51 protein-coding genes, 1 other RNA gene, 1 pseudogene and 1 riboswitch (2 of these 54 cut by a window edge) are annotated in these 57671 nt (G+C 50.8%); of the genes and pseudogenes, 9 read left to right on the top strand and 44 right to left on the bottom strand.

Annotation, left to right across the window (positions count from 1 at the left end; genetic code table 11):
- From ACESZP_RS05195 to ACESZP_RS05165, 7 genes are all read right to left on the bottom strand, one after another.
- A protein-coding gene (locus tag ACESZP_RS05195; RefSeq protein ID WP_440323118.1) for a ribonuclease Z crosses the window boundary here: on the bottom strand, window positions 1-416 show its beginning. It extends 502 nt beyond the left edge of the window; 416 of the gene's 918 nt are visible here — the first part of the coding sequence; the start codon lies at window positions 414-416; the stop codon falls past the left edge of the window.
- A 23-nt stretch (window positions 417-439) separates the two neighbouring features.
- On the bottom strand, window positions 440-688 hold the full coding sequence (locus ACESZP_RS05190) for a hypothetical protein (protein WP_349165514.1): 249 nt from the start codon (window positions 686-688) through the stop codon (window positions 440-442).
- 146 nt (window positions 689-834) lie between these two features.
- Window positions 835-1275: a ribosomal protein S18-alanine N-acetyltransferase gene (gene rimI / locus ACESZP_RS05185; RefSeq protein ID WP_349165513.1), complete on the bottom strand. Its 441-nt coding sequence runs from the start codon at window positions 1273-1275 to the stop codon at window positions 835-837.
- A complete protein-coding gene (tsaB, locus tag ACESZP_RS05180) occupies window positions 1272-2006 on the bottom strand; it encodes a tRNA (adenosine(37)-N6)-threonylcarbamoyltransferase complex dimerization subunit type 1 TsaB (protein ID WP_499708243.1) in 735 nt (244 codons plus the stop codon). Before tsaB ends, rimI begins: the two co-directional genes overlap by 4 nt.
- 1 nt (window position 2007) lies before the next feature.
- Entirely contained in the window at window positions 2008-2436 is a 429-nt protein-coding gene (gene tsaE / locus ACESZP_RS05175) for a tRNA (adenosine(37)-N6)-threonylcarbamoyltransferase complex ATPase subunit type 1 TsaE (protein ID WP_499708242.1), read from the bottom strand.
- A gap of 187 nt (window positions 2437-2623) precedes the next feature.
- Window positions 2624-3346, bottom strand: a complete 723-nt coding sequence (locus ACESZP_RS05170; RefSeq protein WP_178038286.1) for an ECF transporter S component — start codon at window positions 3344-3346, stop codon at window positions 2624-2626.
- Window positions 3347-3513: 167 nt separating this feature from the next.
- A riboswitch (FMN riboswitch) is annotated at window positions 3514-3639 on the bottom strand.
- 64 nt (window positions 3640-3703) lie between these two features.
- Window positions 3704-8932, bottom strand: coding sequence for a discoidin domain-containing protein (locus tag ACESZP_RS05165; RefSeq protein ID WP_499708241.1), 5229 nt, complete (start codon window positions 8930-8932; stop codon window positions 3704-3706).
- Window positions 8933-9182: 250 nt separating this feature from the next.
- On the opposite strand from ACESZP_RS05165, the gene ACESZP_RS05160 reads away from it, so the two are divergent.
- The 3 genes from ACESZP_RS05160 (at window position 9183) to ACESZP_RS05150 (ending at window position 11527) form a co-directional block, all read left to right on the top strand.
- Window positions 9183-9578 carry a putative ABC transporter permease gene (locus ACESZP_RS05160; RefSeq protein ID WP_499708240.1) on the top strand — a complete coding sequence of 132 codons (396 nt, stop codon included), beginning with the start codon at window positions 9183-9185 and terminating at the stop codon, window positions 9576-9578.
- A gap of 127 nt (window positions 9579-9705) precedes the next feature.
- Window positions 9706-10407, top strand: a complete 702-nt coding sequence (gene vanR, locus ACESZP_RS05155) for a VanR-ABDEGLN family response regulator transcription factor (RefSeq protein WP_178038284.1) — start codon at window positions 9706-9708, stop codon at window positions 10405-10407.
- 46 nt (window positions 10408-10453) lie between these two features.
- The gene (locus ACESZP_RS05150) at window positions 10454-11527 is read left to right on the top strand and encodes an ATP-binding protein (RefSeq protein WP_178038296.1); all 1074 of its coding nucleotides are present in this window, start codon (window positions 10454-10456) and stop codon (window positions 11525-11527) included.
- Window positions 11528-11759: 232 nt separating this feature from the next.
- Here the strand turns inward: ACESZP_RS05150 and ACESZP_RS05145 are convergent, their stop codons facing one another.
- Both ACESZP_RS05145 and pyrB read right to left on the bottom strand, forming a co-directional pair.
- Complete coding sequence (locus tag ACESZP_RS05145) at window positions 11760-12194, bottom strand: aspartate carbamoyltransferase regulatory subunit (protein WP_178038283.1); 435 nt, start codon at window positions 12192-12194, stop codon at window positions 11760-11762.
- Window positions 12194-13111: an aspartate carbamoyltransferase gene (gene pyrB / locus ACESZP_RS05140; RefSeq protein WP_178038282.1), complete on the bottom strand. Its 918-nt coding sequence runs from the start codon at window positions 13109-13111 to the stop codon at window positions 12194-12196. The genes ACESZP_RS05145 and pyrB overlap by 1 nt, the downstream gene beginning before the upstream one ends.
- Before the next feature lie 113 nt (window positions 13112-13224).
- Between pyrB and ACESZP_RS05135 the strand changes: the two genes are divergently transcribed.
- Entirely contained in the window at window positions 13225-13665 is a 441-nt protein-coding gene (locus ACESZP_RS05135) for a PH domain-containing protein (protein ID WP_499708239.1), read from the top strand.
- Between the two features lie 165 nt (window positions 13666-13830).
- Here the strand turns inward: ACESZP_RS05135 and rnpB are convergent.
- An RNA gene (rnpB, locus tag ACESZP_RS05130) (RNase P RNA component class A) lies at window positions 13831-14179 on the bottom strand.
- A 154-nt stretch (window positions 14180-14333) separates the two neighbouring features.
- Between rnpB and ACESZP_RS05125 the strand changes: the two genes are divergently transcribed.
- The gene (locus tag ACESZP_RS05125) at window positions 14334-15212 is read left to right on the top strand and encodes a homocysteine S-methyltransferase family protein (protein WP_499708238.1); all 879 of its coding nucleotides are present in this window, start codon (window positions 14334-14336) and stop codon (window positions 15210-15212) included.
- 57 nt (window positions 15213-15269) lie between these two features.
- Here ACESZP_RS05125 and ACESZP_RS05120 read toward each other — a convergent pair whose 3' ends face one another.
- Together ACESZP_RS05120 and ACESZP_RS05115 are read right to left on the bottom strand one after the other, a co-directional pair.
- Window positions 15270-15707, bottom strand: a complete 438-nt coding sequence (locus ACESZP_RS05120) for an Rrf2 family transcriptional regulator (protein WP_178038281.1) — start codon at window positions 15705-15707, stop codon at window positions 15270-15272.
- Between the two features lie 12 nt (window positions 15708-15719).
- The gene (locus ACESZP_RS05115) at window positions 15720-16016 is read right to left on the bottom strand and encodes a YerC/YecD family TrpR-related protein (protein WP_178038280.1); all 297 of its coding nucleotides are present in this window, start codon (window positions 16014-16016) and stop codon (window positions 15720-15722) included.
- Between the two features lie 154 nt (window positions 16017-16170).
- On the opposite strand from ACESZP_RS05115, the gene ACESZP_RS05110 reads away from it, so the two are divergent.
- A complete protein-coding gene (locus ACESZP_RS05110; RefSeq protein ID WP_178038279.1) occupies window positions 16171-17658 on the top strand; it encodes a metallophosphoesterase in 1488 nt (495 codons plus the stop codon).
- 74 nt (window positions 17659-17732) lie between these two features.
- On the opposite strand, the pseudogene ACESZP_RS05105 reads toward ACESZP_RS05110, so the two are convergent.
- The 7 genes and pseudogenes from ACESZP_RS05105 to ACESZP_RS05075 all read right to left on the bottom strand — a co-directional run.
- Window positions 17733-18305, bottom strand: a pseudogene (locus ACESZP_RS05105) (ABC transporter substrate-binding protein); the annotation flags it as partial.
- Window positions 18253-20229 carry a recombinase family protein gene (locus ACESZP_RS05100; RefSeq protein WP_499708237.1) on the bottom strand — a complete coding sequence of 659 codons (1977 nt, stop codon included), beginning with the start codon at window positions 20227-20229 and terminating at the stop codon, window positions 18253-18255. The pseudogene ACESZP_RS05105 and the gene ACESZP_RS05100, both read right to left, overlap by 53 nt.
- Before the next feature lie 202 nt (window positions 20230-20431).
- Window positions 20432-20623 (bottom strand): hypothetical protein, encoded by a 192-nt coding sequence (locus ACESZP_RS05095; RefSeq protein ID WP_499708236.1) that lies wholly within the window; start codon window positions 20621-20623, stop codon window positions 20432-20434.
- Between the two features lie 875 nt (window positions 20624-21498).
- Window positions 21499-21756 carry a hypothetical protein gene (locus ACESZP_RS05090; protein ID WP_499708235.1) on the bottom strand — a complete coding sequence of 86 codons (258 nt, stop codon included), beginning with the start codon at window positions 21754-21756 and terminating at the stop codon, window positions 21499-21501.
- Window positions 21753-22061: a DNA cytosine methyltransferase gene (locus ACESZP_RS05085; RefSeq protein WP_499708234.1), complete on the bottom strand. Its 309-nt coding sequence runs from the start codon at window positions 22059-22061 to the stop codon at window positions 21753-21755. Before ACESZP_RS05085 ends, ACESZP_RS05090 begins: the two co-directional genes overlap by 4 nt.
- Window positions 22013-22339: a hypothetical protein gene (locus tag ACESZP_RS05080; protein ID WP_499708233.1), complete on the bottom strand. Its 327-nt coding sequence runs from the start codon at window positions 22337-22339 to the stop codon at window positions 22013-22015. The genes ACESZP_RS05085 and ACESZP_RS05080 overlap by 49 nt, the downstream gene beginning before the upstream one ends.
- 199 nt (window positions 22340-22538) lie before the next feature.
- Window positions 22539-23015 carry an ABC transporter substrate-binding protein gene (locus ACESZP_RS05075; protein WP_499708232.1) on the bottom strand — a complete coding sequence of 159 codons (477 nt, stop codon included), beginning with the start codon at window positions 23013-23015 and terminating at the stop codon, window positions 22539-22541.
- 272 nt (window positions 23016-23287) lie between these two features.
- On the opposite strand from ACESZP_RS05075, the gene ACESZP_RS05070 reads away from it, so the two are divergent.
- A complete protein-coding gene (locus tag ACESZP_RS05070) occupies window positions 23288-23758 on the top strand; it encodes a hypothetical protein (protein WP_499708231.1) in 471 nt (156 codons plus the stop codon).
- Between the two features lie 37 nt (window positions 23759-23795).
- On the opposite strand, the gene truA is transcribed toward ACESZP_RS05070, so the two are convergent.
- Both truA and ACESZP_RS05060 read right to left on the bottom strand, forming a co-directional pair.
- Window positions 23796-24536 (bottom strand): tRNA pseudouridine(38-40) synthase TruA, encoded by a 741-nt coding sequence (gene truA / locus ACESZP_RS05065; protein ID WP_499708230.1) that lies wholly within the window; start codon window positions 24534-24536, stop codon window positions 23796-23798.
- Between the two features lie 28 nt (window positions 24537-24564).
- Window positions 24565-25446 carry an amidohydrolase family protein gene (locus ACESZP_RS05060; protein WP_349164532.1) on the bottom strand — a complete coding sequence of 294 codons (882 nt, stop codon included), beginning with the start codon at window positions 25444-25446 and terminating at the stop codon, window positions 24565-24567.
- A 187-nt stretch (window positions 25447-25633) separates the two neighbouring features.
- On the opposite strand from ACESZP_RS05060, the gene ACESZP_RS05055 reads away from it, so the two are divergent.
- Entirely contained in the window at window positions 25634-25834 is a 201-nt protein-coding gene (locus ACESZP_RS05055; RefSeq protein WP_178039583.1) for a cold-shock protein, read from the top strand.
- Window positions 25835-26053: 219 nt separating this feature from the next.
- Here ACESZP_RS05055 and gatB read toward each other — a convergent pair whose 3' ends face one another.
- The 5 genes from gatB to ACESZP_RS05030 all read right to left on the bottom strand — a co-directional run bounded on the left by gatB (window position 26054) and on the right by ACESZP_RS05030 (window position 31078).
- A complete protein-coding gene (gatB, locus tag ACESZP_RS05050; RefSeq protein ID WP_178039584.1) occupies window positions 26054-27487 on the bottom strand; it encodes an Asp-tRNA(Asn)/Glu-tRNA(Gln) amidotransferase subunit GatB in 1434 nt (477 codons plus the stop codon).
- A 15-nt stretch (window positions 27488-27502) separates the two neighbouring features.
- Window positions 27503-28966 (bottom strand): Asp-tRNA(Asn)/Glu-tRNA(Gln) amidotransferase subunit GatA, encoded by a 1464-nt coding sequence (gatA, locus tag ACESZP_RS05045; RefSeq protein WP_499708229.1) that lies wholly within the window; start codon window positions 28964-28966, stop codon window positions 27503-27505.
- Window positions 28967-28979: 13 nt separating this feature from the next.
- A complete protein-coding gene (gene gatC / locus ACESZP_RS05040; protein ID WP_499708228.1) occupies window positions 28980-29273 on the bottom strand; it encodes an Asp-tRNA(Asn)/Glu-tRNA(Gln) amidotransferase subunit GatC in 294 nt (97 codons plus the stop codon).
- A 153-nt stretch (window positions 29274-29426) separates the two neighbouring features.
- Complete coding sequence (gene aspS / locus ACESZP_RS05035; protein WP_499708227.1) at window positions 29427-30758, bottom strand: aspartate--tRNA(Asn) ligase; 1332 nt, start codon at window positions 30756-30758, stop codon at window positions 29427-29429.
- A gap of 185 nt (window positions 30759-30943) precedes the next feature.
- Window positions 30944-31078, bottom strand: coding sequence for a hypothetical protein (locus ACESZP_RS05030; protein WP_441019346.1), 135 nt, complete (start codon window positions 31076-31078; stop codon window positions 30944-30946).
- A gap of 249 nt (window positions 31079-31327) precedes the next feature.
- Here ACESZP_RS05030 and asnA point away from each other — a divergent pair, with 249 nt between their 5' ends.
- On the top strand, window positions 31328-32338 hold the full coding sequence (gene asnA / locus ACESZP_RS05025) for an aspartate--ammonia ligase (protein WP_499708226.1): 1011 nt from the start codon (window positions 31328-31330) through the stop codon (window positions 32336-32338).
- A gap of 64 nt (window positions 32339-32402) precedes the next feature.
- On the opposite strand, the gene ACESZP_RS05020 is transcribed toward asnA, so the two are convergent.
- From ACESZP_RS05020 to ACESZP_RS04935, 18 genes are all read right to left on the bottom strand, one after another.
- Window positions 32403-33041: an AAA family ATPase gene (locus ACESZP_RS05020; protein WP_499708225.1), complete on the bottom strand. Its 639-nt coding sequence runs from the start codon at window positions 33039-33041 to the stop codon at window positions 32403-32405.
- A gap of 10 nt (window positions 33042-33051) precedes the next feature.
- A complete protein-coding gene (locus ACESZP_RS05015; RefSeq protein ID WP_178039590.1) occupies window positions 33052-34017 on the bottom strand; it encodes a PfkB family carbohydrate kinase in 966 nt (321 codons plus the stop codon).
- Window positions 34010-34435: a VOC family protein gene (locus ACESZP_RS05010; protein WP_178039591.1), complete on the bottom strand. Its 426-nt coding sequence runs from the start codon at window positions 34433-34435 to the stop codon at window positions 34010-34012. The genes ACESZP_RS05015 and ACESZP_RS05010 overlap by 8 nt, the downstream gene beginning before the upstream one ends.
- A 79-nt stretch (window positions 34436-34514) precedes the next feature.
- Window positions 34515-35450: a ketose-bisphosphate aldolase gene (locus ACESZP_RS05005; protein ID WP_178039592.1), complete on the bottom strand. Its 936-nt coding sequence runs from the start codon at window positions 35448-35450 to the stop codon at window positions 34515-34517.
- Window positions 35451-35480: 30 nt separating this feature from the next.
- The gene (locus ACESZP_RS05000; protein ID WP_349164514.1) at window positions 35481-36449 is read right to left on the bottom strand and encodes an ROK family protein; all 969 of its coding nucleotides are present in this window, start codon (window positions 36447-36449) and stop codon (window positions 35481-35483) included.
- 2 nt (window positions 36450-36451) lie between these two features.
- On the bottom strand, window positions 36452-37438 hold the full coding sequence (locus ACESZP_RS04995; RefSeq protein WP_178039594.1) for an ABC transporter permease subunit: 987 nt from the start codon (window positions 37436-37438) through the stop codon (window positions 36452-36454).
- A 62-nt stretch (window positions 37439-37500) separates the two neighbouring features.
- A complete protein-coding gene (locus ACESZP_RS04990) occupies window positions 37501-39003 on the bottom strand; it encodes a sugar ABC transporter ATP-binding protein (protein WP_499708224.1) in 1503 nt (500 codons plus the stop codon).
- Between the two features lie 96 nt (window positions 39004-39099).
- The gene (locus ACESZP_RS04985; RefSeq protein WP_499708223.1) at window positions 39100-40158 is read right to left on the bottom strand and encodes a sugar ABC transporter substrate-binding protein; all 1059 of its coding nucleotides are present in this window, start codon (window positions 40156-40158) and stop codon (window positions 39100-39102) included.
- Window positions 40159-40256: 98 nt separating this feature from the next.
- Window positions 40257-40937 (bottom strand): D-lyxose/D-mannose family sugar isomerase, encoded by a 681-nt coding sequence (locus ACESZP_RS04980; protein WP_178039597.1) that lies wholly within the window; start codon window positions 40935-40937, stop codon window positions 40257-40259.
- A gap of 14 nt (window positions 40938-40951) precedes the next feature.
- Window positions 40952-41998, bottom strand: coding sequence for an aldose 1-epimerase family protein (locus ACESZP_RS04975; RefSeq protein WP_499708222.1), 1047 nt, complete (start codon window positions 41996-41998; stop codon window positions 40952-40954).
- A 21-nt stretch (window positions 41999-42019) separates the two neighbouring features.
- A complete protein-coding gene (gene hxlB / locus ACESZP_RS04970; RefSeq protein WP_178039599.1) occupies window positions 42020-42592 on the bottom strand; it encodes a 6-phospho-3-hexuloisomerase in 573 nt (190 codons plus the stop codon).
- Between the two features lie 2 nt (window positions 42593-42594).
- Window positions 42595-43305 carry a ribulose-phosphate 3-epimerase gene (locus ACESZP_RS04965; RefSeq protein WP_499708221.1) on the bottom strand — a complete coding sequence of 237 codons (711 nt, stop codon included), beginning with the start codon at window positions 43303-43305 and terminating at the stop codon, window positions 42595-42597.
- A 226-nt stretch (window positions 43306-43531) separates the two neighbouring features.
- Window positions 43532-44686, bottom strand: a complete 1155-nt coding sequence (locus tag ACESZP_RS04960) for an ROK family transcriptional regulator (protein WP_499708220.1) — start codon at window positions 44684-44686, stop codon at window positions 43532-43534.
- A gap of 8 nt (window positions 44687-44694) precedes the next feature.
- Window positions 44695-45636 (bottom strand): carbohydrate kinase family protein, encoded by a 942-nt coding sequence (locus ACESZP_RS04955; protein ID WP_499708219.1) that lies wholly within the window; start codon window positions 45634-45636, stop codon window positions 44695-44697.
- 87 nt (window positions 45637-45723) lie between these two features.
- Entirely contained in the window at window positions 45724-53310 is a 7587-nt protein-coding gene (locus ACESZP_RS04950; RefSeq protein WP_499708218.1) for a SpaA isopeptide-forming pilin-related protein, read from the bottom strand.
- 216 nt (window positions 53311-53526) lie between these two features.
- On the bottom strand, window positions 53527-55071 hold the full coding sequence (locus tag ACESZP_RS04945) for a response regulator transcription factor (RefSeq protein ID WP_499708217.1): 1545 nt from the start codon (window positions 55069-55071) through the stop codon (window positions 53527-53529).
- Window positions 55072-55086: 15 nt separating this feature from the next.
- On the bottom strand, window positions 55087-55878 hold the full coding sequence (locus ACESZP_RS04940) for a winged helix-turn-helix domain-containing protein (RefSeq protein ID WP_499708216.1): 792 nt from the start codon (window positions 55876-55878) through the stop codon (window positions 55087-55089).
- A gap of 77 nt (window positions 55879-55955) precedes the next feature.
- Window positions 55956-57671: the 3' portion of a S8 family peptidase gene (locus tag ACESZP_RS04935; protein ID WP_499708215.1), read on the bottom strand. It continues 18 nt past the right edge of the window; the window shows 1716 of its 1734 coding nt (coding positions 19-1734); the start codon falls outside the window, past its right edge — the gene reads right to left on this strand; the stop codon is at window positions 55956-55958.

Below are 57671 nucleotides of genomic sequence, written 5' to 3'. Positions count from 1 at the left end.
TTATGATTGACCCGGAATGCTTTGATATGATAACCGTTCAGCTCCAGCTCCTCTTCCGCCTTTGTCAGTTCGATAAATTCAATGGGAAAGGGCAACTCCGGCGCGATGACGCGTAAGGCGTTGACCACCCGTTCCAGCCCCTTGGGTCCCACTAACGTCAGCGGCTCCGTCCGCTCCGCATTTCCCATGGTGAGCAGAAGCCCCGGCAGGCCGCTGATATGATCCCCGTGGAAATGGGTAAAGCAGATCACATCAATGGGCTTAAAGCTCCAGCCCTTTTCCTTCACCGCTATCTGCGTTCCCTCTCCACAGTCTATCAGTACACTGCTTCCGTTGTATCGCATCATCAGCGCTGTCAGCCAGCGATAGGGCAACGGCATCATACCTCCGCTTCCCAGCAAACATACATCTAACATTCCTGTCTCCTAATCTTCCTATCTTATAACCATTCGCTCTGTTCTGTCCGCGTCACAGGGACTTTAAACTGCCCGGTAATGCGATCATAACATGCCTCGCACAGATCAAAGCTGTCCTGTTCTCCATCCCTTTCGGACTCGTACCCCCAGCTTTGCCGCACAGCACAGACTCCCTCCAGTGGAATACCGCCGCGCAGGGCAATGACTTTACCGCAGCTATTACAAATCAGTCTGGTTAAAATTTTTGTCTCTGTCATCTTATACTCACGCATCTTATTCCTCCCGCCGCTTTCGCAGCTCTGTGTCATTCCGCCGCGCTATCCTCTGGCGCGCGACCGGAATCTACGTTTTTATTTTACGTGAATATTCTACATAATCCGCTTTTTTCTGCCTAGTGGAAATGGTTGTCAATCTTATGTCAACCTTTTACCATGATCACGGCGTCCTCCACCGGCTGCTCATAAAAGCCCTTCCGGATTCCCACCCGGGTAAAGCCGCTCCGTTCATACAGATGAATGGCCGGTTCATTGCCGGCGCGTACCTCCAGGATATAGCGCTCCAGCCCCCGTTCCTTTCCGTAGGAACACAATTTTTCCAGAAGCTTTCCGGCAATTCCCTGCCCCCGCAGCTCCTTCTTTACGGCCACGTTGGTGATTTCCCCTTCTTCAAAGCTCTGATAGCAGACGCAATAGCCTGCCACCTGGCCGTCCTGTATGGCAGCCAGCAGGATCGTGTGCTCCAGTCCGAGGCTTTCCCGAAAGGCCTGCTCCGACCATGGCGGGGTGATGGCTTCTTTCTCGATAGCCGCAGCCTGCGGCAAATCCAATTCCTCCATGGGGCGAATCAGAAGCTCATTCATGCTTCCTTCTCCGCTTTTTCTTTTTCCAGCCGTTCCCGCTCTGCCTGAGACAAACGCAGGTAATCGGGACGGTGCTCCGCCGCCGTCTCTGTCTTTCCGGCGCGGACATAGGATACGGCCAGCATGGCTACCGCAGCAGCCCGCTGCTTATTGACATGAGCCGGGGCGAAGGAGAAGCTTACGCCCTTCATGAGTTCGTCAGTCAGTACCTGGCGGAAGACCGGCACGCCATCGCCCAGGAAAATTACATCCTTCCCAAGTTTACATAACTTCTCCGCAATTACTTCGATGCCGACTGCCATCTGAGGCTCCAACGCCACCAGCTTGTCTCCCTGAAATTCGTAAACACCAGTATAAACCTGATTTCTGCGGGCGTCCATCAGCGGGCAGATAATTTTATCGGTTCCGTATAAATTATAAGCCAGGGCGTCCACAGTAGGAATGTGTACCAACGGCTTGCCGAGCGCCAGGCCAAGTCCCTTGGCAGTTGCAGAACCGATGCGCAGTCCCGTAAAGGATCCGGGGCCGCCTGCCACGGCGATGGCGTCGATGGTGTTCAGATCCAGTTCGATCATATTGGCAATCTCGTCCAGCATGGGGAGTAGGGTCTGGGAATGGGTCTTCTTGTAGTTGACCGTGTACTCCGCCAGGAGATTGCTATTGGTGCCGTCATCCTCTACCACTGCCACGGACGCAACCAGTCCTGAGCTGTCCAGTCCTAATATCTTCATGTTATTCCATCTCCTCCACGGTTATTTTCCGGTAATCAAAGCCCTTTTCCAAGTCTTTTTCAATCAGAATCTCTGTGCGCTTCTTCGGAAGCAGCTCCTCAATGAGCTCCGCCCACTCAATCAGGCAGACGCCCTCTCCATAGAAATAATCCTCATAGCCGATTTCGTCCATTTCCTCGATATCGCCGATACGGTACACGTCGAAATGATAGAAAGGAAGGCGGCCATCCTCATATTCCTGTACGATGGTGAAGGTGGGACTGTTTACATGCTCGGTGACGCCCAGACCCTTCGCAAATCCCTGGGTAAATACGGTCTTGCCCACGCCCAGGTCGCCGGTCAGGGTGTAAACGGTTCCGGGAACGGCTTCCCGACCCAGCATTTCACCAAAGGCTCTGGTGTCTGTCTCTGAAAATGTTTCCTTTATCATCTTAATACCTCATATAAATCTTCGTAGCAAAATATAAGAAGCAGCCTTTGCAGTTTCGTTTTCACTCGTTGCTCGCAAAACAAAAGCCCCGCAGAGGCTGCGAGGCTCTATTTTTGCTTTTTTTGGCCGTTTCTGCGGCTTTATTATAGCATTTCCGTTTTGTACTGTCCAGTGATTCTGTGAGCACCTAGTTCTTTTTCAAAATCGGGCTGATATGCTTGTAGAGCAGCATGGTAATGACAGATACCACCACGCCCTTCAGGATGTTGAACGGCACAACCGCGAAGAACACCAGGGTCCAGACGCTGTGAATACTGCTGTTGATGGCGGTTCCCATACCGATGATCGCGTCCATGGGCATTCCAAACAGTTCAGAGAATTTCGGCAGCAGATAGAGGGCGTTGAAGCTGCTTCCAAAAATGGTCATAATCAGAGTTCCCAGCGCCAGGCCGCCGATGGCCATTTTCTTATTCTTTCTTATGTAATATACGATGGAAGCCGGGAGTACCAGGCTGCAGCCCACCACGAAGTTCGCAAAGTCGCCGACAAATGCTGTCGTCGTTCCCTTCAGCACCAGCTTCAAAAGCACCTTACAGAGTTCGGTGGCCACGCCTGCCACAGGTCCCATGGCAAAGGCACAGATCAGTACCGGAATCTCACTGAAATCCAGCTCATAGAAGCTGGGCGCAAACCACAGGGGCAGTTCAAAAAGCATCAGTACCGCCGCAATCGCCGAAAATACGCCAACCAGTGCCACCCGACGAGCCGGGGAATTGGTTCGAGCCATGGAATTTTTCTGCCGGAGAGCTTTCTCCGTCAGGCCGGCTACCACAAAAATCGCCACCACAATCACCAGGCAGACGCCTAAAAAGGCCAGATTGTCCTTTACACTTTGCATTAAGTTTGTCATGTTACATTTCTCCTTTTTTTCTGTAGATTAAAAAGGATAATTCTTTAAGGTGTTCGCGGCGGAAACGGATTTCACCTCGTTTTCCGCGAAAAAAAGCCCTGAGTACTGTAAATACTCAGGGCTTAAAAGCAAAGCTGTCGATCTTCTTCAGATCCTGTATTCCGCTTCCTTTTCTTCTCTCATCCAGACTCTACTGTCGGTATCGGAATCTCACCGATTCGGCCATATCTCTAAGGATACAGCTCGCGGACTTTACCGCCGGTCGGGAATTACACCCTGCCCTGAAGAATTAACCATTTTCTGATGTGTATTATAAGCCTGTCTGCGGAAATATGCAAGCTTTATTTCAGAATTCTTTTATGAATTCTTTTTTCTCTTTGTGCAGATAACTGCGCAGCCGCAGCCTGCTGCCAGCAGGAGCATGGCCCATACTGCAATCGGAGCGGTATCGCCGGTAGCCGCCGCATTGGTACTCTGGGTATTGGACTTGGATGAGCTTCCGCTTCCCTTGTGGGAACCGCTGCCATTGCTGCCGCCAGTCGTACTGCCTGTGCTGCCGTTATCTGTCTTGTTGTCATTGCCCGGCTTATTGTTATCGCCTGGCTTGTTGTTATCACCCGGTTTGTTATTGTCACCCGGTTTGTTATCATCCGGATTGATGACGGTGGAACCGGAAAGCACCTCGAAGGTCGCGGTTGCTTCGCCATATCTGGTTACCACAGTCATGGTGTGGCTGCCCTTGGACAGTGTCTTCAGGTAAGCTTCGGTTAAGGTAATCACGCCATTCTTAACGGTGTAGGAATCTGCGGAAATCTCCTCGTCATCCACATACACTCCGAGAATCGCATCGTCCTTTGCGTCTGTTTTAAAGGTCAGATCGCCCTTCTTCCACTGGCTGCCGTCGCCCTCGGTAATCGCAGGCGCGTTTACCACATCCTTTTTCTGGGTCAGGCCCACATTCATCTCCACTGCTGCCGCAAAATTATTTCCATTCAGAGTAGATACTGCTGTCAGGCGGAAGCCGTAAGCCTTGTACTCTTTATCCAGCGCCACGCTGTTCGCTGCGCTGTCTGCGTCGAAGGTACCTTCCTTGATGGTGGTATAGGTTCCGTCCGCATTCTTGATCTCCAGGATGTAATCCTTGATGGAACCGTTGGAGCTTGCGCCGCGTCCGGTATACATGAAGTGATCGAAGGTCTCTTCCTTACCGAAATCCACTGCAATCCAGTGCTTGTCGCTGCAGGTATCTCCGCCCACATAGTTGGTATGCCACCAGGAGCCTGTGCTGCCGTCGATGGCTGCCATTGCGCTGGCGTCACCGGACATGCCCGGCATCTCGGAGCATGCGCGTGCGGTCCAGCCCTCGCGGCTGCTTTCCTCTACAACCGGAGGCTTGGGAGCGATGGCGGAGGTCTCGTCATAGGCTAATGCGCGGTTCAGCACCTGTACAGCTGCCAGATCGCCGGTGTAGCCTGCGCCGCCGATGGTGATAGCGCCGCCCTTTAAGTTCTCATTGATTACATTTGCGTCGTATGCGGAAGCTGCCAGCGCGCCGTCGATGTAAAGCTTCAGCATGCCGTTGGCCTCGCGTACTGCTGTGATGGAGTGTGCTTCTCCGTCGTTTACCTGACCCCTGGTCGTGGTCGTCGCCTTGGTGGGCTGATACTCATCGGTACCGAAGGTTCCGGTCGCCTTGGAGTCTACGGTGGTTACCTTTTCCTCTGAGGTCAGAGTCAGGGATCCTGCCTTGAATTCCACAAAGCCGTCCTTATTGATGGAAAGCTTCACATCGTCGCCTGCAGTTACCAGGGTGGTTCCTGCCGCTGTGGTCTTAACGCCGGTCACAATACTGAAATCTGTGGTTCCGGTCAGCTGATTGTCTGTCTTTACCTCATAACTATCCGTTACGCCGCCAAGCCATGTGGTCTCCGTCTCCGCGTCGTAGGACGCCTTGATGCTGTTTTTGCCCTTTACGTCGGTGCGGGCTGCCGCCTCGGCGATGACGCCGTCCTTGTAGCAGGCTACTGTCACGTCAGCGCTTGTGGTATTGCCATTTACATCGCTTACCTTCTGTACGCCTACCTTTACCTCGCCCTCCGGCAGCTTGTCGGTGGTGAGTACGACGGTGCGGTAATCCTCTTTTACTTCTGCTTTCGCCTCTTTGCCATTTACAGTGAAGGTACCGCCCTGGATGCGCTCGTCAAACTTCAGGGTCAGCTCCTGATCGCCGGTGGACTTGGCAGATACAAGCTTCGGAGCCTCTGCGTCCCTGCTGCCATACTGCTGAATCACAGTCTCATGGGGCTTCAGCGTTACGGTGATGGTATCTCCATAGGAAACAGCCTTCAGCTCGCCTGCCTCATAGGGATGTACCCGAACACCCTTCGCGTTATTCAGTGCCGGATCTGCGCCGATGGTATCATTTACCTGCAGAGAGTAGGTCTGCTCGGAATCCAGCGGGTTTGTGAAGGAAATGATTCCCTCTGTGCCATTCCAGCTGGAATAGCCGTATACGCCGTTCTTCGGCTGATTTCCGAAGAGCTTCGCGTTCTTCAGAATCTCATGGTTCTCTTCTGCCCATGCAATGGCGTCTGTGGTTACCTTCCACTTGGCGTCATCCATGATGGACGGGGAGTAATAAAGCTCCCAGAAAGCGGTACCGCGCACGGCGTTCGCGAACAGGAACTCACGGAAGACTTCTGTGGTCGCCTGGCTATTATCGGATACGCCGTAAATCGGGTCGTGGTTGTAGATATTCTTCAGCGGGAACTGAATCTGGTTCTGCTTGTACAGCTGATAGTATACCTGGTCACGGTAGTAAATCTTCTGCTGATGACGCTCGCCGGTTCCCAGCTGTCCGGTATCGCCGGAATCCTGTACCCAGATGGTGTTGACCCACTGCAGCAGCCATGGACTTAAGTTTACATAACAGGTCGCGTTGATGAACAGGCCCTTGCCCTCTTTTGCTCTGGCCTCTCTGGCCGCGTCGAAGAGGTCGGTCCATTTCTCCCAGAGGTCTGTGGTGTAATACATGTTCTGGGTTCCGCCGGTCATATGATCGTGGCTGGCATTGGTACAGGGTCTTAAAGCAAAGCCGTCCCATTTCCAGTAATCGATGTTGAAACGGTTCTCATAATCGATGAACAGGCTCTGCAGGTTCTTCACATACTTGTCGGAGCCTACGCAGATATTTTTCCAGTAATCGTTCTGTACATATCCGGTTCCCTTGGACTCCAGATACTGCGCAAAGGTTCCGAAATAATTGTATCCGCCCTGGGGTCCGAGCCACAGTCCGAAGGTGGACTGGAATTTATCGGACAGGGCGCTGGAGGTATACAGCTCGTTGGGGAACTTGGCGTTAAACTCCCAGAAACCGGTCACATTCGGGGTGGTTCCCTGGGAAGATCCCGGCGTCGCGGTATAGGTACCGTCGTAGTAATTGTTCCAGCCGTCATCCACTACATAGGAATCCAGGGGCTCTACGCCATTCTGGGTCAGGCCCTTCTCCGCTCCGTAGAAGGAAGCCGCAATACTCTCGTCGGTGATGTTCATCATATTGTCATACCAGGAGTTGTACTGCTTCCGGAATTCAGTCGGTGTGGCAATGTCCTCGATATAGCTGAAGAAATCAGTCTGTACCACAGCTGTGTCAGTTCCTCTGGCCGCGCCGATGACATTCCACCAGGTGCGGAAGGTTCCGTCTGCCTGCAGCTGGTTATCCTGACCCAGACGGGTGAAGGTCTTGCCGGAGTAGTAGCGAATCTCTGTGGTGTTGTCCGTGATTCGGGTGTCTGCCGCCGGGAACTCAGATCCCATAAACAGACCATTTACGTAGATCGGCTGTCCCAGCATCAGCTCATGACGTCCAATCCACATGGAAGAAATCTTGGACTCGTCCGGATGGGACCATACGCCCTCCGCGTTGTCCGGAAGTACGAAGCGATCCATATCGATGTAATCGATCTGAGCCTTATCTGCATCGGATACGCCGATTTCCAGATAGGTATTCATGTAATGCTCGTCATTCATCAGGATGGCTACCTGATCAATGTCGTACTCTACGCCGTTCAGCGTATAGGGCGCATAGTGAATGGTCAGCTTCTTGCCGCCGTCGATATCCGCCTGCTCCGCAGAGTCAAATACCAGATCGCCGGACTTGATAGTTTTGGAGGTGGGAGCAATGATGTCCGAACCATCCTCGTCGGTATTCCAGTTGGGACCTACGTACTGATCTGCGTAGAGATTCAGCTCTGCGCTGGTGAACTCATCGCTGCTGCCCATGGAGCAGGATTCCTGAACCAGACGCACGTACCGGGTGGTGTAGGTCTTCTTGAAGTTTGCGTATACACGGTCGCCCACATTGTAGAGGCCGTTCTCCTCATGCAGATTGTAGGCCTCTGCGGTAAACTCTCCGGCTCCCGCGAAGGTGTAATTGGTTCCATCCTCGCTGACATACAGCTTGAATTTGCCCATGGTTCCGTTGAGACCGTAATTGGCGTCGCCGTAGCCCGGGCGCTTGTCGATGGACAGGGAGGAAACTGTCTGTACGCTTCCCAGATCGATGTCCACGGTAAACGGACTTCCCGCCTTGGTGTACTCGTCCGGATGGGTATTCAGAGCGCCGTCAATCAGTCTTGCGGTATGAGCCGCGTCGAAGACCTGTCCGCCGTTATTGGTAATGGTTACCTTCCAGGCGCTTCTGTCCAGTACCTGGGTCGGTTCCACGATTTTCTGTGTTTTCTCAAAGGTTCCGGTATAGAAACCAATCTCGGCGCTGGTGAACTCCTCGGCGCTTCCGATCGCTGCGCTTGTCTGTAGTACACGGACATACTGCGCGTCTACCGCATGGTCGAAATTCACATATACCATATCTCCCACGTTGTAGAGGTCGCCTTCCTTATGCAGGTTGTAATCCGCCTCCGTAAATTCGCCTTCGGCTACCTTCTCATAATTTTCGCCGTCGTTGCTTGCGTAGATCTTGTATCCGCCCATGGTTCCATTGGTTCCGTAATTGGAATCGCCAAAGCCCGGGCGCTTGTTTACGGACATGGACGCGATCGTCTTCGTCTCGCCCAGATCGATGTCCAGGGTGAACGGATGTCCGCTGATGGTGTACTCGTTCGGATAGCTGTTCAGATCATTGTCAAATAAGGTCTTTACTGCGCTCTCCGGGAATTCTGTACCGGCGCTGTTGATCAGCTTCGCGCTCCATCTTTCTTTGGAGATGGCGTCCGGTGTGTTGAGCTCCCACTGGGGATCATTGGTGATTTTATCCGTATCTTCACCGGGAGTATCCGGCGTCTCGGACTCGGACTCGCCCAGTGTATTGATCACGAAATCTTCTGAGCCGTCCTGGGGAACCAGATTGGTTCCAATCCGCTTGTTTACGATCTGCGTCGTTTCGATGTGGCCGTCTGCAATGCTGTATTCTCTGGAAATATAGTCATTGCCGATGGATACCATATCATTTTCAATGGATACGGCTGTCCGGGATCCCGCTGCCTGTGCGTCCAGCTTTACGGATCCTGCCGCGGTGCACAGCACCAGCGTCCAGGCCAATGCGGCCTTTCCATGTCGTTTTTTCATGCTTCCTTCCCTCATTTTCCCATTTGTCTGCGTTCGTACCCGGCCTCTGAAGCATACCGTCGGTCCGGCCAGCTGCGCACTCTCGCCATTCCGCCCACATATTCTTCAGAAAACCTTTCTGCGCTACGTCAAATAATACACTAATATCCTTATATTTTTCAATCTGTTTGTCGAAATTGACAACATGTTCGTTGAAAAGTTCAATTACATTTTACGTATTTTCCCATTCTGTGTGGTGCATACTGTTTCTATGATGAGAAAACGATTTATTTTATGCGGCCTGGTGGGCTGGTGCCTGGAAATTTTCTGGACGGGACTGAAATCACTTCAGCGGCGGCAGCTGAAACTGATGGGGCATTCCTCCATCTGGATGTTTCCCATTTACGGGATGGCCTTTCTGTTCGCGCCCATTTCGCGGCTGCTCCGGAAAAAGAGCGTCTGGGTGCGGGGCAGCGTCTATGCGGGTGGGATTTTTCTGACAGAGTACCTGAGCGGCATGTTTCTGAAAAAACGGGGCATCTGCCCCTGGGATTACAGTCATGCCCGGCTCAATGTAAACGGGGTCATAAGGCTCGACTACGCGCCGGTCTGGTTTCTGACCGGACTCCTCTACGAGAAGCTGTTAAATAAATTTATGGCTTCTTAAGATTTTTTCACAAAAGTTTAAATCCTTTTCCGTGGTTTTCTGGTATACTGGAGGTGAAAACAGTCTGCCCTTGCGGCATTTACCGGAATATACTATTTATTTTTCTAAAGGAATGGGGTTTTTTACTATGGCTGAAGCCAAAATTGTAGTCGTAGACGACGAGAAGGAAATTGCGGATTTGATCACCTTGTATCTGACCAATGAAGCTTACGAAGTGCATACTTTTTATAACGGAACCGACGCTCTGGCGTATATGGAGGCCGAGACGCCGGATCTGGCAGTGCTGGACGTGATGCTGCCGGATATGAGCGGTTTTACCATCTGCCAGAAAATACGGGAGAAACAGAATTTTCCCATCATCATGCTGACCGCCAAGGATGAAGAGGTGGACAAAATCACCGGCCTGACCCTGGGCGCCGACGATTATATGACCAAGCCCTTCCGGCCCCTGGAGCTGATTGCAAGGGTTAAAGCCCAGCTGCGCCGTTTTACCAAGTATAATAATTCGCCCGCCCAGGAAGAGGATCCGGATTCCATTACCATCTCCGGACTGACCATCAATAAACGGGATCACACCTGCACCCTGAACGAGCAGCCGCTGGCGCTGACACCCACAGAGTTTTCTATTCTCTGGAGTCTCTGCAAAAACCGGGGGCAGGTGGTCAGCTCTGACCGTCTCTTCTACGACGTCTGGGGTGAGAAATATTACAGCAGCAATAATAACACGATTATGGTACACATCCGGCATCTGCGGGAAAAGATGAACGATTCCAGCGAGAAACCCAAGTATATCAAGACCGTGTGGGGAGTGGGGTACAAAATTGAATAAAAAACAGTCGCGGGGCAGTAAATACGTCCTCTTTGAACGAAAACTGATGCGAAAAATCCTGTCGCTGGTATTTGTGTCCATCTGCGCGGTTTTCCTGCTGCGGGAACTGATTCGCGGGCGGTTCGGCGATACAGTGGTGGGCTTTCTGACCGGCCTTTTCCATCTGGACTACGACGACGCCCTTTATATCTACGAAATCACCTTCCGCAATAACCTGGAAACCATTCTGGCAGGCGCCATCATCATTGCCATCATCGTGGTATTCCGCTATTCCATCCGCTGGATGACCGAATATTTCGATGAGATTTCCGCCGGCTGCGACGCGCTGCTGGATGAAAAGACCGAACTCATTACCCTTTCCCCTGAAATGGGTTTTCTGGAGCTGAAACTCAATGAATGCAAAAACATTCTGGAAAAACGGGAGCGGGACGCACGCCAGGCCGAGGAGCGCAAAAACGATCTGGTGGTCTACCTGGCCCACGATATCCGCACGCCCCTGACTTCCGTCATCGGCTATCTGGATCTGATGAAGGAAGCGCCGGATCTGCCTGTGGAACAGCGTGCCCGGTATCTGTCCATCACGTTAGACAAGGCTTACCGGCTGGAACAGCTCATCAATGAGTTTTTTGAAATTACCCGGTTTAACCTGCACAGCATCCCTCTGACCCGGGAAAATATTCCGCTGTCCTTTCTGCTGATGCAGCTTGCAGAGGAATTTTATCCGATTCTGACGCCCAGTGGAAAATCCGTACATATGGACGTGCCGGAGAACCTGATTCTGCCCGGAGATCCGGACAAGCTTGCCCGGGTGTTCAACAACATTTTGAAAAATGCAGCCGCCTATAGTTTTCCTGATACGGTCATCGAGATTCGAGCCCGGAAAGAGGCGGAGCTGATTCATATTACCTTTACCAATCAGGGGCCGCAGATTCCCAAGGAACAGCTGGACGTAATTTTCGAGAAGTTTTACCGGCTGGACAGTGCAAGATCTTCCGAAAAAGGCGGAGCCGGACTGGGACTGGCTATCGCGAAGGAGATTGTGGCGGCCCATCACGGGACGATTTCGGCGGAGAGCGACAAACAGGGAACTACATTTTCCGTGGTATTGCCTGCAATCTGAAGCTCCGGTTCGTTCCAAAAAGCATTCTAAGTTTCCCCTGTCAAATAAAAAAGAATGTGCCGTTGGCACATTCTCGCGCCGAGGCGCGGTTGCTTCAGCAACCATCTACCGCTGCGCCGAGTGCGATAATATTTTTTCTGGAATAGGGAATTCTATCGGAATTTCCTATTCCAGAAAAAATCCGTTTATCCACATTTTTTCAGGATAAACGGATTTTTTTGCACATTTTAGACTATTTTCTCTTGTACTTTTCCTCACAGTACTTGCAGCGGTACACCTCTTTGCGCGGGTCGGTCAGGACAAATACCTGATCCAGCTCCTGCTCAATGGAAGTGATGCAGCGGGGATTCTTGCACTTTACGATATTGCGAATCTCCTTGGGAAGCGTCAGGGTCTTCTTCTCCGTGACCTTCTCGTCTTTTACGATATTGACGGTGATATTATGGTCGATGAAGCCCAGCACATCCATATCAATATAATCAATCGGACACTCGATTTTCATCAGATCCTTCTTTCCCATCTTGCCGCTGCGGGCATTCTTGATAATCGCCACGGTGCAGTCCAGCTTGTCCAGGTTCAGATATTTGTATATCTCCATACTCTTGCCCGCCTGAATGTGATCCAGCACAAAGCCCTCGGAGATACGTCCTACACTTAACATTGACATTATACATTCACCTCCAGAAGTGTGAGAATCAGCGCCATACGTACATAGACGCCATACTGTACCTGCTTGAAATAAGCGGCCCGCGGATCATTGTCCACCTCGACGGAAATCTCATTGACTCTGGGCAGCGGATGCAGAACCAGCATATCCGGCTTGGCCAGAGCCATTTTCTCCTTGTTCAGGATGTAGAAATCCTTCAGACGGATATAATCCTCCTCGTTGAAGAAACGCTCCTGCTGAACACGGGTCATATACAGCAGATCCAGGTCGCCGATCACGTCCTCCAACCGTTCCACTTCCTTATAATTCTGACCGTTGGCGTCCAGTACCTCCTCACGGATGTAGCTGGGAATCCGCAGCTCCTCCGGGGAAATGAATACAAAGCGCACATTTTCATAACGAACCAGCGCTTTTACCAGAGAATGCACCGTACGCCCAAACTTCAGGTCGCCGCAGAGACCGATGGTAATGTGATCGAGACGCCCTTTCAAAGAACGAATGGTCATCAGGTCCGTCAGGGTCTGGGTCGGATGCTGATGGCCGCCATCGCCTGCGTTGATCACAGGAATACCGGAAACTGCGGACGCTACCATCGGAGCTCCCTCTTTCGGGTGCCGCATCGCACATATATCAGCATAACAGGAAATCATACGAATTGTATCGGAAACACTTTCTCCCTTGGATGCGGAACTGGACGCCGCACTGGAAAATCCTAAGACCTGACCCCCTAAATGGATCATAGCAGATTCGAAACTAAGTCTTGTTCTTGTACTCGGTTCATAAAACAATGTCGCCAGAACCTTACCGTCACAGGCATGCGCGTATTTTGCAGGATTCTTCTCAATGTCGCTGGCAAGGTCCAAAACCTTCTCCACTTCTTCCACGGAAAAATCCAACGGGCTCATTAGATGTCTCATAATAACCTCCCATTTGGCTTTGTTAATTTTTATCTCGTAATATATTACATCAAACTTTTGCGGATTTCAACAAATATCTTTTGCAAAATTGTACTTTTTCAAGTATACTTTTCTTGACGGGGAGATTCCTGCCGGAAAGCGAGGTATTCATTATGGAATTCAAAGAGAAAAAACGTTGGGTATTCTTAGGACTGCCCTTTACCTTTACCACTTATACCATTACCGAAGAAATCGTCACCATCGATGAAGGCTTCCTGAATCGCAAGGAAGACGACTGCTACATGTATAAAATCCAGGACGTAACCCTGACCACCAGCCTCTTCGAGCGCATCATGGGCCTGGGCACCGTCATCTGCAACACCGGCGACGTCACCCATCCCAAGCTGGAGCTCGCTCACATCAAAAACGCCCGCGCCATCAAAGACTTCATCCTCCAGCAGTCCGAAGACCAGCGCCTGAAGCGCCGCACCCTGAACACCCAGAACATCGGAGCGATGCCTGATCCGGACCATTTTCACGACATGCACGATGACTGCGACTTACATATGCACTAATTAAATACAGATGAAAACCAGAAAAACGGCGGACCAGCCGGAAAAAACTTTTCATACCTGTGTCCTTGTTCTCAGGACATCCAGGGATACCCGTAGGGTATTCCTAAGGAGGGGCTAATTTGTCCCCGAGCATGGAAAATTTTTTCCGGCTGGTCCGCCGTTTTTCGTCAAGGCAAAGCGATAAGCCGGGTTATGTCATTGGATGTTCATCTATCTAGTCCTATCGTCACCGACAGGCTCAAGCGACCCACCTGAGACACCCGGGCCGGGTTATGTCTCGTTTCGGTCTTGCTCCGGACGGGGTTTACATGGCTCCGCCTGTTACCAGACGGACGGTAGTCTCTTACACTGCCTTTCCACCCTTACGTCTGCAAACGCAGCCGCGGTTCATTTCTGTTGCACTGTCCCTGGAGTTGCCCCCGCCGGACGTTATCCGGCGTCCTGCCCTGTGGAGCCCGGACTTTCCTCACCTGGCACCTTTCGGCCTGCCAGCCGCGAACACCTGCTTTACCTGCGTGTTACAGTATAGCACGGGGAATTTTTCCATGCAAGTACCGATTTCCCCTATCTCACTATTTTTCTCCAAAGTTTCTTGACGGACAACCTGATTTCCACTATCATAAAACTAAATATGCTGCTTCAGGCAGTATCCGGATAAAAGGAGGCACATGATGACAAAAGAAGATCTGACAAAACGCCTTGGAAATGGAACGCTGATTCTGGACGGAGCCACAGGCTCCAACCTGATGAAGGCCGGTATGCCAAAGGGTATCTGCACCGAACAATGGGTAGCTGAGCATCCGGACGCAATTATGGAACTACAGAAAGCCTATGCGGAGGCAGGCTCCGACATCGTCTACGCCCCCACTTTTATGGCCAATCCACTCAGTCTCGCCACCCACGGACTGGCAGCCGAGACGGAACGGCTGAACCATACCCTGGTGGGCCTGTCCCGGAAAGCCGTCGGCGATCAGGTTCTGGTGGCCGGAGATCTGACTACCACCGGTAAACTCATGGAACCGCTGGGCCCCATGAAATATGAAGATTTATATGAATCCTATAAGAAACAGATTTCCTGTCTGGCAGATGCCGGCGTGGATCTTTTGGTGGCCGAAACCATGCTGGCCTCCAATGAAACACTGGTTATCCTGGACGCTGCTCAGTCCGTCTGCGACCTGCCCGTCTTCTGTACCCTGACCATGGAAGCGGACGGCAGCCTGTTCTTCGGCGGAAATATATTTGACGCCGTGGAGGAACTGGAAGCCATGGGCGCCTTCGCGGTAGGCTGCAACTGCTCCACCGGCCCGGATCAGCTGGAATCTGTGATCGCAGGCATCCGGCAGCGGGTATCCATTCCGGTTATCGCAAAACCCAACGCGGGCATGCCCACCATTTCTCCTGAAACCGGTGAAGCTGTCTACAGCATGGAACCGGAAGAGTTCGCTAAGAGCATGCTGAAACTCAAAGCGGCAGGCGCGTCAATTCTCGGCGGATGCTGCGGTACAACGCCGGAGTTTATCCGGGAGCTGAAAAAAGCTTTAAATTAATACGGAACATAAGGAAAACCCGGCAATCGCCGGGTTTTCCTGTTCTACGCTATTTTCTCAGATATAAAATTCGCTGCCGGATCGTTCCCGTTGCTGCTCCAGCAGATCTTCCAAGGTCACACTGTCCACATATTCGGTAATCACCTTGTAAAGCCCTTGCCAAAACGGCAGAGTCGCACATTCAGCCTGGCGGGGGCAGGTATTGACCTCCTGCTCCAGGCAGGCCACCGGAGCCAGCTCGCCTTCCGCATACCGCAGGATCTCACCCACTGTATAATCCTTTGGCAGTTTTGCCAGACGATAGCCACCCTGCGGTCCACGGACGCTTTCCAGAAGTCCCAGTTTTCCGAACTGAGATACTATCTGTTCCAGGTATTTTAAGGAAACCCCCTGTCGCGCCGATATCTCCTTCAACGGCACGTAGCGGCCTTCGCCATGGGCAGCCAGATCCAGCATAAAACGGAGCGCATAGCGCCCCTTTGTTGAAATCTTCATCTTTCGCTCCCTTTATTTTTCTTTTTTCTCGAGACGCTCAAATACCATGTCGTATCCATCCTCACCGTAATTCAGTGAACGGTTTACACGACTGATGGTTGCTGTGGAAGCTCCCGTCTTCTCAGCTATCTCCAGATAGGTCTTCTGCTCCCGCAGCATCTTCGCGACCTCGAAGCGCTGTGAAAGAGAAAGTAACTCATTGATCGTGCATACATCCTCGAAAAATGTATAGCACTCTTCCTTATTCTGAAGACTCAAAATCGCGTCAAACAGAAAATCAACGGCTTCCGTTCTAATTTTCTTGTTCATGACATTCCCCTTCTTTGTTTTGTCCTTAATATATTTATTTTAGCACAGTAAAATTTTAAAGTCCAGAAGATCATTGGATTTTATAAAACCTTAATTATTTTACACGGTTTTTTATGCTATACTGAATATCTATACAAAGAAGGAGGGTTTATTTATGGCAAGAAAAAAGAAGCAGCTTCCACCAGGCGTTCTGATTACCGGCGTAGTTCTGTTCCTTTTAATCATTCTGACCATTTTTCGGCTGATCAAAGATACAAAGACAGTTTCAGACGAGACTTCTGCAAATTCCACCCCGCTCGAGGAACACATTGAGGCTTCCCCCTCGGAAACGCCTGATGGCTCAGAAGAATCGAATACGGATGATACGGCTGTTTCTGAAAACACTATTTTAACTCCGGAAGAACAGCTGGCTGCTTTTCTGCCGGATTACGAAAGCGCGCCACTATTGAGCACTACCTCTATCCGGGATCTTTCTCTGGAAATCGGCGCTTCATCAGACGAACTTCGTTTTAACTGGCTTTCCCCCAGTGCTTCTGCCGGAATGATAAAATGGACCAATTCCTCCGGCGAAATGCAGACTTTTGAAGCCCGGACCTCTGCCTCTGCGACTGTTTCCGGATATTATGTAAATAAAGCTTCCGTAACCGGCATCAATGCCTCTGCCTCCTATACTTATCAGGTGGGCAATGACGACGGCTGGTCTCCGGTTTATTCCTATCACGCTCCGACGGACAATCCGGATAAGCTAACTTTTCTTGTCACCGCAGACGCTCAGATTGGGCAGTCTGATATGGAGGACGCATCGGTTACCGCTGAACGTTGGGACAGTGTCCTGAACCGCATTATTTCCTATGTGCCGGATGCAAATTTTCTCTTCCATCTGGGGGATCAGGTGGCTGATTTCGGAAGTGAAGAACATTATCGACTCTATCTGGAGCATCTTCCGCTCTACCGAATCGCGCTGGCTCCAGTAGTGGGAAACCATGACGTACCCAATGATTACTCTCTGGAAGAAAACGGTCACCCCGGCGGCCAGTATTTCTATGAACACTTCAATGTCCCCAACCGTTCTTCCCTTGGACAAAGTCAGTATGACCAGGATGGGGATTACTATTTTATCCGAAATAACGTTCTCTTCCTCGTTCTGAACAGCAATACCAGCCAGGGAGAGACTGTCCATGAACAATTTGCAGCCCAGGTAACGGCAGAGCATCCGGATGTCCGCTGGAAAATTCTGGTGCAGCACTATTCACCCTATTCTGCTCAGGACAGCCATACCAATACAAAGGAATATCTGGCCCGCATTGCCGCCGACAATGATATCGATCTGGTGCTCAGCGCGCACGATCACATTTATTCCCGGGCAGCCTTTATGAACCGGGACTGCGAGTCTTACAATGATTACGATTACGAACCCGGCAGCACTGTGGTGAATCCAGAAGGTACGCTCTATGTGACCTGCGGTACATCCAGCGGCTGTCTGTACCATGAGCCGGATCCGGATATTCGGGTAGTTTTCGTGGAAAAAGAGCATTTTCCGGTTGCCATGCGATTTGATATCACTGAACAAGAGCTGCATTTTCAGACTTACCGGGTGGACAACTGGACGGTATGTGATGAATATACGATTCGAAAAGATTAATGTATTTGTTCTGCTTATCTTATGCAAACCGGCATGCCGATCTTTGGGGTCGGCATGCCGGTTTGCTTTATTTTCTATTTTCCTGCTGCTTTTTCTGCGTATTCTGTCGTCACCAGTTTTTCATAAGGCACGCGCTCACCTAATTCACCAGCCTCTGCCAGAATATCCTGCAGAAGCTCAAAGCTCCTTTTTTCGAAAATCAGGTTATTCTTCCAGGTATCCTGCTCATAATAGCGGGTTACGATGGTGGTAATATCTTCCAGATCCGTCTCCGCAAACTGGGGCGCGATGACTTTTGCAATCTCCGCCGGGGTGTGGCTCTGTACATAGTCCATTCCCTTCTGAAGCGCATTGGTGAAACCCTGAATGATTTCTGGGTGAGCGTTCAGATAGCTCTGCTTTGCGCTGTAAGCTGTGTAGGGCACATAACCGGAATCCACGCCCAGGGAAGCCACCACATAGCCTTTTCCTTCCTTCTCCAGCGTAGACGCATCCGGCTCAAACTCCACGGTAAAGTCCCCCTGCCCACCGGAAAATGCAGCAGCGGTAGAACCGAAATCAATACTCTGATCAATATTCATATCGGTGGCAGGGTCAAGGTTGTGCTTTTTCAGAATATATTCGAAGACCATTTGGGGCATGCCACCTGTCAGACACTATACTATGTAAATATTGCTTGGATAGCTGCGCAGCGGTGATTTCAGGCCGGATATCCGGAAGGAAATCATGAATTAAGGGCTCTATCTCTGCTTTCAGCTTTACGATCTCGTAGGGCTTTAATGGGTTATCTGTGTCTTTCAGAACGCCCAGCTCCTTCATCAGACGGATGTAGGGCAGGATACTTTGCTTCGTCTTTTTGAAGCCCAGTGCAGTCATATGCTCGGACAGGTACTTGGCGGAGGTGTAGCCTCGCTCATCCTCGATAATAAGCTTCATGACCACAGCGATCATCGTATTTTCCCGGCGGTTCATCTCGTCGGCGGGATTGTAGCTGATAAGACCGGACAGGCCGTATTTCAACGTAATCTCCGGCAGACCGTCGGCGTCCACGTCGATGCGCTCAATCAGCAGCTCAATATCCCGGCGATCCAGTCTGCCTCCGGCAATGATTTTATCCACCACATCCAGGGCGCTTCTCAACTTATCCTTCACGTCCGGCGTCTCCATCGTGGTTGCGTCCAGTTCCTTCAGACGCAGCTCCAGACCGTGAATCTGGGCCAGCAAATCCTTCTGGATGGACTCGTAGGTGTCGCTCACCAGTTCTTCATTTCCTGCTGCCCTGGTCAGATCCCGGACCTTCTGGGCCAGAAGTGTCTTGAGCTGGCTCTTCCGCTCGCCTATCTCCGCCCGGATACTCTGACGCTTCTCCTCCACCGACTGGATTTCCGCCTCGAAATCCTTTAAATCATAGGCGGCAATCACCTCGCAGAGGGCGTTGCGGCAAAGGCGGATATAATTCAGTACGTCCTCCATCAAATCATTTTCTTCGATGAGATGGGCTTTTTCGCAGTAACGCCTGCCCTTGGTGTTGTAGGTGGTGCAGATATAATATTTCCGCTCACCGCTGCTGTTCTTCCGCTTGATGGGCGTCAGGCGGCTTCCGCAGTCCTTGCAAAACAGACAGCTGCCAAAGGGATTCGGAATCTCCGAGCCCAGCCACTGGCCATGGCTGCCGCGGTAATTGGTGCGGTTGCGCTTCTCCTTCAGCTCCTGCACCAGCGAAAAGGTCGCCCGGTCGATGATGGCCGGATGATGATTTTCAAAAATACACTGTTCGTCCCTGGGGACGCGCTTATCCTTGCCGTGGACGGTATTTCTGGAGCGCTTTTTCAGCCGAAAGGTGCCGATGTAGAAATCATTGTCCAGCAAATCCTTGATCATGCTGTCCGACCACTCGGTAGCAATCCGCTTTTTACTGACGCGGCCTTCCGCAAGTTCCCGTTCCCGGCGCGCCATGGAGGGCGTGGGGACGCCCTGCTCCGTCAGGTAGGCGGCTATCTTGCGGTAGCCGGAGCCGGACAGATACAGGTCGTAGACCAGCTTCACAGATTCTGCCTCCTTGGGGACGATTTTTAAAACGGTTTTGTCTTTGGCATCCCGACAGTATCCGAAGGGCGGCTGGGTCACCAGTGTCCCTTCCTTCTGTCTGGCTCCGATGGCCCGCTTGATTTTTTTGCTGGTATCCTTCACATATCGCTCATTGAACCAGGTCTTGATTCCCACCGTGTCATCGCTGGAATCCATGGAATCATAATTATCATCAATGACAATCAGATGCTTTCCCCGTTCCTGAAACTCGTCCAGAAGCAGCAGCACCTTGGCATTGTGGCGGCCCAGACGTGAGAAATCCTTCACATAGACCGTATCCACGTCCTGATCCAAATCCGCCATCATCTGCTGAAAGCCCGGGCGGTCAAAGATATAGCCGGAAACGCCGTCATCCTCATACCAGCGGTCGATGACTGCGCCGTGGTCGGCAGCGTACTGGGTGATGATGAGTTTCTGATTCTCGATGGAGACGTAGTTCTTTTTGTCGTCATCGCGGGAGAGACGGACGTAGCCTGCGGTCATGTTGTTCTTCCTTTCTGTTTCTATTTTTTCTTTACTTGGTCTTTTGTTTGTGCTCTTTTATTTATGCTTCATGTAATTATATGATATATCATGCATATTCGTTTGTAAATAGAAAATGACAGAAATTTTCATTTGCATAACCCCATAGACCAATTATCTAAAATGCTTAAGTAATCTCCGTTCAACTGTCGGAATCAAAAATTCAGGAATCCTCCCAGTGATTTCGTATCAAAGTTTTCAACGCCTGCCGGATGTCTTTCTGTTCCGGCCCGTCTGTGTAAATGGCAATCCGGAAGCCGCAGCGCTTTAGCAGGTCATATTGTCTTTGAAACTGCTCCTGCGGAGCACCTGGGGATTTCCAAAAATAATAGGTTGGTTTTCTTACATGTATCATCTCCATTCTACATCCTGTGACGCGGATGGGCTTGCTTTATTTGTATGAAAGCCGTGGGGTGGACTTGCCTGTCCGCTTGTTTATTTTTGTTTGTGGGATGAAATGATTGTAGAATGGAGTGGGAGATTTCTTTATACCGGGAAGCACGCAGAATTGCGTGGCGGATACGCTGGGATTTTTCTTCATAAATTCGGAGTCTCTTGCCAGATACGCATTTGTGACGTCACCGCCAAAATGCTTCTGGTCAGGGGAAAAGCCCCTGAAACCCCTGATAATGTGAAATGACGGCAGATTTTGCCGTCACTTTTAATATATGACGGCACTTTTTGCCGTCATGATTTCCGATATTTTGTAAATGACGGCATTTTCCGCCGTCACTTTTTTGAATTTGACGGCAGGTTTTGACGGCATTTTTGAAGAGTGCCGTCGCTTTTTGCCGTCATCTTCTTAAAATATTACATATCTTTGCTACTGATAACTTACCTTATGAGAAAGTTGGCAAAAATGAGCCTGTGTGTATTGCGGATGAAGTACCGTTTGAGATTCCGGAGAACTGTGAGTAGGTGCGATTAGGCAGTATCGGTGAAACTAACATCGATCTAACTTATAAACCAAGTGATAAAGTAGATAAAAAATGGAATAGCTGTTTTGCACTCTAATAATATTCAAAAAGGGAAAATCGACTATAATGATATGATTTATGTTTCTTGCAATGTTCCTGAATGAGCAATGATATCAATAAAACAATCAAAGGCCGCAAAAATCCTACGACAAACATCACACAGCTGATCAGACTTGCGTTCTCTTGCCTGGTAAAAAAGACTTATCATCGTGCCAAGACAGTTCCTCTTCATTATGCGACCTCCTTCCTATAATCATACTGGACATTTTTCTTCAATTAGTGTAGCAAGTTTTAATATCTCAGATGTATCATTCTTGTTATCAATACCCATTAGATACTTAACATCCATCAGTATGCCCATAATATTCTCGTACTTCTTGTCTCCCTTTTTCCAATCACTTGTAGCCGAACCGATATAATCAATAGGCATCCCAGTTGGAAACTTTTTTCCGTGCGAATCATAAGGCATTATAAATGCATTATAAACCACAGGATGCTTCCCATCCTTCATAAATTGCTCTTCCTCAGCAATATACTCACCATAAGTAATCTGCTTATTGATTGATGTGGATTCTGGTAAATGCCCAGGTGCCCCGGACCATCCGAATTTATAGCCCTAACAATACGATAGTCATATCCGGCTTCGGTGATAATCTCAATAAATCTATCAATAATCACTTTGTTCGTTGGATGCATCAGGCTTTCAACATTCTCGAACAGAAAACCATCTGGTTTAATATCTGTAACCACCCTCAAATACTCATTGACTAGAGTAGCCCTTGGATCATTAATTCCTTTTCTAGTGTTATTACCCACCCAGTATCCAGCCTTGGAAAAAGGCTGACATGGTGCACCACCAATAACAATGAACTTATCAGGCTTCTGCTTTCCTGATCCATCGGCGGAGGCACTATAGAATCTGTGACAGCTCTGCCTTTGCTCTTTCTTTCCAGAATTGTAGCAATTCGTGTACTGCCTCTTGTCTCCCCATCTGCTTCTAATTTCTGCGCCAACAATTTAGCAAAACTTGCTACTTTATCTTGGTCACGTTCTAATCCTGCTTCAATAATCTTACTTATTTCAGAATAATACATTTCATCTACTCTCCTTGGTAATGTACATTTTACCATAGAGATTTTCATTTTTCAATGTGTTTGGGCATTTTTTATAAATATTGAGCATTTTTTATTTTTTCCAAGCATTTTCTTTACTTTTTGTTCAATATGTCAGTTTCGTATTTTGCACTATTCATCCCCTCCACCCAATGACACAAAATCACAATCGTCTCTAAGTTTACATGAATATATGTACGCCACCCTTCCGTCCTCCCAGAATATCCTTACTCTTCAAATCCACCCATTCAAAGTCCGCCATTGGCTGCCTTGCCACCAGGAAGTTCCCGGCGCGCTGGGTAAGCTGGGCGAAGTTGACAATGTAGTCGTCGGGATTCTGGCTGTATACATAGATGGATGACTCAGAGCCCATGAAGCCGATGTCGGCTTCACCGGAGAGGACGGCGGTCATGGTTTTGTCGGCTCCAAAGCCGGTAACCAGCTCGAGGTCGATGCCCTCTTCAGCGAAGTAGCCGTTTTCGATGGCCACGTACTGAGGTGCATAGAAAATGGAATGGGCTACTTCGTTTAACGTAACCTTTGTCAGATCATCGGTTGCGGCGCTGCCCGAATTGCCGCAGCCTGCGGCTGCCAGGCTGCCGAGCAGAAGTATGCCTGCGAGGGATGCGGTTAATATGGTAGTATGTTGCTTTTTCATAATGGAGGCCTCCTTTTTCGAATACTATATACTATACCCTGAATAAAAAAACGTGCATTCCTCTCCCCACATATCTTGCGTTCTCCCCAATTTTAAATTATACTGAGATCAGCCCGTCACAATAGAATGCAGCAATGCGGAACACGCACCGGCTTCTGGAAGAGCTGCATTTTCCAACGGAACTGATTTTAAATAACGATCTCCGGAAGCTGAAGCCTTTCTGACGCAGCATGGCTGGCAACAACAAATTATTCTAACCGAGGTGAATATTTATGTTTGGTTTCATTTTTGAAATTATTATATTTATTGTGATTTTCCGCGCTATTCTGGATTCTAAGAAAAACAGACAGCGAAAACAGCAGACTTTCCAGGGAGCCACACCGCCCCCGGTAGGAAGCAAACCTGCGACGCCGTCTTATAAGCCGCCAGTGCCAAACAAGCCGGCTGCAAAGAAACAGAAAACCGGCTGGACGCCCCGTCCTGAGAAAACAAAAACAGCTGTTCCTAACCGGCCAAATCCGGGAAAAGAAGCTTCCGACGCAGAAACCTCCGCCCGTTCCTTTATTGAACCCACCAGGCGTTACCGGGCCCCGCATAATGCAGGCGAGCGGTATGAAGAATGGATGCCTGTTCCCGAGGGCAAAAAAGTCTGCCGCTGCGGCTACTGCGCAGCGGATAATCTGATTCCAAAGGGCGCAGATCCCGGAAATTATACCTGCTATTTCTGCAGAGAAGAATTATAAACAAATGATAAAAGGACGCTTTTTCGGCGTCCTTTTCTTACTGATATTCCACCTCCATCAGAAACAGTCCCTGCGCCGGAGCCATGACGCCTGCTTGCTCGCGGCTCAGGGACGCCAGAATCCTCTTCATATCTTCCGACGTTTTCTTATGAAGCCCCACTTCCACCAGCGTTCCGGTGAGAATTCTGACCATATGATAGAGGAACCCATTTCCAGTAAAGGAAAGCGTTATGGCAGAGCCATCCTGGTCGATGTCGATGGACTCGATGGTGCGAACCGTGGATTTTTTGCCCCGTTTGATGGAGCTGAACGCCCGAAAATCATGGGTTCCGGTAAGCTCCGCAGCAGCTCGGCGCATGGCAGACACGTCCAGCGGCTGTTCGATGAACCAGGTATAACGCCGCTCGAAGACATTGTGAACAGAACTGTTCCAAATACGATAGCTGTAGGTCTTCCGTACAGCGTTCAGGCGACTGTGGAAGCGCCCATCCATCTCTTCCGCAGAAATCACTGCGATGTCCTCAGGCAGATAATGATTCAGCTTTTCCAGAATTTCTTCGCAGGACATACAGGAACATGTCTTAAAATTCGCCACCTGCCCCAGAGCGTGAACGCCTGCGTCGGTGCGGCCCGAGCCGGCCAGTTCTGTCTCTTCCTCCAGCAGACGTCTCAGTACGGCTGTCAGCTTGCCTTGAATGGTATTTTCGTCGTGTTCCTGACTCTGCCAGCCGCTGTACCGGGTGCCGTCGTATTGAATATTGATTTTTATGTTTCTCATAAACTGCGCATTTCCTTTCTGTATGAGCTCAGACTTTTCTGGCTTTCATTTCTTTCCGAATCCACTTCTCCGATTCCGCCAGTCTCCGATCCAGAGCCCCCACATTTTCCCGGCCCACGGCCTCCTTCATAAACGCATACTCATCCATAAGTCCCTGCCCATGGGACACCAGATATGCGCCGGAATCACTGCCCAGGCCAATCCGCGCGCCGCGCTCGAAAGCAAACTGTACTGCCTCCTGCTGCCGTTTCAGGATAGCCCTTACCTGCTCGTCCGGGAATCGTCCACAGCCGACGAGATTGCCGATGGGGGAGAAGGTGGGCACCCAGATGGTCTCACTTTCCGCCAACTGACAGAGGGTTTCTTCTTCCATATAATTGCCATGCTCCAGAGTGTCTACTCCTGCGTTCAGAGCCGCCTGCGCCACCGCGTCTCCATTTCCATGGGCCATGACCCGAAGCCCGGCGTCGTGAGCTGTTCCGATCAGATACGCAATCTCATCGGCTTCCAGCCCTTCCTCTGTCAGCTTTCCAAAGGTGTCAAACTCCATAATCCCGCTGATCATAATTTTAACAAAATCCGCGCCACGCAGCTTCGCCGTTTTCACCAGATCCCGGTAGCCCTGGTGATCATCGTAAGGCAAACCAACGATGCCGCCGTAATGTCCCCTTTTATGAATAGCGAAAATGGGCGACCGATAATCGATGCCATATTCCCCTGCCAGCTCTCTGGCCCGCTCCGACACGCCGTAAGCGTCGCCGCCGTCCCGCACAAAGGTGATACCCGCCTGCTGCCAGGCCGTCAGATGCTCCCGAATGGCTCCCTCGTCTGGCTTCTCCTTATGTATCGCCACCGCCGCCTTATAATTTTTTCCATCCATGATCACATGGGCATGACACTCTCCAAACATCAAAAATCCGCCTCCGTTTTCTGATTTGCCCTGTAGGATTTCTACTCTGTCAAGTGTACTCAAATGCCCGAAAAAAGTCAATCTTTCTCCCCGTTTTTGATTGACACCGATTGCCGTTTGTGATACTCTAAACCCAGCCGCATTAACGCGGTAATAAACCTTTTTTAATTATTTTGGAGGTATCACAATGAACAAAGGTACAGTTAAGTGGTTCAACAACCAGAAGGGTTACGGATTCATCTCTGACGAGCAGGGAAACGATATTTTCGTACACTTCTCCGGCATTAAATCTGATGGATTCAAGTCTCTGGAAGAGGGTCAGGCTGTAGAGTTTGACGTAATCGACGGAGCTAAGGGACCGCAGGCTACCAACGTAACCAAGTTATAATCAGCCGTAAATCATGTGCCTTTTTCTAATATACAGACTGAACAGTTTCTGACTAGAAAGAAAGCATCGTAATTAAAAGCAGATTAGAAGAGAGGAGCCGCTTCTGTGATAACTCACAAAGCAGCTCCCCTTTTTTCTTTGCAGAACTTCATCTGAATTTTCGCAATTATTTCGCAACTGGTCAGTTCAATGTAACTGGTCAGGTATTGAGCAGTTACATTATTTCAATAATTCCTTCAAAATCTCATTGACTTTACCCGGGTTCGCCTTTCCTTTCATCTCTTTCATGGTCTGTCCCACCAGGAAGCCCAGAGCCTTCTCCTTGCCGCCCTTGTAATCGGCTACGGACTGGGGATTGGCCGCCACGATGCGTTCGATGGTTTCACGCAGGGCGCCCTCGTCGTTGACTGTCTTCAGGCCCTTCTCCTCCACATACTTCTCCGGATCCACATCCTCATGGAAGATATGCTCAAAGACCTCTTTGGCTACACTGCTGTTGATGGTTCCTGCGTCCGCAAGCTCGATAAGCTTCGCCAGATGCTCCGGGGAAAACTTCATATCCTCGGGCTCCTGTCCGGCCTCTTTTAAGAGACGCATAGTCTCCACCATCAGCCAGTTGGATACCTTCTTCGGCTTCTTGCAGATGGCTGTTGCCGCCTCGAACATATCCGCCATCTGCTTGGAACCTGTCAGAATCCGCGCGTCATAATCGGGAATCTCAAACTCCTCCTTGTAGCGCTTCAGCTTCTCAGTCCGCAGCTCCGGCTGACGGGCCTTAATTTCCTGAAGCCACTCCTCGCTGATATCGATGGGCACCAGGTCAGGCTCCGGGAAATAGCGGTAATCCTGAGCGTCCTCCTTGGAACGCATGGCGTGGGAGCTCTCTTTATTATCATCCCAGCGGCGTGTCTCCTGGATGACCTGTTTGCCCTCCTCCAGCAGCTCAATCTGACGCTGGCGCTCGCCCTCGATGGCGCGGCCAATGGCCTTGAAGGAGTTCAGGTTCTTCATTTCAGTACGGGTACCGAATTTCTCCGTGCCCACCTCACGGACGGACAGGTTCACATCCGCACGCATGGAGCCCTCCTGGAGCTTGCAGTCAGATGCACCCAGATACTGAATGATCAGACGCAGCTTATCCAGATAAGCAATGACTTCTTCCGCGCTTCGCATATCCGGTTCGGACACGATCTCGATCAGCGGCACGCCGCTTCGGTTATAATCCACTAACGAACAGTCTTCCCATTCATCGTGAATCAGCTTTCCGGCGTCCTCCTCCATGTGAATCTCATGGATGCCGATTTTCTTCACACCGGTCTCCGTCTCGATTTCCACATAACCATTTCTGCAAATAGGCGCATACAGCTGAGAAATCTGGTAGTTCTGGGGGTTATCAGGATAGAAATAGTTCTTCCGGTCAAATTTACTGTGACGGGTAATGGTACAATTGGTGGCCAGACCTACAGCCATGGCGTACTCTACCACCTTCTTGTTCAGCACCGGCAGGGAACCGGGCATACCGGTACACACCGGGCAGGTGTGGGTGTTGGGCGCTCCTCCAAATGCGGTGCTGCAGGAGCAGAAAATCTTGGTTTTAGTGGCCAGCTCTACATGGACCTCCAGACCGATGACGGTCTCATACTGTTTACTCATTTTCTCCACTCCTTCCTAATCTCTCTTGCCTGCAAGGGCCGTCCGGCCCCGGCTGCACTCATATGCGTAAGCTGCCCGGATGATATGCTCCTCTTTGAAGCAGTCGCCCAGAAGCTGCAGACCGATGGGCAGTCCCTTGGAATCCATGCCGCAGGGCAGACAAATACCGGGAAGCCCGGCCAGATTCGCGGAAATGGTATATACATCGCCCAGATACATCTGCAACGGATCGGACAGGGACTCGCCCAGCTTCGGCGCAGTGGTCGGCGCCGCCGGTCCCAGAATCACGTCATATTTTTCAAAGGCACGGTCAAAGGCCTGACGAATCAGAGCCTTGGTGCGCAGGGCCTTCAGATAATAAGCATCATAGTAACCGGAGCTTAAGACGAAGGAGCCCAACATAATCCGGCGCTTGACCTCGGGACCGAAGCCCTCGGAACGGGTCTTCTTGTACATGTTGTGGAGACCTTCGTACTCCTCGGTGCGGTAACCGTATTTCACGCCGTCAAAACGGGCCAGGTTGGAGCTGGCCTCGGCGGAAGCGATGACATAGTAAGCGGGGATGGCGTAGTCCACCAGGCTTAAGTCGAATTCTTCCACGACAGCGCCCTTCTCCTCCAGAACCTTCGCTGCCGCCTTCACTGCAGCCGCCACCTCCGGATCCAGGCCTTCGCCAAAGTAGTCCCGCGGGATACCAATGCGCAGGCCCTTCACATCATCCTTTAAGGCGGAAGTGAAGTCATAGGACTCCCGCTTCACGGAAGTGCTGTCCTTCTTATCATAGGAAGCGATAGCCTCCAGAAGCAGTGCGCAGTCCGTCACATCCTTTGCCACCGGTCCGATCTGGTCCAGCGAAGAACCATAGGCAATCAGACCGTAACGGGATACCGTTCCGTAGGTGGGCTTGATGCCGGTCACGCCACAGAAGGAGCTGGGCTGACGGATGGATCCGCCGGTATCGGAGCCCAGAGCGCAGGGTGCTTCGCCGGAAGCCACAGCCGCGCAGGATCCGCCTGAGGAACCGCCCGGCACATGCTCCGTGTTCCAGGGATTGCGGGTAACGCCAAAGGCAGAGGTCTCGGTGGTGCTTCCCATGGCGAACTCGTCCATGTTGGTCTTGCCGATCACAATCATTCCGGCTTTTTCCAGATTCAGAACTGCCTCTGCGGAATAGGTCGGCTCGAAGTTATAAAGGATTTTGGAGGAGCAGGTGGTTTTCAGCCCCTTGGTACACATATTGTCCTTGATGGCAATGGGAACGCCTGCCAGCGGACCGGTCAGCTCGCCGCTGTTGATGCGCTTCTGCACCTCTTCCGCTCTTTTCAGGGCCCCTTCCTCATCCACGGTGACAAAGCTGTTCAGAACCTCATCCTGTTGTTTGATTTCCGCCAGGGCTGCCTTCACAGCGTCCACGGCTGTCATTTCTCCGGCCTTGATCTTCTGTCCGATCTCCGCCGCTGTCATTTCACGAAATTCCATTCTCTGTCACCTCCTACTCTACCGTCTTCGGTACCATATACATACCGTCTTTTACCTTGGGCGCGTTGACCAGCATCTCCTCGTGGTCGTCGCCATTTTCCACTTCGTCCTCCCGGAACACATTGCTCACGGGAAATACATGGGACATGGGCTCCACGCCTGCGGTGTCCAGCTCATTCAGTTTATCAATGTAATCCAGCATCCGGCCCATATCCTTCTTGGCCGCCTCTTTCTCCTCGTCGGACAGCTCCAGCTTCGCCAGAATGCCTACATATTCAATGGTTTCATCGGAAATAATGTTTGCCATATTTTTCTCCTTTACTCCGCAGTGCACGCTCGATTTTGCTTCGCAAAACCTCGCTTTACGGGCTCCGCCCTATAGCCTGCCATAAAAAGTCATTGCTTCCTGCAAGCAGGCGCACTGCCTTTTTACGGCAGGCTGCACTGCTCATTGCCAACGCTAAGGCTCTAATCTGCTAAGGTCTCTCGGAAACAGGGTTGTTTCACGTACATTGTCTTCGCCTACCAGTTTCATGGTCAGTCGCTCCAGACCGATGCCAAGTCCGCCGTGGGGCGGCATGCCGTATTTGAAGGTATCCAGATACTGCTCCATGCCCTCCTCGGTCATGCCTCTGGCCGCGATCTTGTCAAGCAGCATCTGATAATCATGGATACGCTGACCGCCTGTGGTAATCTCCAGACCATCGAACAGCAGATCAAAACTTAAGGTGAACTTCGGATCCGCCGGGTCATCCATGGCGTAGAACGGACGCTTCTTGGACGGATAATGGGTGACAAATACAAAGTCAGAACCGTACTCCTCTTTGAAATAACGTCCGATCAGCACTTCCTCCTCCGGCTCCAGGTCGTAAGGGTTGCGAATCTTGTGTCCGTATTTCTCTGAAGCCAGGCGCTTTGCCTCATCGAAACGGACTGCCGGAATCCTGTCAGCCTTCGGTAAAGTAATACCGAGAATCTGAAGCTCCGACGCATAATCCTTTTCCAGAAGGGCCAGCATGTACTGAATAAATCCGGTCTCCATGGCCATAATGTCCTCGAAACCGTCGATATAACCCATCTCGAAATCCAGACTGGTATACTCATTCAAGTGGCGCTTGGTATTGTGCTTCTCCGCACGGAATACCGGGCCAGTCTCGAAGACACGGTCAAACACGCCTACCATCATCTGCTTATAGAACTGGGGGCTCTGTGCCAGCACAGCCGGGCGGTGGAAATAATCCAGACGGAACAGGTTTGAGCCGCCCTCAGCGCCCTTGGCTCCGAGCTTCGGGGTGTGAATTTCTGTGAAGCCCTGGCTGTAAAGGAAATCCCGGAAGGCTCTTACCACGCCCTCCTGAATCCGGAACTTTGCACGCTCTCTTACGTTCCGAAGGGAAATAGATCTGCGGTTCAGCTTGGCGTCCAGGGAAGTGTTCAGCTTCCATTTAGCAATAGGCAGCGGCATGGGCGCAGCCGGCTCAGACAATACGGTGATGCCGGTCAGTCGAAGCTCCACACCGTGAGGGGCGCGCTCCTCCTTACGAATCACACCCTCCGCCACAATTCCGGAGGCTTCCTTCAGGGTCTTCCAGTCAAACTCTGTGACGCCCTCCTCGAAAACACACTGCAGCAGCCCTTCCCTCCGTCTCAAAATCAGAAAAGCCACCTCGCCCATGTCACGGATGGTATGGACGGTTCCTTCAATCTTCACGGTTTTGCCTTCCATGCCCTCTGCGGTCACGTCAGCCAGAGTAACGGTTTCCTTTTCTTTTACGCCTGTCATAAATTCCATTCTGTTTTCCTGCCTTTCGAATATTTGCTCTCCGGATCCTTTACTCTTCCGGGGCATTTGTTTTTCCGGGGAGGGAATATAAAAAACCCCGTCCCGGAATATTTCTATTCCGGGACGGGGTTTCAGATTCAACAGAAATCCCGCGGTACCACCCGCATTGAAATGTGTCCGCTCTTTCGTCAGGCTCACATTTCCTCTTTTATGCCCGTAACGTGGACAGCTCCGTACCGGCCTACGTCTGCTACCAGGTTCAGCCGATCTGCTCCCAAGTGTTCCCGCAATCTCCTCTTCCCAATGGCGCTCTCAGTCGGTGACGCCATATTCCTGTCGGCCTCTGAAGATCCGAGTCTTGTTCTTTGCATTTACTTATAGTATAATCATTTATAACTGTAACGTAGTGAACAGTTATAAATTTTTATGCGAGAAATATAGCACAGTTTATTCTGGATTGCAAGACCTTTTTTCTGACATTTTTATTTTTTGTAAATTTTTGTGTCAGCCTTTTGTTCTGGCAAAATATTTTTCGCGGCAGCCATTTTACATTCTGTCTATTGGAGGAGTAACACATTATGGAACATCTGTATATCCCACCCGATTATAGTTCTGCGCTGGGACTCTACGACACCCAGGTCGCTATCAAAACAGTCAAGGACTTCTTCCAGCAGTCTTTGGCAGAGCAGCTCTATCTGCTGCGCGTATCTGCTCCGCTGTTCGTCACTCCGGAATCCGGTCTCAACGACAACCTGAACGGTGTGGAGCGCCCCGTTACCTTTGGCATCCGGGAACAGAACGAGCGCCCGGCCGAAATTGTCCACTCTCTAGCCAAATGGAAGCGCAACGCCCTGAAGCAGTACGGCTTCCACATCGGCGAAGGCCTCTACACCGACATGAGCGCCATCCGCCGGGATGAGGACACCGACAACATTCATTCTATCTATGTGGATCAGTGGGATTGGGAGAAAATCATCCTGAAAGAGGACCGCAACGTGGAATATCTGAAGGAGACGGTCCGCAAGGTTTATAAGGCCCTGAAAAAAACCGAGAAATACATGGCTATCCGCTATGATTACATCGAAGAGATTCTTCCGAAGGAAATCTTCTTCATCACCACCCAGGAGCTGGCGGATCTCTACCCGGATAAGACGCCCAAGGAGCGCGAGGATATCATTGCCCGGGAAAAGGGCGCTGTCTTCCTCATGGAGATCGGAGACAAGCTGGCAAATGGCGAACCCCACGATGGACGGGCGCCGGACTATGACGACTGGCACTTGAACGGCGATATCATCGTGTGGTACCCGGTTCTGGGCCACGCGCTGGAGCTGTCCTCCATGGGTATCCGTGTGGACGAGGATTCCCTGGCACGCCAGCTGAAGCTTTCCGGCTGTGAGAACCGAGCGAAGCTGCCCTTCCAGAAGGCCATTCTGGAGAAAAAACTGCCCTACACCGTCGGCGGCGGTATCGGCCAGTCCCGCATCTGCATGTTCTATCTCCGCAAGGCTCACATCGGCGAGGTTCAGGTATCCATCTGGCCGGATGAGGTGCGGGAGAAATGCGCGAAATGCGGTATTAACCTGCTGTAAGCTTTATTTTCGACATCAAAAAGGAACGCGCCATCAAATGATGACGCGCTCCTTTTTTTACATTTCAGGCTTTGCTCTCATAAGCCAGAATCTTCTGGTATATATCCTCATAACTGATCGTGCTGAAATCAGTTACATCCACCGGAATATCCAGTCCCAGATTGATATTGTACTCCTTGTGGGCGATGGCCGCCGTAAACTCTTCAAAGCTGGGAGCAACCCGGGACACGGAATGCAGCATCTCCGGCCGGTAGGTTTCCTTATGGTAGCTGGTCAGCAGATGTCCCGGATGTCTGTCACCCTCCTCATCCCGCTTTGCCCCCCGCCGGTAGACCGTCTCCGGATCGGTATACAGATACACGGTCACCGCGTCATAACCAGATTCCTGAATCAGCTCCTCCAGCTTCGGCTTATGGCGCTGATAGAAGGGATATTCAATGAGAATGGTTTTATTTTCCCACATCCGTTTCTGAATCGTCAGATAGAATTCCTCCAGACACCACCAGTTGAGTCGGTCCTTCTGCTTCTCATTGTCGAAACCAAAGATATCCCAATTTTTCTCTTTTATCTCATCATAGCTGATTTTTACGATATCGTCATTTCCCAGATATTCCAGAAAACGGCGAGCCGTACCACTCTTACCGGTACCCGGTCCGCCCGTAAAAATAAGCAGCGTCCGTTGATTCGGAAACACTCTTTTCATAGCAGTTCCTCTAAAATTTGAAGGTGCCGTCTCTCATGGCCTGTACATTTTCCGGGCTGATCTTTCCCTCCATGGGACCAAACGCCGCCACGTTCAGCGCCCCGGCTGCCGCCGCAATCTCTGCGCATTCCTTCAGTTCCTTACCCTCCAGCAAAGCACACAGAAATGCTCCGATTGAAGTATCGCCGGCACCGGTGGGATCTACACAGTTTACCTTATAAAGTCCCTGCTCTACCACCAGACCGTCACGGGTATAGATCTTAGAGCCCTTATCTCCGTTCTTCAGCATCAGAATCTCCAGGTTCGGGTTCTCAAAGCATTTCTTCACTGCCGCGTCCACATCATCCAGACCAGTAAGAAGCTTCAGCTCATCCAGACCCGGCGCAAAGAGATTGGTGATCTCCAACACCGCATTGATAATCTCAAAGGATTCCTTACTCTTCTTCGGATTGGTCAGATGCTCCACACGTACATTGGGATCAAAGCTAATCTTGGTTCCCTGGGCCTTCATGGCCCTGGCAGTCTTTACAATCTCCCAGCCATAGCTCAGACGAGCCGTCAGCGCACAGCCCATGATATGAAGATACTTTGCTTCCTTCAGGGACGGCTCTGTCACATCGGGCATCACTGCCTTGGTTGCCGGAGTATCATCCCAATGGAACAGATATCTTCTGTCGCCCTTATTGTCGTAGGCTACAAAGGCACAGGCTGTAGAACCGTCCGGATCTACCAGAACCTTCGATACGTCTACGCCGTCCTTCTTCAGACGGTTCAGCATACACTCTCCGAAACCGTCCTTTCCCACGCCGGAAATAATTCCGCAGCTGTGTCCCATCCGCGCAACCGTAGAAATCATAATTGCGGAGGATCCGGACGGATAGGGACCGGAAAACAGTGCTGTTTCATTCAGAGGCTTGTCAACCTCTGTTCTCATAATCTCAACCAGGGTCTCGCCCATTGTCCAAATCTCAGCCAAGTGCCTTCACCGCCTTTTCTTTTTCCTCTTCGGACGCAAACTTCTGAATAAATTCTACTACCTCATGGTTCGGTCCGAGAATGGTGATATACTCTACGCCGTGCTCCCAGTAGGGAAGGAACGCCGGTCCTTCATTGATATAATAGCCTGCTTCTCTGATTTCCTTTACACAGGTTACGATATCGGTACAGTTCAGAGCTACGTGGTCAATAGCGCCGGTAGCGTTGGTTGCGCCTCCATCCTTCTCATAGGTCTCAATAATAATATTGCCGTGCTCAAAGAATTTTACCGGATGTCCTCCGTAGGTGGTCTCCCATTTCAGCTTGAAGCCAAGACCCAGATAGAATTCCTCTGTCTTTTTGATATCATCTGTAGGAATTCCGATGTGCTGATAACCTTCCACATAATTTGTAAGCATAATAAAACCCTCCTTAAACTCATAGGGCAGATACTTTTTTCAAAATACCTGCCCTTTTTTTCTTGTTTTAGATTCTGATTTAGCCGTAAATGCTCTTCAGTACAGCCGGAGCCTTTCCGCTGCAGTTGAAGAAATCACTCTTGCTTGCGATTTCAGCTGCAATTGCCTTACGTCCCGGTCCTGCAATCTTACGCGGGTCATACTCAGTCTCCGGAAGTGTCTTGATTGCCTCTCTGACTGCGTCGGTATATACCTTCTTCAGTCCTGTTCCCACATTAATCTTGCTCATACCCATAGCAACACACTTGCGGAAATCATCCTCCGGTACACCGGTACCGCCGTGAAGCACCAGCGCAACATCTGTCTGCTTGCGGATCTCCTCCAGAAGGTCAAATTTGATTTCCGGAGCAGCCTTATAGAAACCATGTGCGGTACCGATAGCAACTGCCAGAGCATCGATTCCGGTTCTCTCTACAAATTCCTTTACCAATGACGGATCGGTATATGCTTTTCCGGACTCCTCTACGTGGATATTGTCCTCGTGACCTGCCAGCATTCCCAGCTCTGCCTCTACGGAACAGCCGTTGATACCATACGGACTGTGATTATGGGCGAAATCCGCGATTTCCTTGGATTTTGCAATGTTGGTCTCGAAGTCTTCCTTGGAAGCGTCAATCATAACATTGGTGAAGCCTGCCACAACAGCCTGCTTAATCTGTTCCATATCTGTCGCATGATCCAGATGCAGACAGAAGGGAACCTCCGGATAAGTCTTTGCGATACCCTTTGCAGTCTCTGCAATCAGCTCCAGGGAACCGATGTATTTGATTGCACCCAGGGAAGCCATCAGGATAACCGGCGCATTCTTTTCACGGGCACCCTCTACGATGCCAACCATCTCCGGAATGGTACTGAAATTAAATGCTCCTACTGCATATCTTTCCTTCGGATCAACATCTGTAGTAGCAAGCTTTACAGAGTCAGCCATAATCTGTTTCATTGTAAGTAACGGCATAATATTTCTCCTCTTTTCTTAAATTTGACCTTACAGGCTTCCGTCAATGGCTTTTTTCACCATTACATACGCGCCGTAAGCTACAACCTTGTCATTCAGCTCGGAAACACGGATTCTGTCCTCGTCAAAGGGGAAGCAGGCATGTCTGCGTATCTCGTTCATCATGCTGTAACGGAAATACTTATCTGCCTTTGCCATTCCGCCTGCCAGAACAATCACATCCGGGTCAAGCAGGTTAATCAGGTTGGACAGTCCCACACCAATATAGTATCCCTCCTGCCGCAGCATGTCAATGGCATAAGCATCCCCCTCTGCCGCTGCGTCACTCAGGATTTTTCCATTTACCTTTTCCGGATCATAGTCAATGCTTTCAAAAGCAGCAGACTTGATTCCGGAACGGATATCCCGTTTCATGCGCTGATTTACTGCAGTTCCGGAAGCATACAGCTCAAAGCATCCGCTTCCGCCGCAGCCGCATCTGGGACCCGCAAAATTAATTGTCATGTGTCCGAACTCTCCTGCAAATCCGGAGCGTCCGTGATAAATCTCTCCTCCGATGGCAATACCGCCGCCGCAGCCGGTGCTGATGGTCTGATAAAGAACCACCTGCTCACCCTTAGCCACACCTACATTTGCCTCTGCCAGCGCGCCCAGATTTCCATCATTTTCCACATAAACCGGAACGCCGAACTCTTCTCTCAGTCGATCTCCGAGTGGAAAATTCTTCCAGCCCATCATCGGTACATCAATAATCAGACCGGTACGGTAATCCAGCGGACCGGGCGCCGCAACGCCAACACCCGCCAGATCCTCTTTTGTTTTTCCGGCTTCCTCCAGAACCTCATAAGCAAGCTCAATGGTATTCTGGAATACAGCATCCTCACCCTCATAGGTTCTGGACTTTTTTACCTTAAATTCAGTAATCGGCTCCCCCTGATCATTGAACACTACAGAGGTTGTTTTCGTTCCGCCGATATCAATAATCAAATAGTACTTCATACTTACTCTTCTTTGCCCTTCTGTGCCATATCAAGCATAACTGCCAGGATAATGATTGCTCCGATTACGACCTTCTGCCAGTATGCGGAAATCTCCATCAGAGTCATACCATTGTTGATAACTGCAATGATAGCGCATCCAAACATCGCTCTTGCTACGGATCCGGAACCGCCGGCCAGGGAAGTTCCGCCCAGAACGGTTGCCGCGATAGCAAACATCTCATATCCGTCACCGGTTGCCGGATGTCCATTGTTTACCTTGGAAGCTGCTACGATACCTGCCAGACCTGCTGTAATACCACAGATCATATGGCACTTCAGTGTTACCATCTTTGTATTGATACCACACATATGCGCTACAGAGGCATTGGAACCAACTGCGAATACGTGACGTCCGAATACAGTCTTGGTCAGAATAATGTGGAAAATTAAAACAACTATAATGGTAAACAGTACGATAACCGGAATAATACCTGTCTTAAAGCTCTCTGTCTCAATCAGACGTCCTGCACCCAGTACAGAGAAGCCAGTGGGCAGACCATAAACCGGACCGCCGCCGGAAATGATGTAAGCCAGTCCACGGAATGCCTGCATCAGAGCCAGGGTACAAATCATGGGAACCAGTCCTCTATACGCTACCAGCCAGCCAATAAAGAGACCAATCAGGGCTCCGCCTGCCAGACCAACCAGAATCTGGACTGCCATAATCAGCGGTGTAGACTGAATGTTCAGTGCCAGTACAACCTGTGCTGCCAGGATACCGGTAATCGCCATGGAGGAACCAACGCTGATATCGATACCGCCCAGGATGATTACATAGGTCAGACCAGTTGCCAGAATTGCGTTCAGACACATCTGTCCGAACAGGTTGATTACGTTTGCTGTCTTCAGGAAGGTCGTGTTACCGATGGAGAAACCGATAACCAGAAGAACCAGTACGACAATTACAATATTATCAGTAATTAACTGTTTAATATTTTTTTCTTTCATTTTATTTTCCTCTCTTATCTATAAGCTTTGAATATCTATAAGCCTTCCAATTTTTTTCGGTATTACTGCTTGTCTGAACCATCGGTAACCGGATTTGCAAGAGAAATCAGATTCAGTTCTGTAATCTCCTCACGGTTCAGCTCACCTGTCAGATGTCCCTCTGACATAACGTAAGCACGGTCAGCAACCTTGATAACCTCCGGCATATCAGAGGAAATCATGATAATACATCCGCCGTTTTCAACAAACTGGTTCATCAATGCATAAAACTCTGCTCTCGCATTTACGTCGATACCCTTGGTAGGCTCGTCCAGAATCAGAAGCTTTACACCGGCTGCCAGCCATTTAGAAAGGATAACCTTCTGCTGATTACCACCTGACAGATTTCCGCACAGTGCCTTGATGTTCGGCGCTTTAATCTTCAGTTTGTCCATGTACTCCTCACTGGTGGATACCTCCCAGGGAACATTGACAAAACCATTCTTTGCGTGGAACGGCAGGTTCGGCAGCGCAACATTTTCTTCAATTGATTTTTTCAGAAGAAGTCCGGTACGGCGACGGTCCTCAGTAGCAAGTCCGACTTTTCGACGAATTGCATCCGCCGGGTTCTTAATATGTACTTCTTCTCCATACAGGAATACCTTACCGGAAGTAATCTTGGTAGCTCCGAAGATTGCCTCCATAACCTCGGTACGTCCTGCTCCAACCAGACCGGAGAACGCTACAATCTCGCCGGCATTGGCATGGAAGCTTACATTTTCAAATACACCCTTCTGAGTAAGGTTTTCAACGCGAAGCATCTCTTCCTTCGCGGTATGTTCCGGTTTCACATAAGCGCCCAGCTCACGGCCAACCATGCTGTTGACGATGGTCTGCTCGCTTACCTCATTTACTTTATATTCTGCCACCTTCAGACCATCGCGGAAGATAGAACACTTCTCGCAGATGATAGGAAGCTCTGCCATACGGTGTGTTACATAAATCATTGTGGTGTTGGCAGCTTTCATCTTCCGGACCTGCTCAAAAAGAGAATCTATCTCTTTCTCAGAAAGTGAGGAAGTCGGCTCATCAAGGACTACTACCTTTGCGTGTTTGGAAATAACCTTTGCAATCTCAACCATCTGCAGCTGTGCAGCGGTCAGTTTGGAACAAAGGGTATGCGCATCTACTTCCAGACCCATTTCGTCCAGAACGGCCTGCGCATCGACCTCCATTTTTTTACGATCCAGTAAGCCGTTTTTCTGTTTCGGCTCACATCCCAGATACATGTTCTCAGCTACGGTCAGATGGGGAGCAATTGCGGTCTCCTGCTCAATAACTGCGATACCTGCATCCAAAGCATCCTTCGGAGTTTTAAAGTTACATACTTTTCCGTCCAGAATGACTTCGCCCCTTGTGGGCTTATAAATTGAAGCAATAATTTTAATCAGTGTAGATTTTCCGGCGCCGTTTTCACCGACCAGAGCATGGCATTCACCCGGATAAAAATCAATGCTGATATCCTCCAACGCTTTTACGCCCGGAAATTCTTTGGCAATATTTTTTACCTGTAAGAGCGGTTCCATATCTGTCCTCCATTTCCCTCTTTATTAAAAAGTGCCCAGAACCAATGGCCTGGGCACTTTAGACCAATACTTACTTAGTCTGATTTCCTATAGAAATTACTTCAGGTAGTCTGCAACGTTCTCAGCAGTTACAAGCTTACACTCGATCAGGTCCTTCTGATCTCCTGCGATTGCGCCAGTTGTGAAGTACTCAGCGATCTTATCTACGATACCAGCGCCGATACCAACCGGATCCTGTGCAACTTCTGCTTCCCAAATCTTACCAACAACCGGGTCAGCGATGTACTGGCAAGCTGTCTCACCTGCATCGAAACCAACGATCTTTGTGCTTGCGCCTGCTGCCTGGATAGAGGACAGTGCGCCGTAACCGGTCGGGTCACCTACTACGAAGATGTAGGAAAGGTCATCGCCATACTTTGTGATCAGGTTCTGCATGATATCAGCAGCCTTTGCCTGGTCGTTATCAGCATCCTGGGACTCGATCAGAGTCAGATCCTTGCCGCCGTCGATAGCAGCCTGGATGGTCTCTTCGAAACCAGCCTGACGGTCCTGAGTGGACTGTGCGGAAGCGTATGTGATACATCCAACGATGGATCCTTCCGGAGCATGCTCAGCAACGTACTCACCAGCAGTAACACCACCAGCCTTGTTGTTGGAGCCTACGAATGCAAGATACTGATCCAGATACTGGTCATCCAGTGTACAGTCAAATGTGAAGATCTTAACGCCCTCTTTGTTAGCTGCCTGGATAGCCGGCATGGTTCCTGCGGGGTCGTTTGCGGAAAGTGCAACTGCGTCATAGCCTGCACCTACGTAGTTGTTGATCAGGTCGGAGCACTTGTTTCCGTCAAGCTCCTGGTCGCCAAGTGTCGGAGCCGGGATACCGAGCTTCTCACACTGAGATTTGATACCTTCCTCAACACTCTGATAGAAAGCGTCGTTCTCTGTACCAACGATAAATGCCAGCTTCAGATCTGCCAGATCCTTTGTCTCGCCTGCTGCGTCAGCGTCAGCGTCAGCTGCCGGAGTCTCTGCGGTCTCCTCTGTCTTTGTGTCTGCTGCTGCGTCTGTGCTCTCAGCCGGCTTGGAGCCGCATGCTGCCAGAGATGCAACCATCATTGTTGCCATCAGAGCTGCTAAAACTTTTTTCTTCATCTTTTTCATCCTCCTAATTTTGAAAAGATTTTTTAGAGTGTATTTAAATACTTCCCGCTCCGGAAGTATACACTTTCTCCCTTTTATTCCGGTCTTTCTTATTTTGCTGCCGGATACTCTGTACAGAGCAGTCTGTACGGTGCTTCATCCTCCTCAATGGACGGATATCTTCCCAGCGGATTCTTGAAGCGGTTATCTGTGTTGTCATCATTGGTTGCGGAAACCTCTCCAATCAGGGACGGGCCGCCTTCCGGAATGATGAACTCATGGTACAGGTACGGATACAATGTCATGCTTTCGCCCGGATGAAGGGTTACCTTGCTTCCTGCCGGCATGGTGTACTGTCTGCCGTCCTGGCAAATCATAACGTCGGTATCCAGGAAATCTCCTGTTTCCGGATCTGCGTTATAGAATGTAAAGATAATGTCGTTTCCGCCGCGGTTGATGATGTCTTCCATCTTATTCCAGTGGAAATGCATCGGAGAAACCTGACCGGAATCACACATCATAATTTTCTCTGCGTAGGGCTTTTTATATTTCGGATTATGTACATTACCGTTACGGATGGTAATCAGTGCCAGACCCAGGGTATCGAAATGACCCTCACCGTAGTCTGTTACATCCCAGCCCAGAGCATTGTCACGAATCTCATCATACTCATGACCCTTCTCTGCCCACTCCTCCGGAGTGAAGCTTAAGTACGGCGGAAGCGCGAATTTGTACTCTGCCAGTAATGCCTCAAATTTTTTGATAACTGCATTAATTTCTGATCTCTTCATAACTCTGACTCCTTCTATGCTTTTATCGCATTGATTTTTTCTATTGCTGCATCTATCTTATCTTTTCCCTCGATGACGGAGAACTTAAGAACGTTGGTCTCCTTCTCAAAGGGTTCCAGATAATGTACGGTATTATTTTCAATATGATGAAGCTTTCCGTATACGCTGGAATTGGACGGCTCCAGACCCAGGACATAATCTCCGGATGCCATGGACTTCCATTCCATAAAATATGGAAGATTCTTCTGGTTGAACTCAATGGTCAGGCCGATGTTCAACTCATGATTGGCTACCAGTACCATAGTGTCCAGCTTGTCGTCGGACTGCATATCATGGATGAACACGTACTCGCACTCATTGTCAATGGGCGTCTCCAGCTTGTTCCATCGTTCTACGCGCTTCTCAGAAAATTCTTCTCTTCCGACCACCTTTTTGGAAGGTACGTAAAGCTCGCAGTTTTCATTCAGGAACGGATATCCCACATTGCAATGATACAGGAGCATCAGCGGCTCCGGACGGAACGCCTGATTTTCAATCTCGTCCGTTACCGTAATACTGTTTTCTCCCAGAACGCTTTCTATCCTTCTGCGAAGGACCATATTCTCACCGAACAGCTCTGCCTCCCGCATCTCGCCGGAAATCACCAGCTTGCAGGTTTCGCCCTCGGTAATTACATCTGTGCATACATGCTCGGCCGGTGTGGTACGCATACGACCATGCATCGGATAATCCTTTCCGTCTACGGTGCAGGGAGCGCAGATATTTTCCAGGCCACAGGTGAAGAACAAACCACCCATGATACTTCGAAGCGCTTCCTCTCCGTTGGTGTCATACTGATTTCTTCCTTCCAGCCCGGGCTTCGCAAGAAACGTCATGTTCATGCCCTTATAGGAAAAATCCGTAATATCCAGCGCCTTATCCGCTGCGGAATGGAAGAAAATGTCGCCGCACTTTGCTTCGATGGCGTTCATGTGCTCCGCGCGTCCCTCTTTATAAACAATCGGACGGGCGTATACCATCTGCTGCAGGCTTCCGCAATATTTCATCAGTTTCTTATCCATTGCTGTCATCCTCTCAACCGCTTACTCAAGATTTGCGTGATATCTCCAGAGGCTCTTCATATCAATCTTGCGCTCGTCGATAATCATTTTCGCAACCACATCTCCGAAAAGCAGAAGGCTCTGCTCAAACAGGGATGTCATAGGCTGTACGGAATCAATCTCGTCCTCCAGATAATTCTTGGTTCTCACCGGAATACGAACCATGAACTCGCACAGGTCCTTCATCTCGCTGTTGGGATTGGATCCGATATGTACAATTTTAGCGCCGATTCCATGTGCCTTCTTCGCAATTCCCAGCGGGAACAGGGAGCCGCCGCTTCCGGATCCTACAACCAGAAGATCCTTATCGGTGATAGCCGGTTCGGTGATCTCTCCCACATAGTGGGTTTTGATTCCCAGATGCGCCAGTCTCTTGCAGATAGCCTGCAGGGAGAGAAGTACTCTTCCGACTCCTACGAAGTAAACCTGGTCTGCTTCCAGAACTGCCTGTACGAATTTTTCAACCGTTTCCGGTTCTACGGCTCCCAGAGCCTTGTCCAGCTCACCCAGGACTGATTTTACGGTTTCATTATAATTATCACTGTAATATCCCATCTTTATGACCTCTTGCTGTTAATCTCATCTTCCATGGCCTTCAGCCTCTTCAGGCTTCCGGTCTGGTCATCCTTCTTGATACAGGTGCTTCCCGCTACGAAGATATCCGCTTCGCCGGATATTCCATAGGTAGAAATGTTTTCCGGGGAAATTCTTCCGTCCAGAATTACTCTGGTATCCAGCCCTCTGGCGGTAATCATTTCATGTAAATCATGAATCTTCTTTGCCGAGTAAGCTGTCTGTGCCTCGCCTTTCACCTGGGCAAAGCCCGGATTAATCAGCATCAGCAACACTGCGTCGCATTTATCAAGGATATACTCCAGCTCATACAGCGGCGTCGCCGGCTTCAGAGCCACACCAGCGCGGATACCCTTGCTGTGAATGTAATTCAGCATACCGTCCACGTGGTCACAGGTTTCTATGTGAAATACAATCTGAGAAGCGCCTGCCTCAATCAGTTCGTCGATAAAGAACTGCGGCTCTGTTACCATTACATGAGCTTCGAACTCCAGATTGGTTTTCTTTCGAAGCTGCTTTACCGTATCAAGACCCAGCGGCATACTCGGGCTGAAATGTCCGTCCAGAATATCTACATGAATCATCTCCAGTCCGGCTTCCTCTACCATCCGGCACTGCTGTTCCAGGTTACACATATCCAGTGTAATCATGGATGGAGAGATATGACAGGATTTTGCCCAAATTTTCTCGTTCATTTTTCCTTTTCTCCTACATCTTGCATATTAGTGCATTGCCCTTACTAACTTTATATGAACAAATTATACATCATTCTCATCATTTGTCAATCCGGCAATTCCAATTTTTATGTTTTACACAAAAGCTGTTTTCTTTTTTGTATAAATTACACAAAAAAGGAGAAGTCTGCTGATTCATTCTCTCATCAGCATTCTTCTCCTTTGTACATTGATTTTATTTTAACATTTAATCCAGCATTTCACCTTCAAAGGTCTTGCTTACCGCATTGCACACAGCGCCGAGGACCGGCATTTTTTCCATGAACTTTACCTTTTTCACCAGTGTCCGTACCTTTTTGTTGGCAAACTTCCGTTCATTGATGATGTCCTCCAGCCGCTTCAGATACTTTTCCTGCCAGTAGATGCTGTCCATTCCCAACAGGATAATCTCGAAGTTCATGATATTCTGCAGGCTGATGATCGCGCAGGACAAGTCGTTAATCAGCTCCTGCATAATCCGCTCTGCTTCCGGATCCTCCATCTGACAGAATTCCCGATACGGAATCTTCCTGCCAAAGGCGGCCTCTATCTTTTCCTGCACTCTGTCAGAACCGATGTAAGCCTCCAGGCAGCCGATATTGCCGCAGACACATTTCCGGCCATGATGGTTGATGGAAAGGTGTCCCATCTCCGGAGGATAACCGGAATTACTCTGGTATCTGTGCCCATTGGTCATGATACCGCTTCCGACGCCCTTTTCAATACCCAGTACCAACACATCCTGATATCCCTGCCCGTTTCCGTAGAGCTGTTCCACCAGTGCCGCGCTCTGGACATCATGATCCAGGAACACCGGAATTCCATAGCGCTTCCGTATAGGCTCCGCCACATCCAGATTCTGTATTCCGTGAAAATAACCCGGATTGATAATCCGGCCCTTCTTCACATCTACCGGTCCCGGCGTCGCTACTCCGATGGCAATGATCTTTTCTTCCCGTTCCAGCAGGCGATCCAGCAGACGGTAGGCGACCTCCATGATTTCCTGTCCGCCCGACCATTCCCGTTCTACCCGTTCGTAGGCAATGATATTCATGTTCAAATCACAGATCGCCGCCTCCAGGCAGCCGCGTCCAAACAGAATTCCTATGTATTTCGGAGCTTCAGGACTAATCTCCAGCTTTACAGGTGTTCTTCCCAGCTTTGCCTTCGTCGTCACTGCCGCTTCTCTTAAGTATCCCTGCTCAATCAGTTCATTGACAATCGCGGAGATCGCCGTCTTGGTCAGATGCACCTCTCTTGCCAGTTCGATTCTGGAGGTGCATTTTCCCGTAGCAATCAGTTGGAGTACCAGACCTCGGTTTCGTTTTTTCAGATAATCTTTATTTACACCTAGTCTAGCCATAGCATTTATCAGTTCTCTGCGAGAAACTTCTCAACCTTCTCTCTGGTAGGCAGAGATGAGATCGCTCCTTTCTCCTGTACAGAAAGGGAGCCGCTCACATTGCCGTATTTTACCGCTTCCTTAAGAAGCTCCGCATTCAGCTGGTCTACGGAAGATACCCCGTGATTCAGCACACAGGAAAGGAAACCTCCCCAGAACGCGTCTCCGGCTCCCGTGGTGTCTGCCACATGGGATACCGGAAAGCCCGGAACCACATAAGACTTTCCGTCGTAGAATACCTCCGCGCCATCGCCGCCCAGGGTCAGGACTGCCGCTGCAATATCATATTCCTTCATGACATTCAGAAGGTTGTCATGTCCCCCTACCATGTCAATCTCCTCATCGGAGAGCTTCAGGAAATCCACGTATTTCAGAATGGAAAGCACCTTCTCGGTGCAGGCCTTCTTGTCATCCTTCCACATCAGATTCCGGTAATTGATGTCAAAGCCTACCAGCTTGCCCAGCTCCTTCGCTCTGGCCATAGCATACTCGGTAGCCTCTACCGCCGGTCCGGCAGAAAGGCTGCAGGAGCCTGCCTGTACGATACGGCAGTCCTTCAGATCCTCGTCCCGGATCTCGCTCTTCTGAAGCAGCATGTCCGCGCCGGGCTTTCTCGCGAAGGTAAAGCTTCTGTCATTGTTCTCGTTCAGAGATACAAACGCCATGGTTGTAGTCGCGTCGTCTGTCATCTCCGGCGCCAGCGGCGTTACATGATTCTCCCGCAGAGTTTTCAGCAGAAACTTTCCGAAATCGTCATTGCCCACCTTGCAGTACATGCCCGCCTGAAGTCCGTTTCTTGCCGCGCTGATTGCTACATTTGCGGGCGCGCCGCCTGCGTTACGAATGTAGCTTCCTTCTTCCTGGCCGGGAAGAAAATCAATTACCATCTCTCCAATTGTAATAAAATCCATACGTCCTCCTACTTTATCGCGCCTGAATTCCAGGTGCTGATTTTAGAATCCTTTGATACTAAAATCATAACAACAAAAGATAAAAAGTCAATCCCTGTTTTTCATTTGGCGTTTTCTCTCCCGTACTTCCATAAGGATTCTGCCTGCTGCCATAAGACTCATAAGCAACAGAAACAGATAGATTTCCACCGGCGTCTCATCCCCGGTCGGCGCGGCCTGGGCACTGGTCAGAGCGCCTGGATCTCCTGCATGTTCTTCCGGTTTTCTCGTATTCTGAATCGTCAGGCTTAATTTTATCAGCTCTGTATTTTTCCCTGCGTAAGTAAGGGTAAACGGCTGTTTCTCCTCTGAAAGCAGATACCCATCCGGAGCTGTGATCTCCTTCACATAATAGCAGCCAAAGGGCAGATCTGCCGTGAAAACAAGGGTGCCGTCCGCGTCTGTAACGCCTGTTTCCAGAAGCGTGTCCGCCGTGAGGAGACAGGTGCCATCCGCCCGATTGACGGGTTCTGCCGTATACAGGCCGATTTCTGCTCCCGCCAGGGCTTTACCGTCGGCGGCATCTGTCTTATGCACGGTCACTTCACTCCTCTGACGGGGATTGAGCCAGCGGACGCTTCCCTGCCGCGCATCTACCGTACTGGTGTAGCCGTCCCGGTAGGCAAGGGTGAAGAGAACCGGCTTTTCATCGCGCACATAGCCTTCCGCTGTCTTCAGTTCCCGAATCTCATACTGGCCCAGATAAAGTTCTTTGAACTCCAGCATGCCACTCTTATCTGTAACGCCCCGGGCCTCCTGCTTTTCAGAGCGTACACCCGTCAGCACCTGCTCACCTTTCCGGAAGCAAATTCCCGTGACGCCGTCCGGATGTTCAATGTCCTCCGCCGCATAGACTGCGAATTCCACCTGACCCAGACCCTTTTCCCGGTATCCAAAGGTCGAACGCAGCCACTGGCCCACATGCTGTGCCGGTGTCCAGCTTTCCAGAATTTCTCCGTCCTTTTGCAGATGCACATCGCCGGTTACAAAGGGATTTTCCAGGACAATGCAGCCCGTCTCCGGCACTGAGGCCGGGTTCAGATGGCCGCCTTCTGTCACACTGCCCGGCGCGTCCGGAATCCGAAACTCTACTTTTGCTCCCTCCGGCTCCCGCAGTTCCACATTGCCGCTCTCTGTATAGCTCTCTGTAAATTTCACCAGATAGCCCTCCCGCGGCAGCTTTTCTGTGATGGTGTAACACTTATCCACAGAGAGCCCCCGGATGGTATACCCGTTATCCACTCTGGTCATCCAGGTTTCCACAGGCTCTCCCTTCTCATCCGTAATCTCCAGGCAGGCGTCCGCCAGTTCGTTATGGGTCAGATCGTCCTGCAGGCGGATCGTGAGCTTCGTCGGGGCATTTTCCACAAAATCACTGAAATTCAGGTAATGAACGGAATCATCCTCCCTGTCCTTCGCCACGTCATAAAGAATCTCCTTCGTGCTGCTGTAGTAGCCGTCCGGCGCTTTCGTCTCCCGGATGCGGTAGAGACCGATGGGAACATCTGTCACAAAGCGCGCCAGCCCGTCCGCTCCGGACAGGGCCGTCTCCACCTCCGTTCCTTCCCGGTAAATCAGCTCACCAAAAATATTGCGGACGTCCTCTGCCGCGTATAGGGTAAAGGCGGCGCCGGATACCGGAATCCGTTCTTCTCCGTCCACACCGTATTTTTCTGCCAGCATGCCGATCCGGCGGGGAGCATCCGGATCTTTATCTGGATCCTTATCCGGATCTTCACCCGGTTTTTCGATCTCCTGTTTCGGATTCTCAAACCGTACGGAAATGATGTCTCCCAGATCCACCGTCTGCGTACACATTCCCGGATCCCGATAATAGCCAGCCGGAGCCTTCACCTCCACGACACGGTAGCTTCCCGCCGGAAGTCCGGTTACCTGCACCTTGCCATCCTGCCCGGTCCGCAGCACAAGCGCTGCCTCCGTACCATCCGGCAGCATGCGTTCTGCTTTCACCAGCTCGCCCTTTCCTTCCGGCACATCTATGGTAAAATATTGCATGGCTCCGGTTTTCTTCTGTTCCGCATACTGTTCCAGCACCAATGCGTCCTTTTCAAAAAGTACCCCCTCCTGGCCGTCCGGATAGCCGATTTGCTCCTTCGCCTGAAGCACATATTCCGCTCCCGGAAGTCCCATAATCTCATATATCGGGGTCTCAATCCGGTTGCCATTTTCATCGATTTCTTTTTCCGTTCCCACCGGAACCGGTCCCTCCTTCGTAATTTCCAGAACACCGGCTTCCGGCTTTAGGAACAGGCTCACCACCTGGAGCTTTCCCGTATCCAATACGGTAAAGGCCACATCCTTTTTCCCGTTATTCAAAGCATACTGCTTGGACAACTCCAGGCTGTCTGTCTTGTCCGTTACATAGCCGTCCTTCAGCAGGAATCCTTCTTCATAGCCCGACGGAGTTACCAGTTCCCTTACCCGGTAGGTTTTTCCCTGCTCCAGCTTCCGGATAATCGGATTGTTTTTTGAAACAGTCGTGAATGTTTCCACAACGGACTCATTTTCGTCCAAAAGCTGCAGAGTTGCGCCGGTCAGCTCGTTTTCCGTAAACCAGTCCATCAGGTTAATCTGTACGCGGATCGGGGCATTTTTCACCACGCCCTTCAGGCTGATGGTTTCCCGCTGATCCGCCCGGTAGGAAGCGTCCACATTGACGCGCATGGAGCTGCCTGCGTATCCTGCCGGGGCATGAAGCTCTTTCACGTAATATCTGCCCAGTGGCAAATCTACGGCAAAGACCGCGCGTTCTACCTTTCCTTCCGCGTTCAGCGCCGTGGCCGCCTGACCCAGCAGGGTATCCTTTTTCACCAGGATTTTTCCCCGGTAATCAGCAATATTCTCCGCCGCGTATAGTCCAAATGCTGCTCCGGCCAGCACCCTCCCGGTCTCGGCGTCCTGTTTCTCTATGGCAAGCCGCACCTGCTGCCGGGGATTCTGATACATCGTATCCCGGTAAATGACCGGCACCTCCTGGCCCGCCCAGGTAATCTCAATACTGCGGGGCTTCGCGTTTTCCGTACTCAGGGCAAAACCTGCGCCCGCCTTCACCTGCGTCACCGTGTAGCTTCCAAGCGGAAGCCCCCACGGAATATCGGTTCCTTCCAGATCCTTCTGTCCGGTCCAGGTCTGGCCTTTTGCATCAGTCACAAGGGTCATGAGCAGTTCTCCGGCTTCGTATAGCTTCTCTTTGTTTGCTCCCTCCTGCGTATAGATATCCGCTGCCGCGCGGATTTCAAATTCCGCGCCCGCCACCGGCTGAGCCTCATAGGTAAACTGATATCCTGTTTCCGTCTTTTGTGCTCCTTTCAGCTGTTCCCCCTCCGCGTACACACTGATTTTACCCACTGCCGGGGTGTTTTTCTGGCGCACCTTCACTACGAAAGCCTTTGCTTCGCTGTCATAAACTGCCTCTCCCGAGGAAATGATGAATTTCACAGAGCCTTCCGGCGTCGGCCTCCATTTTCCATCGGCCTCCGTTTCGTAAAAGGTTCCGTTTCCACTTTCGAAAATACTCTTTTTGGCAATGACGCCCTCATGCCCCTGCAGGATATATCCGTCTGGGGCGGACACTTCCTCCAGCTCATAGATACCGGTCGGAAGCGCTGTGGGCGTATCCACATAGCAGGTTCCATCCTTCTTCACCTGCCGGGTCGTATACGGCTTTGTATAGGTTCCAAGCTGCGCGCCCTGGCTGTACTGCACTACCAGATCGCCATACTGCTCCTGATAGGCCTTCTTCTGGGCCGAGCTCCATTCCGTTGTGTAATAAGAGAACCATTTTCCCTCCGTATCATGGATCACGTAGGACGCACCCGGCTTTTGCACCGGCTTTCCCGTGACACTGTCGTATTTTTCTATCCGTACCAGGGCATTGACCGGACGGTCCTGAAGAATCACCAGATCCGAAAGCTTCCGTCCCCGTCCGTCTCCCTCGACCGTTCCGTCCCGATCGTCACCCGCTATCTGCACCACAAAGGGCCGGGTAGCAATCCGGTTCTTCGGAACTGTTGTCTCTACAATCAGATAACGGCCATAGGCCAGGGACGGCGTCGTCACCATACCGCGACTGTCGCTGAACAGCTCGCCTGTCAGATACTCGTTCGGGCTCTCTGCCTCATAGACATATCCCTCTCCATAGTCCAGTTTCTTAACCAGCTTTCCAGCCTTCACTTCCGCACTGTCCGCCTCCGCGAAGACCTGTGCCGGGCAAAAAGCGCGCACGGCACGGTAATCCAATGTCTGCCCGTCCCGAAAATCATCTATGACTGCCTGCACCACCTCCACGTCGGAAAGATCCGCATATCTTCCATCTGCGAATTCTGACAGGGCATAAATGGAAAATCCGGCTCCCTCCAGAGGATCCAACCGGTCGGTCCGATCCGTTCCTGCCACCTTGTAGAAGGTCAGCCGCTGCTTTTTCACCTGCTCATAGACTTTGAAATCCCTGATTTCCACCTCCGGTACTTCCTCGCCCTGCCACTCCAGGGTAAATTCCGCTTTCTCCGGATTGACCAGGTAGCCCTCGCCTGCTTCCTGCTCCTGCAGATAATAGCAGCCAAGCTCCAAATTTTCGATGCAGATCTGACAGCCCGTCCCAATCTCTATCGTGTCCCTTCCGGACGGATCCTGCCGGTAGTACCGCACGCCGTCCCGGCTTCCAGTAAAGCGCAGTCGAATCTCCTCATCCTTTCGATACATAACACCTGTGGCGCCGTCCTGATGAATCAGATCCGCCGCTGCAAACAGCTTGTAGGCTGCACCGGTCAGACTGGCTTCGCCCTGGGAAACGCGCTCCTTTCCCTCCGCGTCGTTTTTCGTAAACCGGATTTTTCCCCTGACCCGTTGATTTTCAAAGGTTCCGCTGTCCCCATTGGTCAGCGAAATCGTCTCTCGGTTTCTCGCCGCATCCGGCGAAATCACCAGGTCATAGACATTTTTTTCGTTCTCCCCCTTCCAGTCTCCGTAATAGCCTTCCGGCGCCTGCGTCTCGATAACCCGGAATTTACCCTGATTATCCGGCGCGTAGTACAGCCAGGCCGGGCTTATGTATATCCCTTTCTGGTTTTCCGTAAGCTTCATGCCTTCCGAACCACCGTTCAACGTCCCTGTCTCGTAAGTCTGGCCTGTTCCTTCTGTGGTTCCCTTATAGGGCAGATATTTTCCGGCTCGCCGGCTCCACATAAAGACAGAAAACTCCGCGCCGCTCAAGGGATTGCCGGTCTCGCTGTCGGTCTTTTCCACCTGAACCTTTACCTTGAAGGGTTCATTGTACAACTGGGTATCTGTCACGTCTCCACCGGTCACCAGACTCTCCAGCTGCGTATAATAGCCTGGCGTCTGTTCCGTCACCTGATAGGAAATGAGTCTGCCTCTTTCGTCATATTTGATAAGCGGCTTCCCGCTTCCATCCGGCATGACGCGTCGATTAAAGCTGTAACGCCAGCCCCGGCTTCCGTTAGTTCGTGTATTATTGACCTGCGTAGCCGTGGTCTGTCCCGGGAGTGTCCGCATCAGGCGTACAACCAGACTGTCTGCCCGGGAACCTGAAACAGTCCAGTTCTTCTTCCCCTGAAACTGCAAGGTTCCATACTTCAGCGTTGGTGTGACCACGCCTGCCTTTCGCGTCTGCTGATGATACATACCGCCTTCAATGGCGTAATCCAGCACTGCGCCTGCCTTCACCGGATCTGCCGAAATCTCCGGCTGTCCTGCGCCTGTCTCATCCCTGTTGGTGGGATAGACAGCATCCGCCAGAAGATAACGGTACTTCTCCTTCAAACGCAGCTTCACGGTGCAGCGATAGGTCGTTCCCGCTTCATCCGGCACTTTCCAGATAAGCTTTCCAGTGGCCCGGTTAAGGGATGCCTGTCCGCCGTCAGCGCTCAGAATTTCCACCGGTTCCCAATATTTCGTCTCAATCTGATCCGTCAGCGTCTTACGAACTGCCTTAACCTCTGACGCTTTTTTCTCAATATTTAAAAGTGTCTGGGCAAATGCGGAACCATTTCCTCCGTCAAAGGATAGGGTCTGCCAGAAATTGGCTGCATGATCGGCGCTTCCCGCTATTTCCTGCAGGAGTTTCGCACCTGACGCGTCTGCGGTCATGCCTATCGCCAGCGTAAACAGCTCCGTATTGGGCAGACTGCGAATCTGTGCCGCCTTCGCCCTCACATTTGCCAAATCCGTTTCACACTCGCCGTCCGAGATAAATATGACCTTGGTGTATACATTTTTCCGACGGCTGTCCGTGGCGTTTCGTGTTGTGATAATATCATACGCTTCCTGAAGGGACGAAAGATAATAGGTTCCGGAATAATTCTTCACCTCGCTGACCGCCCGCTTCACCTGCTCGTAATTGTCCGTCAACGGCGTATAATTATACAGTCCTTTATCCCGCTTATCGCCTGTGATTTTACTGTATTCATCCGCAAAACTCCAGAACGCCACCCGGGAACGCAGTCCGTCTCCGGTCACTTTCGCATTCTGGGCCGCAATCATATCCACCAGCTCCTGGATTCCCTTTTTTGCCATGGAAAGCCGATCATAGCAGCCATTTTCCAGTGTCGGCATGATTTTGGTTCCATTCTGGTTGTAATGGCGCTCCCAGAAATCAAAGCTGCCCGGCAGATTATAAAACCACACATTTTTTTTGTAATCATACCCTGTAAAGTAATCTATCATGTGCAAATAAATACCACCCTTGTAATAATAATGGGCGGGATTGATGCATGGAGAATGATAACCCATGTAATTATACGCGCTTCCGTCTTCATGATTGTAATCGCTCAGCGCCATGGTTCTCGTTCTGTCCAGAATGATAATATAATCGGTGGGAATATTAGAATAATCTGAAGTATCTTTTTCTGTGATCGTCAGTTCCGCGTAACCATCCTCGATATTGGTCCAGCGGGCAGACTTTTCAAGTTCAATATCCGGCTCATTGTCTTTCCTTGTATGGGACTGATTTCCCTGGAAATCTCCGGGAATGCTGCTGTCTTCCCCGGACAGCTCCCCCTGCTCCTGACTTTCCAGTTCATAAATACGAACTTCCACGTCCGCATCCGGCATTTCAAAGGTCAGGATATCTTCTTCCTCTCCGGCCTCCAGTTCGACATCCTCACAGGTGATTTCAGCTGCCCAGATATTCATTCCCGTGTTGGTCACACGGATCTTTACCTTGGTTCCTTCGTAAAGCTCGTCGCTGTCCGCCTCTGCCGACAGCGTTTCGGAAGGATTGCCGTTCGGATCCTCACAACGGATCCGAAGTGTCCGGAGTCCTTTTTCAGACTCTCCGGGCTCCTCCGGTTCCTCCTGCTCTGTCGTTTCCGATACCCCGCTGTTTTCCGGCTGTTTGACGCTCTCTGCCGGATCTTCTGTATCCAAATCCGGCTCTTCTGTATCTGTCGCTTCTTCTGTCGGTTCTTCCAGCCGAACGGTCACTTCCGTCTCCCCGGCCTTTCCGGGACTCTCTGATACATCCGGTGTCTCCGACATTTCTGCCGCATAGCTTATGCTTCCTCCTCCAATCAGAGGACCCAAAGAAGACACTGACAGCGTCAATGCCAGCATCAGTGTCAGCAGTCGCTTCCCGGACCACTTTTTCCATTTCATTCCATGATCTGTCCTTTCTTTCTTTTCGTATCATCCTCCTTCGTAAGTAACCGTCGTCCAGCGTTCTCCGTTCTTCTACACCTGACTACCTGCCTTTCCTGCCGCTTTGTCTGCATGTTTTCTTCTTCGTGGAATCGTGAGGAGATGCTCCTCTGTGAATCAGTAAGAATCTCTGATACACGAAGAATACCAGATTCTGGAAAATAAGTCAAGTATCTAAATCATTTTTCTCTCTTTTGCCTCTGCGATAGCCGCTGTTTTATTTTTCACGCCTAATTTCCTGTAAGTTTCCCGGCTGTGGTATTTCACTGTAGCTTCTGACAGCTTCATTTTTTCCGCAATGGCCGCTGAGGAAAGCCCCTCGGACTGATATTTCAAAATTTTTACCGCATTTTCACTCAGAATAATTTCATCTTCCTGTCTGCCGCCAAGATACCGCGGATAAAATTCCTTCATCTGTCCGCATTCTTCCAGCACCTGCTTACGGAATGAGCGATCCTTCCAAGTCGGTTCTCCTTCTTCAAGCATCGAAAGCAGAACGCTCCCTTCCCTGCTCAACAGTCTCACAAAATGATAGCTTTCTGCCTGACTGACGCATGCCTGCAGATTCTCCCGCCATTCCTCCTGTCCGGTTCGGTACTGCACCACTGCCAGAAGAAGATGCAGCTCCATCAGAATGTAGGTCCGATTCATGGTTTCCGCGTAATAAAGCAGCTGCTGCAACAGACAATACGCTTCTTCATAACGCTTCTGTTGAATATACACGCGTGTCTTGGTCAGATAACGAAAACGTTCCAGGATACTGAATTCCAGCGTCTCGTCAGGCGCCTGCTCCATCCAGGACGCCCCGTCATTTCCCTGATAAAGGGAAATCCGGCATAGAAAGGCATCGATATTTGTCAGTAAATTCGGCGCTTCCTTTTCCGCGCGCGTCCGAAAGCCTGCAAGGGATGCCGCTGCCCCTTCCGCATTATTTTTCAGCACCGACAACCAGGCCAGTGTCCCAATGCCCACGAATACCTGATCCAGTTTTCCGCCGCTTTCGGCCTCCATTTTTCCTTTTTCCGCCTGAGAATATATCTCAAAGGTGTCCTCGCCTTTTTCCAGAAAACTCTCTGCCAGTATCAGTGACACTAAGCCTTTCCCATATTTTCCCAGAATAAATTCAACAGGCTTTCCGATACTCACCACCATTTCCCGTTCTTTTCTGCTCCATTCGCAGAAATCCTTCCCGCCATTCATCATGGAAGGCAGATTACTGGTCACAGACAGATCCGGGAGCGTACTTCTCCACTCACGCAGAAACAGATCCGCATTTTTAATTAAATCAATCATATCCATGCTTCCCCGATGGGGCAGCGCAATTTTCAGATATATCAGCCGGCTTCTGGCTTCCCTTCGCTGGCCGCCTGTGTGCGTATCTGCATACTGCTCCAATGCCTGATACCATCGCTCGCTCTCCTCGATGTTCATAAGCATGGAGTGCAACAGACTCATCCCCGCCATCAGCGCAGGACTCTCCTCTATGATTTGTTCCGGCAGTTCCAGATAATAGCGGCGCAGTTCATAATACCACCCGCTGGACGGATTTTTATTTGCATTGGAAATCAGAAGTCGCGAAATGCTCTCCATATCCCGGCACTCCTCATACATGGACAGCGCTTCCGGTATCTGATTCTCCAATTCATAGTATAATCCGGCAGTATAATAAAGCCGGCGGATTTGTTCCAGCGTTTTCTTTCTGCCCAGTCTCTGACGCATGGATTTCCGCATGGGTCAGCGGCATTTCCAGACACCGTCCACTCCGGCTGTCTCAAAGAAATTGCCGGTTTCTTCTGCCTTGGCGATCACTTTCTCCACATCGCTTCGACCGGTCAGCATAGCCGCCAACCTGATTGTAAAGGTCTCCACGATGCAGATGTTCATAAAGGATTCCTGTAGCTCCACATCCCATTGCTCATATACATGGCTTTCCAGATAATCCCATTCACGTTTCTGGGTACGTTCCAGATCGCCCTTTTCCATGGCAAAGAAAAGCAACGAAAGCGGATTGCCGCCGCCCATTCTCCATGCCCTCTCATGGAGCTCGTCCGGAAGACAGATCCCGTACTGCTCCAGGTATGCACGCTGTTCTTCAATGGAAAAGAGAAAATCGGATTCTTCTATTTCCACAAAGATGTATTTGGTACGCAGGGTGAGCAGCCAACGGGGGAAGGGACAGCGCGCAATCAGAATCAGCCAGACATCTTCCCGTCCCAACAATTCCTGAATCACCTTATAATAGGCCTCCCGTTCTTCCACGCCTGTCACACTCTGCAGGTCGTCAATAACGACCGTATGCTCCACGCCCTGCTCCCGGACCGCGATCTGACTGGCTTCCGTCTCTGCCGCACTGTAGTAAATGCATCGCTTCATATTCAGATTATGGATAATCAGTGATGTCTTTCCCACTCCGGTTACGCCATACAGATACAACGGCGTCCGAAACCGCCGGCCCGACCGAAGCTTCCGCACCGCTTTCTCCGGGCAGATGTATTTATCATCGGTGGTTTTGGTGTTCTTTGACATGGCAGATTCCTCCTTTCCCGCTATGATAGTATTATAACAGATGCCGCAGGCAGAGGACACTATTCGAAAGGATAGTTTTATATTTCGGGAAGACTTTGTTTTATGCAGAGGGCTCCCCACCCCACCTGCGGATTCGGATACTCCGAAAAGGCCGACAGGGACCGGGTGCCTTTCTTTAGGTAGGCAATGGCCTTTTCACCGTATAGGTAGGGGTCGTAGCCGTCTGTGATGCCCCACTCCATCAGAAGGGCGGACGCACCGGTGACGAAGGGGGTGGCGAAGGATGTGCCGGTGGCTTCGGCGTAGGTGCCACCGAGGGCGGTGGTGAGAACACGGACGCCCGGGGCAACGAGAATCGGTTTCTCACGAAGATCACGGGTGTTACCACGGCCGGAGAAATCGGCGTAAGTAAGGGTGCGGCTGTCATAAGCGCCGACGGCTGCGACACGGCGGGCGGTGGATGGAATCGTGAGGGTAGTGTCTGCAGATGGGTGTAAGAACCGGGTACCGCCGTTCAGGGCGACAGCGCTGGGGAGCCACAGGTGATAGCGGCCATCGCGAATCTCGCCGGCGGACAGTTCAAGTGTCCAGATGCCAGTGTCCACGTAATCGCTCCGGGGCAGCAATTCCAGATAAATCTCCTGGGACTGGCTGTAGGGCGAAGGTTCCCCGTAATACAGCAGAATCTCTGTCTCCTCCAGCAGAAAGCGCTGAGTCCCCAGAACCTTCTGGATTGGTCCGGCTCTTCTCCCGCCCGGACTTATCAGTGTGATATCAATTTCATCCAGATAGGATTTCCAGATCTGGATATTGAAAGCGGTTTCGTATTCGCCCACAGCCAGCTCTATCATCTCCGACGTCTGTCGCCGCAGAACACCCGCAGTGTGTCCGGCTGCATACCCTTCATTTCCCGTACCGATACATATAACAGATTTCCAGACATTGGCGATGTCCGCAATATAGGTTTCCAGAAGGGATGTGCCGTCATGAGCTCCATAGGTATTGCCGATACTGATATTCACTGCCACGGGCAGGCGAAGCTCCAGTGCCTTTCGAATGCAGTAATCCAGCCCCTGCATCAGCTCCGTGGTCCTGGGGAAGCCGTCCTCCCGGGGCGTTCCCAGCTTCACGGCCAGGATCGGACTGCGGCTTGCGATTCCCCGGTAGCGTCCACCGCTGGCCCGGCCATTGCCCGCCGCAATGCCGAGAACCCTGGTGCCATGGCCGCTTATGTCCCGGCTCGGCACCAGGGCGTAACGCTGCGCCTCCGTCTCTGCCGTCAACGCTTCGTCGATCTCCTGAGCCGTATATTCCGTACCGATACGGTAGCCCTCCGGCGGTCTGCCTGGTATCGTCTGATCCCACAGCGCCACAATCCGCGTTGTACCATCCTCATTTCGAAAATCCGGGTGGGCGTAATCCACCCCCGAATCCAGCAGCGCCACCAGCACGCCCTCCCCGTACAGGCCATACTGCCCGCTTTGCACCGCTGTAATGCAGGAAGCTGTCTTTCCCTGATTTACAGAGAAAAACAGCCTCTTTGGTTTTTCGATATATTCTATTTCCGGAACGCCTACCAGAAGCTCCACCAGATTTTCCGGCACAAGCAGCACTGCATATTCATTCAGAAGCTCCGTCACCGTAATGCCAGCCTGCTGAAGCTCATCCAGCGACCCGGAATATTTCACAATCAGCTCCCAGGTTTTTTCCGCACTGTCGAAGCCTACGTCCAGATTTTCAGAGCGGGCGCGCTCCTGTGGGGTGGCATCCAGGGCCAGGTTCAGTACATTTTC

The sequence above is a fragment of the Candidatus Dorea massiliensis AP6 genome, from assembly GCF_964245105.1.
GTDB classification, from domain to species: Bacteria; Bacillota; Clostridia; order Lachnospirales; family Lachnospiraceae; genus Laedolimicola; species Laedolimicola intestinihominis.
Note: the sequence above shows the minus strand (reverse complement) of the source record. Positions and strands in the feature narration are given on the sequence as shown.

Excerpts from the sequence above, each read along its gene's own strand:
- ACESZP_RS05110 (WP_178038279.1), top strand. The coding sequence starts at position 16,171 with ATGGCAAGAAAAAAGAAGCAGCTTCCACCAGGCGTTCTGATTACCGGC.
- aspS (WP_499708227.1), bottom strand. The coding sequence starts at position 30,758 with ATGGAATTTATGACAGGCGTAAAAGAAAAGGAAACCGTTACTCTGGCT.
- tsaB (WP_499708243.1), bottom strand. The coding sequence starts at position 2,006 with ATGAAGATATTAGGACTGGACAGCTCAGGACTGGTTGCGTCCGTGGCA.
- tsaE (WP_499708242.1), bottom strand. The coding sequence starts at position 2,436 with ATGATAAAGGAAACATTTTCAGAGACAGACACCAGAGCCTTTGGTGAA.
- vanR (WP_178038284.1), top strand. The coding sequence starts at position 9,706 with ATGGCTGAAGCCAAAATTGTAGTCGTAGACGACGAGAAGGAAATTGCG.
- ACESZP_RS04995 (WP_178039594.1), bottom strand. The coding sequence starts at position 37,438 with ATGAAAGAAAAAAATATTAAACAGTTAATTACTGATAATATTGTAATT.
- hxlB (WP_178039599.1), bottom strand. The coding sequence starts at position 42,592 with ATGGGATATTACAGTGATAATTATAATGAAACCGTAAAATCAGTCCTG.
- ACESZP_RS05075 (WP_499708232.1), bottom strand. The coding sequence starts at position 23,015 with ATGAAAAAGCAACATACTACCATATTAACCGCATCCCTCGCAGGCATA.
- ACESZP_RS05010 (WP_178039591.1), bottom strand. The coding sequence starts at position 34,435 with ATGCTTACAAATTATGTGGAAGGTTATCAGCACATCGGAATTCCTACA.
- ACESZP_RS04950 (WP_499708218.1), bottom strand. The coding sequence starts at position 53,310 with ATGAAATGGAAAAAGTGGTCCGGGAAGCGACTGCTGACACTGATGCTG.
- ACESZP_RS04965 (WP_499708221.1), bottom strand. The coding sequence starts at position 43,305 with ATGAACGAGAAAATTTGGGCAAAATCCTGTCATATCTCTCCATCCATG.
- ACESZP_RS04975 (WP_499708222.1), bottom strand. The coding sequence starts at position 41,998 with ATGGATAAGAAACTGATGAAATATTGCGGAAGCCTGCAGCAGATGGTA.
- pyrB (WP_178038282.1), bottom strand. The coding sequence starts at position 13,111 with ATGAGACATCTAATGAGCCCGTTGGATTTTTCCGTGGAAGAAGTGGAG.
- ACESZP_RS05150 (WP_178038296.1), top strand. The coding sequence starts at position 10,454 with ATGCGAAAAATCCTGTCGCTGGTATTTGTGTCCATCTGCGCGGTTTTC.
- gatB (WP_178039584.1), bottom strand. The coding sequence starts at position 27,487 with ATGAGTAAACAGTATGAGACCGTCATCGGTCTGGAGGTCCATGTAGAG.
- ACESZP_RS05170 (WP_178038286.1), bottom strand. The coding sequence starts at position 3,346 with ATGACAAACTTAATGCAAAGTGTAAAGGACAATCTGGCCTTTTTAGGC.
- ACESZP_RS04960 (WP_499708220.1), bottom strand. The coding sequence starts at position 44,686 with ATGGCTAGACTAGGTGTAAATAAAGATTATCTGAAAAAACGAAACCGA.
- ACESZP_RS04940 (WP_499708216.1), bottom strand. The coding sequence starts at position 55,878 with ATGTCAAAGAACACCAAAACCACCGATGATAAATACATCTGCCCGGAG.
- ACESZP_RS05095 (WP_499708236.1), bottom strand. The coding sequence starts at position 20,623 with ATGATACATGTAAGAAAACCAACCTATTATTTTTGGAAATCCCCAGGT.
- asnA (WP_499708226.1), top strand. The coding sequence starts at position 31,328 with ATGGAACATCTGTATATCCCACCCGATTATAGTTCTGCGCTGGGACTC.
- ACESZP_RS05160 (WP_499708240.1), top strand. The coding sequence starts at position 9,183 with ATGATGAGAAAACGATTTATTTTATGCGGCCTGGTGGGCTGGTGCCTG.
- rimI (WP_349165513.1), bottom strand. The coding sequence starts at position 1,275 with ATGAATGAGCTTCTGATTCGCCCCATGGAGGAATTGGATTTGCCGCAG.
- truA (WP_499708230.1), bottom strand. The coding sequence starts at position 24,536 with ATGAGAAACATAAAAATCAATATTCAATACGACGGCACCCGGTACAGC.
- ACESZP_RS04945 (WP_499708217.1), bottom strand. The coding sequence starts at position 55,071 with ATGCGTCAGAGACTGGGCAGAAAGAAAACGCTGGAACAAATCCGCCGG.
- ACESZP_RS05055 (WP_178039583.1), top strand. The coding sequence starts at position 25,634 with ATGAACAAAGGTACAGTTAAGTGGTTCAACAACCAGAAGGGTTACGGA.
- ACESZP_RS04990 (WP_499708224.1), bottom strand. The coding sequence starts at position 39,003 with ATGGAACCGCTCTTACAGGTAAAAAATATTGCCAAAGAATTTCCGGGC.
- gatC (WP_499708228.1), bottom strand. The coding sequence starts at position 29,273 with ATGGCAAACATTATTTCCGATGAAACCATTGAATATGTAGGCATTCTG.
- ACESZP_RS05120 (WP_178038281.1), bottom strand. The coding sequence starts at position 15,707 with ATGAAGATTTCAACAAAGGGGCGCTATGCGCTCCGTTTTATGCTGGAT.
- ACESZP_RS05000 (WP_349164514.1), bottom strand. The coding sequence starts at position 36,449 with ATGAAGTACTATTTGATTATTGATATCGGCGGAACGAAAACAACCTCT.
- ACESZP_RS05190 (WP_349165514.1), bottom strand. The coding sequence starts at position 688 with ATGCGTGAGTATAAGATGACAGAGACAAAAATTTTAACCAGACTGATT.
- ACESZP_RS05080 (WP_499708233.1), bottom strand. The coding sequence starts at position 22,339 with ATGTATTATTCTGAAATAAGTAAGATTATTGAAGCAGGATTAGAACGT.
- ACESZP_RS05165 (WP_499708241.1), bottom strand. The coding sequence starts at position 8,932 with ATGAAAAAACGACATGGAAAGGCCGCATTGGCCTGGACGCTGGTGCTG.
- ACESZP_RS04955 (WP_499708219.1), bottom strand. The coding sequence starts at position 45,636 with ATGGATTTTATTACAATTGGAGAGATGGTAATTGATTTTCTTCCCGGC.
- ACESZP_RS04985 (WP_499708223.1), bottom strand. The coding sequence starts at position 40,158 with ATGAAGAAAAAAGTTTTAGCAGCTCTGATGGCAACAATGATGGTTGCA.
- ACESZP_RS05060 (WP_349164532.1), bottom strand. The coding sequence starts at position 25,446 with ATGTTTGGAGAGTGTCATGCCCATGTGATCATGGATGGAAAAAATTAT.
- ACESZP_RS05070 (WP_499708231.1), top strand. The coding sequence starts at position 23,288 with ATGTTTGGTTTCATTTTTGAAATTATTATATTTATTGTGATTTTCCGC.
- ACESZP_RS05005 (WP_178039592.1), bottom strand. The coding sequence starts at position 35,450 with ATGCCGTTACTTACAATGAAACAGATTATGGCTGACTCTGTAAAGCTT.
- ACESZP_RS05090 (WP_499708235.1), bottom strand. The coding sequence starts at position 21,756 with ATGAAGGATGGGAAGCATCCTGTGGTTTATAATGCATTTATAATGCCT.
- ACESZP_RS05125 (WP_499708238.1), top strand. The coding sequence starts at position 14,334 with ATGATGACAAAAGAAGATCTGACAAAACGCCTTGGAAATGGAACGCTG.
- ACESZP_RS05020 (WP_499708225.1), bottom strand. The coding sequence starts at position 33,041 with ATGAAAAGAGTGTTTCCGAATCAACGGACGCTGCTTATTTTTACGGGC.
- ACESZP_RS05100 (WP_499708237.1), bottom strand. The coding sequence starts at position 20,229 with ATGACCGCAGGCTACGTCCGTCTCTCCCGCGATGACGACAAAAAGAAC.
- ACESZP_RS04980 (WP_178039597.1), bottom strand. The coding sequence starts at position 40,937 with ATGAAGAGATCAGAAATTAATGCAGTTATCAAAAAATTTGAGGCATTA.
- gatA (WP_499708229.1), bottom strand. The coding sequence starts at position 28,966 with ATGGAATTTCGTGAAATGACAGCGGCGGAGATCGGACAGAAGATCAAG.
- ACESZP_RS05145 (WP_178038283.1), bottom strand. The coding sequence starts at position 12,194 with ATGTCAATGTTAAGTGTAGGACGTATCTCCGAGGGCTTTGTGCTGGAT.
- ACESZP_RS05030 (WP_441019346.1), bottom strand. The coding sequence starts at position 31,078 with ATGGCGTCACCGACTGAGAGCGCCATTGGGAAGAGGAGATTGCGGGAA.
- ACESZP_RS05115 (WP_178038280.1), bottom strand. The coding sequence starts at position 16,016 with ATGAACAAGAAAATTAGAACGGAAGCCGTTGATTTTCTGTTTGACGCG.